General features: G+C 67.3%; 59 protein-coding genes (2 of these 59 running past the window's edge). 37 read left to right on the top strand and 22 right to left on the bottom strand.

Features of this window, described 5'->3' with window-relative positions:
• Positions 1-3425, top strand: the 3' portion of a protein-coding gene (mfd, locus tag ACP7AS_RS09835; RefSeq protein WP_426028686.1) for a transcription-repair coupling factor. The gene continues 46 nt to the left of window position 1, outside the view; 3425 of the gene's 3471 nt are visible here — the last part of the coding sequence; its start codon lies off the left edge, out of view; it ends in the stop codon at positions 3423-3425.
• A gap of 228 nt (positions 3426-3653) precedes the next feature.
• Here the strand turns inward: mfd and ACP7AS_RS09830 are convergent, their stop codons facing one another.
• The 4 genes from ACP7AS_RS09830 to ACP7AS_RS09815 form a co-directional block, all read right to left on the bottom strand.
• Positions 3654-4394: an SRPBCC family protein gene (locus ACP7AS_RS09830; protein WP_426028685.1), complete on the bottom strand. Its 741-nt coding sequence runs from the start codon at positions 4392-4394 to the stop codon at positions 3654-3656.
• A 5-nt stretch (positions 4395-4399) separates the two neighbouring features.
• A complete protein-coding gene (locus ACP7AS_RS09825; RefSeq protein ID WP_426028684.1) occupies positions 4400-4621 on the bottom strand; it encodes a hypothetical protein in 222 nt (73 codons plus the stop codon).
• Between the two features lie 183 nt (positions 4622-4804).
• Positions 4805-4996, bottom strand: a complete 192-nt coding sequence (locus tag ACP7AS_RS09820) for an ArsR/SmtB family transcription factor (protein ID WP_426028683.1) — start codon at positions 4994-4996, stop codon at positions 4805-4807.
• A 42-nt stretch (positions 4997-5038) separates the two neighbouring features.
• A complete protein-coding gene (locus ACP7AS_RS09815; protein WP_426028682.1) occupies positions 5039-6352 on the bottom strand; it encodes a diguanylate cyclase domain-containing protein in 1314 nt (437 codons plus the stop codon).
• A gap of 170 nt (positions 6353-6522) precedes the next feature.
• On the opposite strand from ACP7AS_RS09815, the gene ACP7AS_RS09810 reads away from it, so the two are divergent.
• Complete coding sequence (locus tag ACP7AS_RS09810; protein ID WP_426028681.1) at positions 6523-7491, top strand: YihY/virulence factor BrkB family protein; 969 nt, start codon at positions 6523-6525, stop codon at positions 7489-7491.
• Here ACP7AS_RS09810 and ACP7AS_RS09805 read toward each other — a convergent pair.
• Positions 7454-7684, bottom strand: a complete 231-nt coding sequence (locus ACP7AS_RS09805; RefSeq protein WP_426028680.1) for a sulfurtransferase TusA family protein — start codon at positions 7682-7684, stop codon at positions 7454-7456. The two genes, ACP7AS_RS09810 and ACP7AS_RS09805, sit on opposite strands and share 38 nt — an antisense overlap.
• Positions 7681-8172 (bottom strand): CinA family protein, encoded by a 492-nt coding sequence (locus ACP7AS_RS09800; RefSeq protein WP_426028679.1) that lies wholly within the window; start codon positions 8170-8172, stop codon positions 7681-7683. Before ACP7AS_RS09800 ends, ACP7AS_RS09805 begins: the two co-directional genes overlap by 4 nt.
• Before the next feature lie 83 nt (positions 8173-8255).
• Here ACP7AS_RS09800 and ACP7AS_RS09795 point away from each other — a divergent pair, with 83 nt between their 5' ends.
• Complete coding sequence (locus ACP7AS_RS09795; RefSeq protein ID WP_426028678.1) at positions 8256-10580, top strand: fused MFS/spermidine synthase; 2325 nt, start codon at positions 8256-8258, stop codon at positions 10578-10580.
• Here ACP7AS_RS09795 and ACP7AS_RS09790 read toward each other — a convergent pair.
• Positions 10577-11713 carry a bifunctional 2-C-methyl-D-erythritol 4-phosphate cytidylyltransferase/2-C-methyl-D-erythritol 2,4-cyclodiphosphate synthase gene (locus ACP7AS_RS09790; protein ID WP_426028677.1) on the bottom strand — a complete coding sequence of 379 codons (1137 nt, stop codon included), beginning with the start codon at positions 11711-11713 and terminating at the stop codon, positions 10577-10579. The two genes, ACP7AS_RS09795 and ACP7AS_RS09790, sit on opposite strands and share 4 nt — an antisense overlap.
• A gap of 111 nt (positions 11714-11824) precedes the next feature.
• On the opposite strand from ACP7AS_RS09790, the gene ACP7AS_RS09785 reads away from it, so the two are divergent.
• The 8 genes from ACP7AS_RS09785 to ACP7AS_RS09750 all read left to right on the top strand — a co-directional run bounded on the left by ACP7AS_RS09785 (position 11825) and on the right by ACP7AS_RS09750 (position 20874).
• Positions 11825-12250, top strand: a complete 426-nt coding sequence (locus ACP7AS_RS09785; RefSeq protein ID WP_426028676.1) for an MAPEG family protein — start codon at positions 11825-11827, stop codon at positions 12248-12250.
• 44 nt (positions 12251-12294) lie between these two features.
• Positions 12295-13347: a tRNA dihydrouridine synthase DusB gene (gene dusB, locus ACP7AS_RS09780; RefSeq protein ID WP_426028675.1), complete on the top strand. Its 1053-nt coding sequence runs from the start codon at positions 12295-12297 to the stop codon at positions 13345-13347.
• Positions 13344-15641 carry an ATP-binding protein gene (locus tag ACP7AS_RS09775; protein ID WP_426028674.1) on the top strand — a complete coding sequence of 766 codons (2298 nt, stop codon included), beginning with the start codon at positions 13344-13346 and terminating at the stop codon, positions 15639-15641. The genes dusB and ACP7AS_RS09775 overlap by 4 nt, the downstream gene beginning before the upstream one ends.
• A gap of 9 nt (positions 15642-15650) precedes the next feature.
• A complete protein-coding gene (locus ACP7AS_RS09770) occupies positions 15651-17066 on the top strand; it encodes a sigma-54-dependent transcriptional regulator (RefSeq protein WP_426028673.1) in 1416 nt (471 codons plus the stop codon).
• Positions 17063-17926 carry a D-amino-acid transaminase gene (locus ACP7AS_RS09765; RefSeq protein ID WP_426028672.1) on the top strand — a complete coding sequence of 288 codons (864 nt, stop codon included), beginning with the start codon at positions 17063-17065 and terminating at the stop codon, positions 17924-17926. Before ACP7AS_RS09770 ends, ACP7AS_RS09765 begins: the two co-directional genes overlap by 4 nt.
• A 110-nt stretch (positions 17927-18036) precedes the next feature.
• Positions 18037-18282: an RNA chaperone Hfq gene (hfq, locus tag ACP7AS_RS09760; RefSeq protein ID WP_055830158.1), complete on the top strand. Its 246-nt coding sequence runs from the start codon at positions 18037-18039 to the stop codon at positions 18280-18282.
• Positions 18283-18453: 171 nt separating this feature from the next.
• On the top strand, positions 18454-19776 hold the full coding sequence (gene hflX / locus ACP7AS_RS09755) for a GTPase HflX (protein ID WP_426028792.1): 1323 nt from the start codon (positions 18454-18456) through the stop codon (positions 19774-19776).
• Positions 19777-19872: 96 nt separating this feature from the next.
• The gene (locus ACP7AS_RS09750) at positions 19873-20874 is read left to right on the top strand and encodes a sensor histidine kinase (RefSeq protein ID WP_426028671.1); all 1002 of its coding nucleotides are present in this window, start codon (positions 19873-19875) and stop codon (positions 20872-20874) included.
• Positions 20875-20937: 63 nt separating this feature from the next.
• Here ACP7AS_RS09750 and mazG read toward each other — a convergent pair whose 3' ends face one another.
• Positions 20938-21726, bottom strand: a complete 789-nt coding sequence (gene mazG, locus ACP7AS_RS09745; RefSeq protein ID WP_426028670.1) for a nucleoside triphosphate pyrophosphohydrolase — start codon at positions 21724-21726, stop codon at positions 20938-20940.
• Entirely contained in the window at positions 21723-23102 is a 1380-nt protein-coding gene (locus ACP7AS_RS09740; protein WP_426028669.1) for an MFS transporter, read from the bottom strand. The genes mazG and ACP7AS_RS09740 overlap by 4 nt, the downstream gene beginning before the upstream one ends.
• A gap of 133 nt (positions 23103-23235) precedes the next feature.
• On the opposite strand from ACP7AS_RS09740, the gene ACP7AS_RS09735 reads away from it, so the two are divergent.
• The 4 genes from ACP7AS_RS09735 to ygiD all read left to right on the top strand — a co-directional run bounded on the left by ACP7AS_RS09735 (position 23236) and on the right by ygiD (position 26061).
• Positions 23236-24129 (top strand): D-alanyl-D-alanine carboxypeptidase family protein, encoded by an 894-nt coding sequence (locus ACP7AS_RS09735; RefSeq protein ID WP_426028668.1) that lies wholly within the window; start codon positions 23236-23238, stop codon positions 24127-24129.
• Positions 24126-24581 carry a hypothetical protein gene (locus tag ACP7AS_RS09730; RefSeq protein WP_426028667.1) on the top strand — a complete coding sequence of 152 codons (456 nt, stop codon included), beginning with the start codon at positions 24126-24128 and terminating at the stop codon, positions 24579-24581. Before ACP7AS_RS09735 ends, ACP7AS_RS09730 begins: the two co-directional genes overlap by 4 nt.
• Before the next feature lie 122 nt (positions 24582-24703).
• A complete protein-coding gene (wrbA, locus tag ACP7AS_RS09725; RefSeq protein ID WP_426028666.1) occupies positions 24704-25306 on the top strand; it encodes an NAD(P)H:quinone oxidoreductase in 603 nt (200 codons plus the stop codon).
• Positions 25306-26061, top strand: a complete 756-nt coding sequence (gene ygiD, locus ACP7AS_RS09720; protein WP_426028665.1) for a 4,5-DOPA dioxygenase extradiol — start codon at positions 25306-25308, stop codon at positions 26059-26061. The genes wrbA and ygiD overlap by 1 nt, the downstream gene beginning before the upstream one ends.
• Positions 26062-26073: 12 nt before the next feature.
• Here the strand turns inward: ygiD and ACP7AS_RS09715 are convergent, their stop codons facing one another.
• Positions 26074-27633: an AMP-binding protein gene (locus ACP7AS_RS09715; protein WP_426028664.1), complete on the bottom strand. Its 1560-nt coding sequence runs from the start codon at positions 27631-27633 to the stop codon at positions 26074-26076.
• 163 nt (positions 27634-27796) lie between these two features.
• On the opposite strand from ACP7AS_RS09715, the gene lipA reads away from it, so the two are divergent.
• The 15 genes from lipA (at position 27797) to lpdA (ending at position 40146) form a co-directional block, all read left to right on the top strand.
• A complete protein-coding gene (lipA, locus tag ACP7AS_RS09710; protein WP_426028663.1) occupies positions 27797-28759 on the top strand; it encodes a lipoyl synthase in 963 nt (320 codons plus the stop codon).
• Positions 28760-28766: 7 nt separating this feature from the next.
• Positions 28767-29222 (top strand): type II toxin-antitoxin system RatA family toxin, encoded by a 456-nt coding sequence (locus ACP7AS_RS09705; protein WP_426028662.1) that lies wholly within the window; start codon positions 28767-28769, stop codon positions 29220-29222.
• The gene (locus ACP7AS_RS09700; protein ID WP_426028661.1) at positions 29219-30334 is read left to right on the top strand and encodes an NAD(P)/FAD-dependent oxidoreductase; all 1116 of its coding nucleotides are present in this window, start codon (positions 29219-29221) and stop codon (positions 30332-30334) included. Before ACP7AS_RS09705 ends, ACP7AS_RS09700 begins: the two co-directional genes overlap by 4 nt.
• Positions 30327-30857 carry a GNAT family N-acetyltransferase gene (locus tag ACP7AS_RS09695; protein WP_426028660.1) on the top strand — a complete coding sequence of 177 codons (531 nt, stop codon included), beginning with the start codon at positions 30327-30329 and terminating at the stop codon, positions 30855-30857. Before ACP7AS_RS09700 ends, ACP7AS_RS09695 begins: the two co-directional genes overlap by 8 nt.
• Positions 30854-31384, top strand: a complete 531-nt coding sequence (locus tag ACP7AS_RS09690) for a GNAT family N-acetyltransferase (RefSeq protein ID WP_426028659.1) — start codon at positions 30854-30856, stop codon at positions 31382-31384. Before ACP7AS_RS09695 ends, ACP7AS_RS09690 begins: the two co-directional genes overlap by 4 nt.
• A 107-nt stretch (positions 31385-31491) precedes the next feature.
• Entirely contained in the window at positions 31492-31674 is a 183-nt protein-coding gene (rpmF, locus tag ACP7AS_RS09685) for a 50S ribosomal protein L32 (protein ID WP_055830178.1), read from the top strand.
• Between the two features lie 94 nt (positions 31675-31768).
• Positions 31769-32380, top strand: coding sequence for a hypothetical protein (locus ACP7AS_RS09680; protein WP_426028658.1), 612 nt, complete (start codon positions 31769-31771; stop codon positions 32378-32380).
• Positions 32381-32451: 71 nt separating this feature from the next.
• The gene (gene eno / locus ACP7AS_RS09675; RefSeq protein ID WP_426028657.1) at positions 32452-33732 is read left to right on the top strand and encodes a phosphopyruvate hydratase; all 1281 of its coding nucleotides are present in this window, start codon (positions 32452-32454) and stop codon (positions 33730-33732) included.
• A gap of 110 nt (positions 33733-33842) precedes the next feature.
• A complete protein-coding gene (locus ACP7AS_RS09670) occupies positions 33843-34160 on the top strand; it encodes an FtsB family cell division protein (protein WP_426028791.1) in 318 nt (105 codons plus the stop codon).
• A gap of 125 nt (positions 34161-34285) precedes the next feature.
• Positions 34286-35314, top strand: a complete 1029-nt coding sequence (pdhA, locus tag ACP7AS_RS09665) for a pyruvate dehydrogenase (acetyl-transferring) E1 component subunit alpha (protein ID WP_426028656.1) — start codon at positions 34286-34288, stop codon at positions 35312-35314.
• A gap of 2 nt (positions 35315-35316) precedes the next feature.
• Entirely contained in the window at positions 35317-36657 is a 1341-nt protein-coding gene (locus ACP7AS_RS09660; protein ID WP_426028655.1) for a pyruvate dehydrogenase complex E1 component subunit beta, read from the top strand.
• On the top strand, positions 36654-36971 hold the full coding sequence (locus tag ACP7AS_RS09655; RefSeq protein WP_426028654.1) for a DUF5076 domain-containing protein: 318 nt from the start codon (positions 36654-36656) through the stop codon (positions 36969-36971). The genes ACP7AS_RS09660 and ACP7AS_RS09655 overlap by 4 nt, the downstream gene beginning before the upstream one ends.
• Positions 36968-38233 carry a pyruvate dehydrogenase complex dihydrolipoamide acetyltransferase gene (locus tag ACP7AS_RS09650; protein ID WP_426028653.1) on the top strand — a complete coding sequence of 422 codons (1266 nt, stop codon included), beginning with the start codon at positions 36968-36970 and terminating at the stop codon, positions 38231-38233. The genes ACP7AS_RS09655 and ACP7AS_RS09650 overlap by 4 nt, the downstream gene beginning before the upstream one ends.
• Before the next feature lie 13 nt (positions 38234-38246).
• The gene (locus tag ACP7AS_RS09645; protein ID WP_426028652.1) at positions 38247-38726 is read left to right on the top strand and encodes a glutathione peroxidase; all 480 of its coding nucleotides are present in this window, start codon (positions 38247-38249) and stop codon (positions 38724-38726) included.
• A gap of 1 nt (position 38727) precedes the next feature.
• Complete coding sequence (gene lpdA / locus ACP7AS_RS09640; RefSeq protein ID WP_426028651.1) at positions 38728-40146, top strand: dihydrolipoyl dehydrogenase; 1419 nt, start codon at positions 38728-38730, stop codon at positions 40144-40146.
• 285 nt (positions 40147-40431) lie between these two features.
• Here the strand turns inward: lpdA and ACP7AS_RS09635 are convergent, their stop codons facing one another.
• Complete coding sequence (locus tag ACP7AS_RS09635; protein ID WP_426028650.1) at positions 40432-42216, bottom strand: acyl-CoA dehydrogenase; 1785 nt, start codon at positions 42214-42216, stop codon at positions 40432-40434.
• A gap of 122 nt (positions 42217-42338) precedes the next feature.
• Between ACP7AS_RS09635 and ACP7AS_RS09630 the strand changes: the two genes are divergently transcribed.
• From ACP7AS_RS09630 to ACP7AS_RS09620, 3 genes are read left to right on the top strand one after another with little or no spacing between them, the layout of a single operon-like run.
• Complete coding sequence (locus tag ACP7AS_RS09630) at positions 42339-42893, top strand: cytochrome b (RefSeq protein WP_426028649.1); 555 nt, start codon at positions 42339-42341, stop codon at positions 42891-42893.
• On the top strand, positions 42890-43444 hold the full coding sequence (locus tag ACP7AS_RS09625) for a YceI family protein (protein ID WP_426028648.1): 555 nt from the start codon (positions 42890-42892) through the stop codon (positions 43442-43444). Before ACP7AS_RS09630 ends, ACP7AS_RS09625 begins: the two co-directional genes overlap by 4 nt.
• A gap of 2 nt (positions 43445-43446) precedes the next feature.
• Positions 43447-44385, top strand: coding sequence for an L-threonylcarbamoyladenylate synthase (locus ACP7AS_RS09620; RefSeq protein WP_426028647.1), 939 nt, complete (start codon positions 43447-43449; stop codon positions 44383-44385).
• On the opposite strand, the gene ACP7AS_RS09615 is transcribed toward ACP7AS_RS09620, so the two are convergent.
• The 4 genes from ACP7AS_RS09615 to ACP7AS_RS09600 all read right to left on the bottom strand — a co-directional run bounded on the left by ACP7AS_RS09615 (position 44373) and on the right by ACP7AS_RS09600 (position 47519).
• Complete coding sequence (locus ACP7AS_RS09615) at positions 44373-44906, bottom strand: GNAT family N-acetyltransferase (protein WP_426028646.1); 534 nt, start codon at positions 44904-44906, stop codon at positions 44373-44375. The two genes, ACP7AS_RS09620 and ACP7AS_RS09615, sit on opposite strands and share 13 nt — an antisense overlap.
• 23 nt (positions 44907-44929) lie before the next feature.
• Complete coding sequence (locus ACP7AS_RS09610) at positions 44930-45778, bottom strand: 3-hydroxybutyrate dehydrogenase (protein WP_426028645.1); 849 nt, start codon at positions 45776-45778, stop codon at positions 44930-44932.
• A 67-nt stretch (positions 45779-45845) separates the two neighbouring features.
• Positions 45846-46616 carry a peroxide stress protein YaaA gene (yaaA, locus tag ACP7AS_RS09605; RefSeq protein WP_426028644.1) on the bottom strand — a complete coding sequence of 257 codons (771 nt, stop codon included), beginning with the start codon at positions 46614-46616 and terminating at the stop codon, positions 45846-45848.
• Between the two features lie 75 nt (positions 46617-46691).
• Positions 46692-47519: an NAD(P)H-hydrate dehydratase gene (locus tag ACP7AS_RS09600; protein WP_426028643.1), complete on the bottom strand. Its 828-nt coding sequence runs from the start codon at positions 47517-47519 to the stop codon at positions 46692-46694.
• Between the two features lie 120 nt (positions 47520-47639).
• On the opposite strand from ACP7AS_RS09600, the gene ACP7AS_RS09595 reads away from it, so the two are divergent.
• Together ACP7AS_RS09595 and glnA are read left to right on the top strand one after the other, a co-directional pair.
• Positions 47640-47978, top strand: a complete 339-nt coding sequence (locus ACP7AS_RS09595) for a P-II family nitrogen regulator (RefSeq protein WP_300466914.1) — start codon at positions 47640-47642, stop codon at positions 47976-47978.
• A gap of 65 nt (positions 47979-48043) precedes the next feature.
• Positions 48044-49450 carry a type I glutamate--ammonia ligase gene (gene glnA, locus ACP7AS_RS09590; RefSeq protein ID WP_426028642.1) on the top strand — a complete coding sequence of 469 codons (1407 nt, stop codon included), beginning with the start codon at positions 48044-48046 and terminating at the stop codon, positions 49448-49450.
• Positions 49451-49525: 75 nt separating this feature from the next.
• Here the strand turns inward: glnA and ACP7AS_RS09585 are convergent, their stop codons facing one another.
• From ACP7AS_RS09585 to ACP7AS_RS09570, 4 genes are all read right to left on the bottom strand, one after another.
• A complete protein-coding gene (locus ACP7AS_RS09585) occupies positions 49526-49780 on the bottom strand; it encodes a hypothetical protein (protein ID WP_426028641.1) in 255 nt (84 codons plus the stop codon).
• Positions 49781-50032: 252 nt separating this feature from the next.
• Positions 50033-50911 (bottom strand): twin-arginine translocase subunit TatC, encoded by an 879-nt coding sequence (gene tatC / locus ACP7AS_RS09580; protein ID WP_426028640.1) that lies wholly within the window; start codon positions 50909-50911, stop codon positions 50033-50035.
• The gene (gene tatB / locus ACP7AS_RS09575) at positions 50908-51435 is read right to left on the bottom strand and encodes a Sec-independent protein translocase protein TatB (RefSeq protein ID WP_426028639.1); all 528 of its coding nucleotides are present in this window, start codon (positions 51433-51435) and stop codon (positions 50908-50910) included. Before tatB ends, tatC begins: the two co-directional genes overlap by 4 nt.
• Before the next feature lie 28 nt (positions 51436-51463).
• Positions 51464-51682: a twin-arginine translocase TatA/TatE family subunit gene (locus ACP7AS_RS09570; protein ID WP_426028638.1), complete on the bottom strand. Its 219-nt coding sequence runs from the start codon at positions 51680-51682 to the stop codon at positions 51464-51466.
• 103 nt (positions 51683-51785) lie between these two features.
• Here ACP7AS_RS09570 and rnhA point away from each other — a divergent pair, with 103 nt between their 5' ends.
• Complete coding sequence (rnhA, locus tag ACP7AS_RS09565; RefSeq protein ID WP_426028637.1) at positions 51786-52226, top strand: ribonuclease HI; 441 nt, start codon at positions 51786-51788, stop codon at positions 52224-52226.
• On the opposite strand, the gene ACP7AS_RS09560 is transcribed toward rnhA, so the two are convergent.
• From ACP7AS_RS09560 to ACP7AS_RS09550, 3 genes are all read right to left on the bottom strand, one after another.
• A complete protein-coding gene (locus ACP7AS_RS09560; protein WP_426028636.1) occupies positions 52223-52681 on the bottom strand; it encodes an NfeD family protein in 459 nt (152 codons plus the stop codon). The genes rnhA and ACP7AS_RS09560 overlap by 4 nt on opposite strands.
• A gap of 3 nt (positions 52682-52684) precedes the next feature.
• Positions 52685-53692 carry an SPFH domain-containing protein gene (locus ACP7AS_RS09555; RefSeq protein WP_426028635.1) on the bottom strand — a complete coding sequence of 336 codons (1008 nt, stop codon included), beginning with the start codon at positions 53690-53692 and terminating at the stop codon, positions 52685-52687.
• A gap of 94 nt (positions 53693-53786) precedes the next feature.
• The gene (locus ACP7AS_RS09550) at positions 53787-54197 is read right to left on the bottom strand and encodes an NUDIX hydrolase (protein ID WP_426028634.1); all 411 of its coding nucleotides are present in this window, start codon (positions 54195-54197) and stop codon (positions 53787-53789) included.
• Between the two features lie 55 nt (positions 54198-54252).
• Here ACP7AS_RS09550 and ACP7AS_RS09545 point away from each other — a divergent pair, with 55 nt between their 5' ends.
• A protein-coding gene (locus tag ACP7AS_RS09545; RefSeq protein WP_426028633.1) for an FAD-binding oxidoreductase crosses the window boundary here: on the top strand, positions 54253-54910 show its 5' end (the start). The gene runs 749 nt beyond the window's last position; 658 of the gene's 1407 nt are visible here — the first part of the coding sequence; the start codon lies at positions 54253-54255; its stop codon lies beyond the right edge, outside the window.

Here is a 54910-nt window from a genome sequence, read left to right as displayed (position 1 = left end):
CGCCCGAGGGGCTGGATGCCCTGACGGTCGCCGGGCGGCTGAAAGCCGAGGGCGGCGTCGGGGTCTTCGTTGCGCGCGACTACGCCCGCATGGGCGAGTTCGTTCAGGCATTCGGCTTCTTTGCCAAAGACATTGAGGTCATTGAGTTTCCTGCCTGGGACTGCCTGCCCTACGACCGGCTGAGTCCGTCGTCTTCGGTGTCGGCCGAGCGGATGGCGGCGCTGACGATCTTGGCGCAACGTCCGCCCGCCGACAGGCGGCCGACCCTGGTGGTGACCACGGTCGGTGCGGTCATCCAGCGGACGCCGCCCCGTCAGGTGACCCATGGAGCCGGGTTCGAGACCACGGTGGGGCTGGACCTCGATACGGTGGCCCTGGAGCGGTATTTCGCGGCCAACGGCTATATTCGCGCCTCGACGGTGTCGGAACGGGGCGAGTTCGCGGTGCGGGGCGGCGTCATCGACGTCTATCCACCGGGCTTCGAGGAGCCGGTACGGCTGGACATGTTCGGTTCGGAGCTGGAATCGATCCGTACCTTTGATCCGGCGACCCAGCGCTCGACCGGCCAGCGACGCGAGGTGTCGCTGGCCCCGGTGTCGGAGGTCCTGCTGGACCCCGAGAGTATTTCCCGGTTCCGCACCGGCTATCTGAGCCTGTTCGGGGCGGCGGGCGACGATCCGCTCTATGCGACCATCAGCGAGGGCGCGCGGCGGCAGGGCATGGAGCACTGGTTGCCGCTGTTCTACGACCGGCTGGAGACGCTGTTCGACTATCTGCCGGACGACGCCCGGGTGTTCCTGGACAACCAGGTCGAGGCGGCGCGGGCCGAGCGCTGGACCCTGACGCGCGACGCCTATGAGGCGCGGCGCGACGCGGCGATGACCCAGAAGGCGCGCAACGGCGGCAGCTCGGCGTATCGCGCCCTTCCGCCGGAGCGGCTCTATCTTGTCCAGGCCGAGTGGAACAGCGCCCTGGCAGGCCGGTGGGTGCGGCGGATGTCGCCGTTCCACGGGGCCGGCGAGGATGCCGGCGGCCGGCTGGGGCGCAGTTTCGCGGCCGAGCGGGCGCAGGACAGCGTCAACCTGTTCGAGGCCGTGGCGCGCCATGCAGAGGCGGTGAAGGCGGCCGGCAAGCGGGTGCTGTTTGCGTCCTGGACCGAAGGGTCGTCAGAGCGGCTTGCGGCCATGCTGGCCGACCACGGACTGGATCATGTCGTCGCCGTGCGCGACTGGGCCGACGTCCAGACGGCACCGAAGGACCTGTATCTGCGCGGCGTCCTGCCGGTCGAGCACGGGTTCGAGACGGCCGATATCGCGGTCATTTCAGAAACCGACATGCTGGGCGACCGGCTGGCGCGGCCCAAGAAGAAGCGGCGGGCCTCGAACTTCCTGGCCGAGGCCTCGGCCCTGACGACCGGCGATCTCGTGGTGCACCTGGACCACGGCATCGGTCGTTACGAGGGGCTGAAGACGCTGGAGATCCAGCAGGCCCCGCACGACTGTCTGGAGCTGATCTACGCCGGCGACAGCAAGCTGTATCTGCCGGTCGAGAACATCGACCTGCTGACCCGCTATGGCTCGAACGCCGACGGGGCGCAGCTCGATCGTCTGGGCGGCGCGGGCTGGCAGGCGCGCAAGGCCAAGGCCAAGGCCCGCCTGCGCGACATGGCCGAGGGGCTGATCGCTCTGGCGGCCAAGCGGTCGCTGCGGACATCGGACCCCATCGTTCCGCCGCACGGCCTGTTCGACGAATTCTGTGCCCGTTTCCCGTACGAGGAAACGGACGATCAGCTGAACGCCATCGGCGATGTGCTGGAGGACCTCGGCAAGGGCACGCCGATGGACCGCCTGATCTGCGGCGACGTCGGCTTCGGCAAGACCGAGGTGGCCCTGCGCGCCGCCTTCGTGGTGGCCATGACCGGCCAGCAGGTGGCCATCGTCTGCCCGACCACCCTGCTGGCGCGACAGCATTTCAAGACCTTCAGCGAGCGGTTCGCCGGCTGGCCGGTCAAGGTGCGGCACCTGTCGCGGATGGTGACGGCCAAGGATGCGGCCGAGACGCGGGCGGGGCTCAAGGACGGCTCGTTCGAGATCGTCGTCGGCACCCATGCGGTGCTGAGTGAACAGGTCGGGTTCAAGGACCTGGGCCTTGTTATCGTTGATGAAGAGCAACATTTCGGTGTCAAGCACAAGGAGAAGCTGAAGTCCCTGCGGGCCGACGTCCATCTGCTGACCCTGACGGCCACGCCCATCCCGCGCACGCTGCAGATGGCCCTGTCCGGCATTCGCGAGATGTCGATCATCGCCACGCCGCCGGTCGACCGGCTGGCGGTGCGGACCTATGTGACGCCGTGGGACCCGGTGCTGGTGCGCGAGGCCCTGCTGCGCGAGAAATACCGCGGCGGTCAGGCCTATTATGTCGTGCCGCGCCTGTCCGACCTGCCGGAGATCGAGCGCTTCCTGCGCGAGCAGGTGCCCGAGATCAAATTCGTCGTCGGCCACGGCCAGATGTCCCCGACCCAGCTGGAAGACGTGATGAGCGCCTTCTACGACGGCAGCTATGACCTGCTGCTGTCGACGACCATCGTCGAGAGCGGGCTGGACGTGCCGACGGCCAACACCCTGATCGTGCACAAGGCGGATATGTTCGGCCTGGCGCAGCTGCACCAGATCCGTGGGCGGATCGGTCGGGCCAAGGCGCGGGCCTTCGCCTATCTGACCACCCCGCCCGACAAGCCGATGAGCCTGTCGTCCGAGCGGCGGCTTCAGGTTCTGCAGTCTCTGGACAACCTCGGTGCCGGCTTCCAGCTGGCCAGCCACGACCTGGATCAGCGCGGCGGCGGCAATCTGCTGGGCGACGAACAGTCGGGCCATATCCGCGAGGTCGGGGTCGAACTGTACCAGCAGATGCTGGAGGACGCCGTGTCCGAGCTGCGGCTGTCAGGCGAGGGCGGGGGCGTCGTCGACCGCGGCTGGTCTCCCGCCATCAATGTCGGTGCGGCTGTATTGATTCCAGAGGAATACGTACCTGACCTCAACGTTCGTCTGAGCCTGTATCGCCGTCTGTCGGACGCCGAGAACTCCGAGACGCGCGAGGCCCTGGCCGCGGAACTGATCGACCGGTTCGGGCCCCTGCCGGATGAGGCCAAGCAATTGCTGCGGATCGTCGGCATCAAGGCCAACTGCAAGACCGCCTGTATCGAGCGCATCGACATCGGGCCGAAGGGGGCCGTGCTGACCCTGCGCAACAACGCCTTCCCCAATCCGATGGGCCTGGTCGGGCTGATCCAGAAGAACCACGCCTTCTGGAAGATCCGGCCCGACCAGAAGATCGTGGTCAAGGGCGAGTGGGATACGGCGGCGGACCGGCTGAAGGTCGCCGAGCGGATCACCACCGATCTGGCGCGGGTGGCGGGGGCGGGCTAGGGTCAATCGACACCCAGAAGTCTGTACCCGTTCTCCCTCACACGTCATTCCGGGGCTGGGACCGGCGTAGCCGGGATAAGAACCCGGAATCCAGGCGTCTGGACCCCCCGCCGGCCGCCCGATGCTCAAGAGTCGGGTCCAGTCCCCTGGATTCCGGGTTCCGCTGCGCGGCCCCGGAATGACGGTGTTTGACGGACGATCAGCGGCTCTGCTGAACGTCGATTGACCCTAGCCCTCGTGCGGGTCCGCGTTCTCGAACCGCGCCTCCCACCAGGTCTTCCAGCGGCCTTGCAGATCGGCGAAGGCCGCGTCGGACAGTCCGTAGGTGGTCAGGGTCAGCATCGTCGAACCGCGCGGGCGCTTCTCTGCCTTGGGCGGACTGTCCAGAACCACCAGAAGACCGTCGCCCCAGGCCTCGGCCGTGACGCCGATCTGGTGGCGCGCGGTGAACCAGACCTGGCCGGAGGCGTCGTCCGGACCGAGCGGCATGGCATAGGGTTCGCCCGGTGCCGGGGCGGCATCGAGACCCAGCAGCGACCGGCCCAGCTGATCCGCGCGGGGCGGGCCCGAGAAGAAGATCGTGCGGCGGGTCTGGCCGGGGTGGCGGGCGAAGGCGAACGCGAGCTGCTGCGTGAAGGAAATCCAGCCCTCGATCATGCCGTCGAACACATCGGTCCACTCGCCGACGGGGGCAGAGCGGACGACGCGGACAAGGCTGGTCTCGCCGCGCGCCTCGACCTCATAGCGGTCGTTGACGCCGACGAAGGTGACGGTCCGACGTTCCTCGTCGGCCTCGGCGTGGGTGACGAAGATGAAGTCGATCTCGTCCTTGAGCCCGTCGGTGTCCCAGCCGAACCAGTTCGCGATCTGCTTCGGATCGCGCAGGGCGGCCCAGACCGCGTCGGCGGGGGCGGGGACGGTGACTTCGACGAGGACGTGGTCTTCCATCGGTTTGGCGGCTTCGGTCATGGCATTCAGTTTCTGGCTGGGGCGGATTTTGGCGTCGCCGGATGGGCGGCGGCGGTGAGGCGGTAGCGGCGGCCTGAGGGGGCCGAATATTTGCGGGCCAAGGCCGCGACGGCGGCGCTGACCTCTTCGGTGAAGGCGTCGAAATCGGCGGGCGCGGCGAAGGTCAGGTCGGCCTCGACCGTCAGCGTCAGCAGGCGCGATCCCTCGGCGGCCGCGTCCTGGCGCATCCGGGCGACGTCGCGGACGATGGTCGAGGCGGTGGAGATCAGATGATCAGCGGCGTGGCGATCCTGGGCCTCGACCGCATCCGGGTCGGGCGGAGCCTGCAGAATGGCGGGGTCAAAGACATAGCTCCGGGCGGCGACGAACAGCCGTTCGGTGAAACCGCGTCTGCGCCGCTCTTCGACCAGCTAGATCAGGCCGGCGGCCTCCAGCGCGCGCAGATGATGCCCGATGTTCTGACGCGGCAGGCCGAGCTGCTCGGCCAGACCGGCGGCGGAGGCCGGCTCGGTGAGGGCGGCGAGGATGCGGCGGCGGATCGGGGCCAGCGCCAGGAGGGCGGTGTCCAGGTTGTCGAGCAGGGCTGAGGGACGCGCCGTCATGGCGCAAACCTGCATTAGACAAATCAGATTGTCAAATGGGGCTCAGCCGGGTGACCGCACGTCGTTTGAGGCGCGTTCGAGCACGGCGGCCGGGGATTCCCCGGGTGCGATCTCGGCCACGCCGACCTCGAACTCAACCACGAACGGCGAGCGGTCGGTGCCGGCGTCGAACGCGGTACAGCCGATGACCGCCGCGATCCGGTCGGCGGCGATCCGGGCCGGAGGGCCGTGCGTGGCGGGCAGGGCCAGGGCGAAGACGTCCGCCGAGAGGCGGGCCGCGGTGTCCTCGGTCCGGATCAGGCGCGAGACCATGGCTCCGATCTGGGGCAGGGCCCGGTCAAGCCAGCCGCCCTTGCGCGCCTCGATCACGGCCTCGGTTTCGGAGACCCGCAGGACGGCGACCGACAGGGGGCGGCGTCGCAGGCGCGCACCCTCGGCCACGCGGCCCAGATGGCTGGCGAACAGTTGCGGGGTGAACAGGCCGGTGGCCGGATCGGTCAGGCCCGAGCCGCGCGCGCTTTCCAGCGCCTTGCGGATGGCGACGTGGCGGCGGTGAGCGCGGGCGAGGGCGGTGATCCGTTCGGCTGTTTCGTCTTCAGGGGTGTCCGCGGCGGCGACATCGGCGAAACCCCGATTGTACAGTTCCGCCAGATTGATCTCGCCGGCACCGCGCAGATAGAGCACCGCCGGGATGTGATAGAGCCGGGTATTGCGCTTCATGCCAGACGCGATCGACAGCGCCGGCGTGTGGTCCTCGGCCCCCCAGAGCACAGCCGCATCAAACGGCTTTTCATGCAGATAGTCGAAGGCCGTGTAGGGGGTGGGCGCCGCCACGACCTCGCAGCCGCGCTCGGTCAGGGCATTGGACAGGGCGAGGAAATGGCGGTCCGGCTTGCCTGCGGCGAGGACCCGAAGCGGTGACGCATCGGTTTCGGCCAAGGGCAGGGGTTGGCCCCGCGCGGCGAACGTGGCCTCACGCAGGCTGACCTCCTCTTCGGCGATGGCCGAGCGGATCAGATTCTCCAGACGCAGGGCGGCCTGGGCGGCGTGCGGCGGATTGGACATGACGATGTCAGCCAGGCCGGGTGCCCAGCCGGCGGCCTCGACGCCGATGGCGAGGATGGGAAGGCGCCGGGGCGAGACCGTCTGGCGCAGCGCGTCGACGCCGTCCGCGGCGTCGGGCAGACGGGCGTCCAGCAGTACCGCTTCCAGTGGCCAGTCGATCAGGGTCTGGATGGCACCGGCCAGCGAGCGGGCCGTGACGGTACGCCAGCCGAGGGCGTCCAGGCCCTGACACAGCGGGCCGACCAGGTCATCGTCAGGCGCGACAACCAGAATGCGCGGATCGGAACCCAAATGCGATATCTCCACCCGCGGCCGGCTCGCGGGCGCGCTGTCCATGGCGGCGGACCATAGCGAGCGTCGGCGGCAGGAAGCAACGGCTGCGCGATACGCTATCCCCAGCACCGCTTTCACCCGGGCCGAATTGCGGTAGAAGTGCGGGCTTGAGGGTTGTGGGGACCGGGTTGCAAGCCAGATCAGACATCGAAACCGCCGCGCGCTGGGCCACGCCCATGCTGTGGGGCAGGCTGGCGGTTCGGGCGTTCACGCGCAGCTGGGGCCGCGACGTGATGCTGTACACGGGCGGTGTGTCCTTCTTCGCCCTGCTGGCGGTGTTTCCGGCCATCGCCATCCTGATCGGCTTCTACAAGGCGGTGCTGTCGATCACCCAGGTCAGCGAACAGGCGGCGGCGCTTGCGGATCTCATGCCGACGGCCGCCCGCGCCATCTTCAGGCTCGAGATTGAGCGGCTGGCCAATGCTTCGGCACGGACGGTGTCGGCGCAGAGCTTCTTCGCCCTCGTGATCGGCGGCTATGCCGCGCATCGCGGTTTCAAGGCCCTGCTGGCCGGGCTGAACCTGATCCATGATGAGAAGGAGCCGCACGGCTTCTTCAAATTCAATATGCTGGCCTTCTTCGTCGCCGTCGGGGCCTTCCTGCTGTTCACCGTGGTTTCGGGGGCGGTCGTGACCTCGCGCCTGCTGGAGCACACCGGCCCCGGCGTCGACGGGGCCGCCGCCGGACCGCCGGGCGGCGGGATCGCCCTGGACGGTCTGTGGCCGGCGCTGGGCCTCGCGATCGGTCTGACCATGCTCTACCGCTATGCCATGTCGCACCGGACCCCGGTGGCCTGGGCCCCCTCGATCGCCGGGGGATTGGTGGCGACGGTGATGTCGACCATCTCGTCCTGGCTGTGCGCCATCTATGTCGAGCAGATCGCACCGCTGGGGGCGACCTATGGCTCGGTCGGCGCGGTGGTGGTGTTGCTGATCTGGCTGTCGTGGAACGTCAACGCCATCTTCTATGGCGGGGCCTTCACCACCGAGATGGAGATTGCGGCGCGCTCGGTCGGGGCACCCGAGATCGAACCGGACGCGCCCCTGCCGGAGAGCGTGGTCAATCTGTCGGAGCGGCGGGCGTCTCGACCACGATAGTCAGGACACCGTCCGTGTCGTCGATCGAGACGACGCGACCGCCCAGGCCCGTCATCAGGTGCGGCACATCGATCCGGGCCATGGGATCGGTGGCCAGCAGGGTCAGGCAAGTCAGCGCCGGCGTCTCGCGCATCGCCTTCTGAAGCTTGAGGCTGGGGGTCGGACAGCGATGTCCGCGAGCATCGACGATCATGCGGCGATCCGGTCGAGCAGCAGGCGCAGGGCGACCCGCACGCTTTCCAGACGGATACCCTCGCGGCCGAGGTCGCCGAAACGATGCCGGGCATGAATCAGGCCCGCCGGCCCGACCGCGCCGAAATGGACGAGGCCGACGGGTTTGTCGTCCGAGCCGCCGTCCGGGCCGGCGATGCCTGTGACCGAGACGGAGACCGGCGCACCGGACCGTTCGACAGCCCCCGCGGCCATGGCGCGGGCGACGGGTTCCGAAACGGCGCCGTGGCGGTCGATGAGGTCTGCGGACACGCCCAGCATCCCGGTCTTGGCGGCATTGCTGTAGGTCACGAAGCCCCGCTCCAGCACGGCCGACGAGCCCGGTACGGCGGTGAGAGCCCCCGCGATCAGGCCGCCGGTGCAGCTTTCGGCTGTGGCGATCATCAGGCCGCGGACGAGGGCGGTTTCGATCACCTGTCGGGCCAGTGCGTCAATATCGTCGGGGAACATCGGCGGGGGCCTTCCGAAGGAGCGGCGAGTCGGTCCAGTGTGGGCCTATGCGCCCGGTAACGGCGCCAGCATACGGGGCGGGCATGAGCGACACCACCGGCGACCGGGACCTGGAGACGGGCATCCACACCGGCACGCCTGACACGCCGGCCGACCGGGTGACGCCGCTGCTGTTCGCCCTGGCCATCTTCACCTCGGCGTCGCTGGTGTTCGTGGTGCAGCCGATGGTGACCAAGCTGGTGCTGCCCATGCTGGGCGGATCGCCGGCGGTGTGGAACACGGCGATGGTCTTCTTCCAGACCGCGCTGCTGGCCGGCTATGCCTACGCCCATGCGCTGCAGAAGGTCGGGTCGATCAAGACCCAGGTGGCGATCCATCTGGCCCTGCTGGTCGCGGCGGCCCTGTTCCTGCCGCTGCACATCAACGGCTGGCTGGGCGACCCCAATCCGTCGGCGCCGGTCGGCTGGTTGCTCGCGACCCTGGCGCTGTCGGTCGGAGCCCCGTTCGCGGTGCTGTCCGCGACCGCGCCTCTGCTCCAGGCCTGGTATGCGCGGGTGCGGGCCGGATATGCCGACGGGAAGAACCCCTATGTGCTGTACGCCGCGTCCAACCTCGGCAGTTTCCTGGCCCTGCTGTCCTATCCCATCCTGATCGAGCCGTTGGCGACACTGTCGGGACAGAGGCTGGGCTGGAGTGGCGGCTATGTCGCCTTCATGCTGATGATCGTAGCCCTGGCCTTCGTGGTCTGGGGGCGGCGTCTGGATCGCACTTCAGAGCCCGCGCGGCTTGTCGCCAGCCCGCCGATGACCCTGCGTGACAAGGTCATTCTGGTGCTGCTGGCGGCGGCACCGTCCAGCCTGATGCTGGGCGTGACCTCGCATCTGTCGACCGATGTGGCCTCGGCCCCCTTCCTCTGGGTGGTGCCGCTGGCCCTCTATCTGCTGACCTTCGTCATCGCCTTCCAGAACCGGCCGTGGATTCCGCTGCCGATCACCCTGCCGGTACAGGCGGCGGTCGGGGCGGTGTGCGTGCTGACGGTCGCCTTCCGTTCGTCGAACTGGAGCATGGCGTTCGCCGTCCATCTGACGGCCTTCTTCTTCGCCGCCCTGATGTGCCACCAGCTTCTGGCGGCCCGTCGTCCGGCCCCTGACAGGCTGACGGAATTCTATCTGCTGATGTCGCTGGGCGGCGTGGTCGGTGGAGCCTTCACCGCCCTGCTGGCTCCGGTGATCTTCAACATGGTCTGGGAGTATCCGCTGGTGCTGGTGCTGGTCGGCCTGGCCCGGCCGTGGGGCAGGGGCCGGCTCAACGCGACCCAGACGGGCCTTCTTGTAGCGGCATTGGTGGTCGCGGCTGTGCCGGTGCTGCTGGCGATCTGGCTGAACAGCAATGACGGCGCGCGAGCCGCCTTCTATGCGGCCTCGCCGTTCGAGATGGGCCAGCTGGCGCTGATCATCCTCTTGCCTGCGGCGATCTGCGGCTTCCTCGTGCGGGACCGGGCGCTGGCCTTTACCGCCATCCTGCTGGCCATCACCCTGTCGTCGCAGTGGATCGCGCGCGGCTATGACTGGAGCTATTCAGAGCGCAGCTTCTTCGGGGTGATGCGCGTGGCCAATTCGCCCGATCCCCGTCTGGGCGGCGACGTCAATGTGCTGATGCACGGCACGACCCTGCATGGGGCCCAGGCGCGCGACCCCCGCTTCGACTGCATACCGACCCTCTACTACGCCCCCGCCACGCCGATCGGTCAGGCGGCCGAGATGATCGAAGCTCGCGGCCCGGCCAGGATCGGTGTCGTCGGTCAGGGCTCGGGTGCCATGGCGACCTACAAGCGCGCCCAAGACACCATGACCTTCTTCGAGATCGATCCGATGGTCGACCGGCTGTCGCGCGATCCGGAATGGTTCACCTACATCTCCAACTGCGCTGCGGGCCCGATCGACACGGTGCTGGGCGATGCGCGTCTGACGCTGGCGAAGCAGCCGGCCGGGTCCTACGACCTGCTGATCATCGACGCCTTCTCGTCCGACGCCGTGCCGACACACCTGCTGACGGCCGAGGCCATCGACGGCTATCTGAAGCTGCTGAAGCCGAACGGGGTGGTGCTGCTGCACCTTTCGAACCGCAACCTCGACATCACCCTGCCGGCCGTCGCGGCGGCCCAGGCGCTGGGCAAGGCGAGCCTGCACCAGATTTACTATGAGAAGGACTCCTCGCCGGAGATGGCCGAGGCCTCGACCGAGGCGCTGATCCTGTCGCCGACGCCCGAGGGGCTGGCGGACTTCCGGGGCGATCCGCGTTGGAAGCAGCCGCTGCCGACGACCGTGCGGCCGTGGACGGACGACTACGTCAATCTGTTCGGCTCGCTGTGGCGGAGCATGTTCCCGTCGGCGGAGCGTCCGCTCTAGAGCGGCAGTTCGATCGTCGCGAGGGCCTGGGCAGCGAGACCTTCGCCGCGACCGGTGAAGCCCATGGCCTCGGTCGTCGTGGCCTTGACGCTGACGGCGTCGAGCGGAAGGGACAAAAGCCCGGCGAGGCGTTCGCGCATTGCCAGACGGTGCGGCTTCACCTTGGGACGCTCGCAGATCAGGGTCACGTCGACATTGACCAGACGGCCGCCGCGCGCGGCCAGCCGCTCGACCGCGTGGATCAGGAAGAGGTCCGAAGACGCCCCCTTCCACTGAGGATCAGTGGGCGGGAAATGGTCGCCGATGTCGCCGTCCCCCATGGCCCCCAGAATGGCGTCGGTCAGGGCGTGCAGCCCCGCGTCGGCGTCGGAATGACCGATCAGGGTCTGGTCGTGGGCGATCTCGACGCCACACAGCCAGACCGAGGCACCGGGACCCCAGCGGTGGGCGTCAAAGCCCTGACCCACGCGGGTCTGGCGGGAAATGAGCGCTTCGGCCATGGCGAAATCCTCGGGGTAGGTCAGTTTCATCAGCCGGGCATCGCCGGCCACCATGGCGACCGTCCGCCCGGCGCGGCGCGCGACCTCGACATCGTCGGTCGGCGGTGAGGGGTCGGGCCAGGCGGCATAGGCACCCAGGATGGCCTCAAGCCGGAAACCCTGCGGCGTCTGCGCCCGCCAGAGGCCCTCCCGGTCGACGGACTCGCCCATCACGCCCTCCGAGCCGCGGCGCAGGCTGTCGGCGACCGGCAGGACCGGCACGACGGCCTCATGGTGCTCGAGGGCGGCCAGAACCCGGCGGATCGTCGCCGGATCGAGCAGTGGGCGGGCGGCGTCGTGGATCAGCACCCTCGCGCCGGAGCGCGCCTTAAAGGCGTTGAGGCCGGCCTGGACCGAAGCGGCGCGTGTCTCACCGCCCTTGACGGCGACCCATCTGCCCAGCCCGGTCAGCGCTTCCGCCGCCAGATCTTCGGCGCCGGGCGCGACGACCACCACCAGTTCGGACGCTCCGGCGGACAGCAGGGCCTCGACGGACCAGCGCAGCACCGGCCGTCCGCCCAGTCTGCGCCATTGCTTGGGTTCGCCTGCGCGGGATCCGGTGCCGGCGGCGACGATAATGGCGGAAAAACTCATGGCGACGGTTCTAGCCACCCCATGGGCCGCTGACGAGACCTCCTTGTCATGGGTCCATCCTGTTTGACAACGGACCCGAGTATCGCCAGCCTGTCGAAGGGAGGGTTTTCGATGCCGCATTCGATCCTGCAACCCGTCGTCGTCCTGGTGCTCTGGTCGATGGTGATGTGGGCGTGGCTCTACGCCACGCGCCTGCCCGCCATGGTCCGGGCGAAGACGAAGCTCGACCCGACACAGCCCCGGGAGGTGATGCTGGGCGGTCTGCCGCCTCGCGTGCGGTGGAAGGCGGACAACTACAATCACCTGATGGAGCAGCCGACGCTGTTTTACGCGACGGCCCTGACGCTGGCCTTGGTCGGGCATGGCGACGGGCTGAACCTCGGGCTGGCCTGGGCTTATGTGGCGTTGCGGGTGACGCACAGCCTGATCCAGGCGCTGATCAATGTGATCCCGCTTCGCTTCGCCGTCTTCATGGCGGCGAGCGGCGTCCTGGTCGTTCTCGCCGTCCGCGCCGCAATCGCCGTCTTCCCGGTCTGAGTCCGGGTTGGACCCGAGGCTGTAAAACCCCTATCTGCCCGGCCATGCAAAGCGGCCTCCAGATCGGCGACGTATGGGTGCCCGGCCGGGTGCTGACAGCACCCATGACCGGGATCACCGACCTGCCGTTCCGGCGGCTGGCCAGTCGGCTGGGCGCGGCCTATGTCGCGACCGAGATGGTGGCCGCGGCCGAGCTGGCCCGGGCCCGGCCCGACGTCGTGCGGCGCGCGGCGGTGGGCGAGGGCCTGCCCCTGACGGTGATCCAGCTGGTCGGCCGGGATCCAGCGACCATGGCCGAGGGCGCGCGCATGGCCGAGAAGGCCGGGGCCGACATCATCGACCTGAATTTCGGCTGTCCGGCCAAGGAGGTCACGGGTTCGGCCTGTGGCTCGGCCCTGATGCGGACGCCCGATCTGGCCTGCCGGCTGATGCAGGCGGCGGTCGAGGCGACGTCGCGGCCCGTGACGGTCAAGATGCGGCTGGGTTGGGACGACGCGCACCGCAACGCGCCGCTGCTGGCGAAACGGGCCGAGGAGATCGGCGTGCGGGCCGTGACCGTGCACGGACGGACGCGGGCGCAATTCTACACCGGCCAGGCCGACTGGACGGCGGTCGGTGAGGTCAAGGCGGCGGTGGGCATTCCGGTCATCGTCAATGGTGACATCCTGACCGCAGACGACGCCCGCGAGGCGCTTCGTCAGTCTGGCGCAGACGCCCTGATGCTGGGCCGCGGTGTCTATGGCCGGCCCTGGCTGGCCGCGCACATGGAGCGGGCGCTGGCCGACGGAACCGTGCTGCTGGAGCCGGGACGGGAAAAACGGCTCGGGATCGTCATCGAACACCTTCGGGCGTCGGTCGCCTTCTACGGGCTGCCGCTGGGGCTGAAGATGTTCCGCAAGCATCTCGGGTGGTATGTTGAACAGGCCCCCTGGCCTGAAGATCCGCTGGAGCGGCGGACCGCCAAGGCCCGGCTCTGTCGCCTCGAAAGTCCGGACGAGGTGGAGCGGGAACTGGCGGGCCTGTGGCACCCAGTGACGCATAACGGCAACTCTGCTGTTGATATTCCGCCACAGCTGGTCGAAGCTGGCGTTGCATGACGGATACACCGCCCGCCGACGCAGACTCCGCGCCCGCCGCTGATCGACGCGGCGCTGTGCGATGGTTTGCCGGCTGGTCGGAGGAGCGGCGGCGTAACGCCTTCCTGATCGTCTACACCCTCGCCTTCCTGATTACCGTCGCGGCCATCTGGCTGGTGGCCGTGGCACCCGGCAGCAGCGGTGAAGGGGCGCGGTCGACCGCCAGTCAGGCGGTTCTGGGCATCCTTGGGGCCAATCTCCTGCTCATCGCCGGGCTGGCCCTGGTCGTGGGAAGACGGGCGCTGTCCCTGTTTCGGAGGCGGACCGATGCGGGGGCGCGTCTCCACCTGCGCTTCGTCACCCTGTTCTCCCTTGTGGCCATTGTGCCCGCCGTGCTGATCGCCCTCGTCTTCGGCGTGCTGGTCAACCGTGGCGTGGACCAGTGGTTCAGCGGCAATGTCCAGTCGGCGGTTGAGAACGGGGCCCTGATCGGCGAGGCCTATCTGGATGACGTCTCGGACGAAATGGATGGCGATCTTCGGGTCATTTCGGATCAATTGATCGGCGCGCGACCGCTTTTCGAAAACCGCATCCAATTCTCCGATGCCCTGACGCAGATCGCAGAATTGTTCGGCTATCCTGCCGTCTATATCCTCGCGCCGGACGGTGAGGTTCTGGCCAGTGGCGAAGCGCACGGCGCTCCGCCCTACGTCGCGCCCCCTCGCGCGGTTCTGGAGGCTGCGGCCGAGGGCGGAGAGCCGCCTCAGCAGGTCACCGAGAATCCGGACGCCGTCCGATCGCTCATCGCCCTGCCAGCCTATGGCGATGCCTATCTGTATCTGGTCAGACCCCTGAAGGCCGGCCTCATTGCGCAAATGCGCAATGGCGAGGAATCCATCGTTGCCTATCGCGAAGCCCAGCAAAGCCGCCAGCGCATCCAGGCGGCGTTCGCGCTGAGCTATGTCGAGACGGCGCTGCTGGTGCTGGTCGGTGCCATCTGGCTGGGCATGGGCGCGGCCAGCGCTATCTCGGCGCCGATCGGGCGGCTGGTCGAGGCGGCGGACAAGGTGGCGGCGGGCGACCTGACGGCGCGCGTCGACGGCGAGGACGGGCCGGGCGAGATCAAGACCCTGTCGGCGGCCTTCAACCGCATGACCGGTGACCTGCAGGCGCAGCAGGCCGCGCTGAGGGCCGCCAGTGAAGAGGCGCGAGGCCGGAGTCTGTTCATCGAGACGGTCCTGTCTGGCGTGTCGGCCGGCGTCATCGGCCTCGATCGGATGCGGCGCGTTTCGGCCATCAATGACAGTGCGGTCGAACTGCTCGCGATCCGGGACCCCCACATTATCGGCCGCCCGCTGGGGGATGTTTCGCCCGAGCTCAGTGAACTGGCCGGCCGTGCCGAGGCCCATATCGAGGAAGAGATCGACGTCAGTCTCGAGGGGGAGACGCGGCGCTTGCGCGTACGCATAGAAGGCGGCGTGGGCGGCGAGATGGTGCTGACATTCGACGACATCACCCGTCTGGTCACGGCCCAGCGCAACGCCGCCTGGCGCGATGTGGCGCGGCGGATCGCGCATGAGATCAAGAACCCCCTGACTCCCATCCAGCTGTCTGCGGAACGGCTGCGCCGACGCTATCGCGGCCAGGTCATGGACGATGTCGAGGTGTTCGATCGCTGCACCGAGACCATCATCCGCCAGGTCGGGGACATCGGCCGGATGGTGGACGAATTCTCGTCCTTCGCGCGTATGCCCGCGCCGCGCTTCACCGCAGCCGATCCCGCGGAACTGCTGCGCGAGGCGGTGTTCGCCCAGCGGGTGGCGGCGGCCGACATCGGCGTGGAGCTGATCGAGCCCCTGCCCAAGGTCGTTCTGTACGCCGACCGGCCCATGATCGGTCAGGCGCTGGCCAATATCCTCAAGAACGCCGGCGAGGCCGTGGCCGCGCGACGGGCCATCGCGCCCAGGGACGGTGACGGCCAGCGCCCCGGCATATCGGCGCGGCTGTCGATCGAGGATGAGACGGCCACCTTCGTCATCGAGGACGACGGCATGGGCCTGCCCGCCAAGGACCGAGACCGGCTGACCGAGCCCTATGTGACGACAAGGGAAAAGGGTACCGGCCTGGGCCTCGCTATCGTCAAACGCATCTGTGAGGACCACGGCGGAGAGCTGAAGCTGGCCGACGCCGAACACCTGTCAGGCGCGCGCGTCTGCCTGATCTTCCCCCTGAAAACCCAACCCAAATCGACCGGCGCTGCCGGGGCGAAGGCGGCGAAAGCCGCTCGATCCCCGGCCGTTCCGGCCGCCGAATAGCGAGGCGTCATGCGATCCACGGGAGCCGACATTCTGGTCGTCGACGACGAGGCCGACATCCGCGAACTGGTCTCCGGCCTGCTTGAGGACGAAGGCCACGCCGTGCGCGTCGCCTCCAACTCGGACGAGGCGCTGGCCGCGATCCGGGCACGGCGGCCGTCGCTGGCCCTGCTCGACATCTGGATGCAGGGCGGCGGTCTGGACGGGCTGGAGTTGCTGGACGTGATCAAGGAGCTGGACCCTGACCTGCCGGTGGTGATGATCTCGGGCCACGGCAATATCGAGACGGCGGTCACGGCGTTGCAGCGAGGGGCCTATGACTTCATCGAAAAGCCGTTCAAGTCCGATCGGCTGGTGGTCGTCGTGCAGCGTGCGCTGGAAGCGACCTCGCTCAAGCGCGAGAACCGCCGCCTGCGCGCCCAGGTCGCGGCTCCCAGTGGCTTTATCGGCCGGTCGGCGGCGGCCCAGGCGCTGCGCAGCACGGTCGCCAAGGTCGCGCCGGCCAACAGCCGGGTGCTGATTTCGGGTCCTCCGGGCTCTGGCAAGGAGCTGGTCGCGCGCCAGATCCACGAGGCCAGCGCCCGCTCCAAAGGCGAGTTCGTCGCTATCGCCGCCGCCGGCATGACCCCGGAACGGCTCGACCTGGAACTGTTCGGCGAGGAGGGCGTCGATGGACGCCCGCGCAAGATCGGTGTCTTTGAACGCGCCCACAACGGCACCCTGTATCTCGACGACGTCGGCGACATGCCGCGCGAGAGCCAGAGCCGGGTCCTGCGGGTGCTGGTCGAGCAACGCTTCCGCCGCGTCGGCGGCGAGCAGGACGTTCAGGTCGACATCCGCGTGGTCACCTCGACTTCGCGCGACCTGAAGCAGGAGATCGCCGAGGGCCGGTTCCGTGAGGACCTGTTCCACCGGCTGAACGTCGTGCCGATCCGTGTGCCCGCCCTGTCCGAACGGCGCGAGGATATCCAGGAGCTGATCGACTATTTCATCGACACCCTGTCGGCGTCGCAGGGCCTGACCCGGCGGCGCATGGGCGATGACGCCATCGCCGTGATGCAGGTCCACCCATGGCCCGGTAACGTCCGGCAGTTGCGCAACAATGTCGAGCGGCTGCTGATCCTGGCTACGGGTGATCCCGATGAACCGATCAGCGCCGACATGCTGCCGCAGGAAGCGACGAACGCCAATTCGACCGGCACCCTGGGCGGCGAACGCATCATCGCCCTGCCGTTGCGCGAGGCCCGCGAGGTGTTCGAGCGGGAGTATCTGGCGGCCCAGATCATGCGTTTCGGCGGCAATATCTCGCGCACCGCCGCCTTTATCGGCATGGAGCGGTCAGCCCTGCACCGCAAGCTGAAGTCCCTGGGCGTGTCGCCGTCGCGCGGCGGCGAGGAAGACATCGAAGAGGTCGTTGAGGAATGAGCCGCGTCGCTTACGTCAACGGCCAGTACCAGCCGCATGGTCTGGCCGTAATCCATGTCGAGGATCGCGGCTTCCAGTTCGCCGACGGTGTCTATGAGGTGTGGTCGGTCTTCGATGGCCGTCTGGCCGATTTCGACGGGCATATGACTCGCCTGCACCGCAGCCTGACAGAACTGCAGATCCCCATTCCGATGACATCCGAGGCGCTCGGCCGGGTCCTGAACGAGACCGTGCGGCGCAACCGCGTGCGCGAGGGAATCGTCTATCTGCAGGTGACGCGCGGCACGGCCCGCCGCGACCATCCGTTCCCGCCCGAGGGCACGGCGCCCAGCGTGGTCGTCACCGCCCGCTCGCTGCCGCTGTCGAAGGGCAATGCCAGCGCCAAGAAGGGCGTGGCCGTGGTCACCCACCCTGACATCCGCTGGGGCCGCTGCGACATCAAGACCGTCGGACTGCTGCCCAACGTCCTGGCCAAACAGGCGGCCAAGGAAAAGGGTGCGGCCGAGGCCTGGATGGTCGACGAAATGGGTCTGGTCACGGAAGGCTCGTCGACCAACGCCTGGATCGTCGATGAGACCGGCACGCTGAGAACGCGCGATTCCCAATCCAACATCCTGCGTGGCATCACCCGCGCGGCGGTGCTGAAGCTGATCGAGGAAGAAGGTCTGGCGTTCGAGGAGCGCGCGTTCAGCGTCGATGAGGCCAAGCGCGCCCGGGAGGCCTTCTATACGTCGGCCAGCGGTTTCGTCATGCCGGCGGTGTCTATCGACGGCACGAAGATCGGGAACGGCAAGCCGGGTCCGATCGCGACCCGTCTGCGGGCCCTGTATCTGGATCAGGCGATCCGCGACGCCATCTAGACGTTGCGGCGCCTGGCGGCCGGTGGCTAAGATGAGGGGCCGGACATCCGATCCAGCCCCGCGCCGCTCCCCCTCGGCCGGAGAACAAGCATTAACAGGCTGAACCTGCCATGTCGCAAGACAAGTCCAAGAACCTTCAGGACACCTTCCTCAACAGCGTCCGCAAGACCAAGACACCGCTGACCATCTTTCTGGTCAATGGCGTCAAGCTGCAGGGCATCGTGACCTGGTTCGACAACTTCTGTGTGCTGCTGCGCCGCGATGGCCAGTCGCAACTGGTCTACAAACACGCCATCTCGACCATCATGCCGTCGGCACCCGTTCAGCTTTACGAGCCGGAGGCGGACGAGGACTGAGTCCTCTGCTCCATCCACCGTTACCCTCGGGCCTGACCCGAGGGCCGGACGTCGTGCGGCGATGCGTCAGGGATGGCCCGATGGCCGGTGACTTCCTATCTGTCGGTCAGCACCACAACATCCGGTCCTCGGGGCAAGCCCGAGGATGACGGCGTAACGAAAGCCCGAGACCTGACAACCAAACACATCGACCACGCCGTCCCGCTGATCCGGGCGGTCGTCATCCATCCCGAGCGCTCCGGCTTCGGCGCGAGCGAGAGCTCGCGTCAGTCGGTCGAGCGTCTGCAAGAGGCCGTCGGCCTTGCGCGGGCGCTGGACCTCGACGTGCGCGCCGAGGAGATCGTGCGCATCCGCAAGCCCACGCCCGCCACCCTGTTCGGGACCGGCAAGGTCGAGGAGCTGGCCGCCCTGGTGCGCGCCGCCGAGGCCGAGGCCGTGGTCGTCGATGACGACCTGTCCCCGGTGCAGCAGCGCAATCTGGAAAAGGCCTGGGACTGCAAGGTTATCGACCGCACCGGCCTGATCCTCGAAATCTTCGGCCGCCGCGCCCGGACCAAGGAAGGCCGGCTGCAGGTCGAGCTGGCGCGGCTGGACTATGAGAAGTCGCGGCTGGTGCGGACCTGGACCCACCTCGAGCGGCAACGCGGCGGCACCGGCTCGACCGGCGGCCCCGGCGAGACGCAGATCGAGCTGGACCGGCGCCTGATCGCCGACCGGATCGTCAAGCTGAAGGTGGAACTGGACGAGGTGCGCCGCACGCGCGGCCTGCACCGCAAGCAGCGCCAGAAGGTGCCGTTCCCGACCATCGCCCTGGTCGGCTATACCAACGCCGGCAAGTCGACCCTGTTCAACCGGCTGACGGGGTCCGAGGTGTTCGCCAAGGACCTGCTGTTCGCCACCCTCGACACGACCCAGCGCACCATCCGCCTGCCGCAGGGCCGGCCGGCCATCGTCGCCGACACCGTCGGCTTCATCTCGGACCTGCCGCACGAACTGGTCGAGAGCTTCCGCGCCACGCTGGAGGAGGTAGGCGAGGCCGACCTGATCCTGCACGTCCGCGACATCGCCTCGGCCGACTCAGAGGCCCAGTCCAAGGACGTCGAGGCGGTGCTGAAGATGATCGATACGCCGGAGGGCAAGACCCGCCGTGTGCTGGAGGTCTGGAACAAGACCGACCTGCTGGCCGAGGACGTGCGCGAGGCCGTGCTGGGTCAGGCCGAACGGCTGGCCCGCGACGGCAAGGCGGTCGCGGTCTCGGCCTGGACCGGGGAGGGGGTCGAGGCCCTGCGCGAGGTCATCGCCGGCCTGATCGACGACGATCCGGAGACGGAACTGGTGCTGCTGCCCTCACAGGGCGAGGCGCTGGCCTGGCTGTACGAGAACGGGCGGGTCACCGGGCGGGATACGGACGACGAGGGCCGGACGCATGTGACGGTACGGCTGCACCCGGCGGCGCTGGGACGGTTCGAGCGGCAGTTCTCCGCGACCCGCTAAGGCGCGCGTGCGCCGCGGCCCCGGCCTGTGCTAGAACGGCGCGCTCACCGGGGTTTACGCGGTTTCGCGTGACACGGTTGAGCCTGGACCCCCCGAATGTCGAAGTCGAAAGCCGCGACGTCCAACTGGGACGTCGCCGAACTGCAACGGGGCCTTGAGGCCGCCGGGGTGGCCCTGTGGTCGTGGAACGTGGACGACGACACCTTCGCCATGGACGAGGCGGCGTTCGGGCTCTGGGGCATGACGGTCCGGCCCCACGTCACCTTCGAGGATCTCTCGTCCCACATCCATCCCGCGGACCGGGACCGGGTGCGGGCCGCCTTCGCCGCCACCCGCGCGGTGGTGGGGCCCTATGAGATCGATTTTCGCATCCTGGTCGACGGCGATGTCCGCTGGGTCTCCGCGCGGGGACAGGGCGACGACCTGGGCATGGTCAGCCGCAAGATGTTCGGCATCTTCATCGACGTGACCGGCCGCAAACAGGCCGAGGAAGGCCATGAACTCCTCGCCGGCGAGATGAGCCACCGGGTCAAGAATCTGCTGGCCATCGCCTCGGGCCTGACGGCCATCACCTCCCGCTCGGTGGATACGACGACCGATATGGCGCGGGAGTTGACCCAGCGCCTGACCGCCCTCGGCCGCGCCCATGACCTCGTTCGCCCGCTGCCCGGCGAGGAAGGCAAGGCGGCGCTGCTCGGCGACCTCCTGTCGGTCCTGCTGGCCCCCTATGACGACCTCGGCGCCTTCAGCGGCCGCATCCGGGTGTCGGTGCCGCGCATGGGGGTGGGCGAGCAGGCGGCCAACGCCCTGGCCCTGATCGTCCATGAACTGGCGACCAATTCGCTCAAATACGGTGCCCTGTCCGCCGAGACGGGGACCCTGGACGTCTCCTGCTCGGCCCACGACACCGAGCTGGTGATCGCCTGGACGGAACAGGGCGGCCCGCCGGTGCAGCCGCCCGAGGGGCCGGGCGGTTACGGCAGCCAGATGGTCGCGCGCGCCATGGCCCGCCAGCTGGACGGGGCCATCGAGAAGGACTGGGCGCCGCAGGGGCTGGTGGTTCGCTTGCGGATGAACAAGGACCGGGTCGCCCTGTAGCGGGCAGGGTTATGTCTCCTCCCCGCTCTGCGGGGAGGGGGACCGCGAAGCGGTGGAGGGGCGCTAGCCTGCCCGCTCCGCCGCCTTGGCCGCGTCCCACAGCCCGTCCATCTCGGCCAGGTCGGACTGGTCCGGCGTCCGCCCGTCCTTTGCCAGTGCCGTCTCGATGAAGCCGAACCGGCGGATGAATTTCGCATTGGCCCCGCGCAGGGCGTCTTCCGGCTCGACGCCCAGTTTCCGCGCCAGATTGGCGACCACGAACAACAGGTCGCCGACCTCGTCGCGGGCCTTGTCGAGGTCGCCGGCGGCGATCTCGACGCGGAGTTCGGCCACCTCTTCGTGCAGCTTGTCGAAGACCTCGTCGGTCGAGGGCCAGTCGAAGCCGACGCGGGCGGCGCGTTTGGTCAGTTTGGCGGCGCGGGCGAGGGCGGGCAGGCCGACGGGGACGTCGTCGAGCACGCCGTGCAGGGCCTTGCCCGCGCGCTCGGCGGCCTTGATGTCTTCCCAGCGGGCCTTCTGGGCCACGCCGTCCGGTTTCGCGGCCTCGTCGCCGAAGACGTGGGGGTGGCGGCGCTCCAGCTTGTCAGCGATGGCGTTGGCCACGTCGTCGAAGGCGAACAGCCCCTGTTCCTCGGCCATGCGGGCGTGGAAGACGGTCTGGAACAGCAGGTCGCCGAGCTCGGACTTGAGATCATCCATGTCACCGCGCTCGATGGCGTCGGCGACCTCATAGGCTTCCTCGAGCGTGTAGGGGGCGATGGTGGCGAAGGTCTGCTCGACGTCCCACGGACAGCCGCCGACCGGGTCGCGCAGCCGGACCATGATGGCGTTCAGGCGGTCGATGGGGGTCATGCGGCGGCCGCGCCGTCGCGCGCGTCCAGCGCCTTGCGGATCTCGTCATGCCGGGCCGGTGTCAGGGGATAGCCCTTGAGGACCAGCGCCGCCGCCGCCAGCAACAGGCCGGGAACCAGGATGAACAGGATCTGCAGCGTCATCAGCGAGCCCTCGCTGTTACCCTCGACCCCCGGGATGGCGCGGAAGCCGACCGCCTGCAGCACCAGATAGGGGATCAGGGCCACGACGTGGCCGATCTTGGTCGTGGCCGACAGGATGGAGAACATCAGGCCGGTGCGGTCCACGCCCGTGTCCAGCCGCACTTCGTCGCCCGCGTCGGCCATCATGGCCCGCAGAAGGAAAAGGCCGGCGGCGTAGGGCAGGCCGGCGATGAACATGGCGGCGGCGGTCAGGGCGAAATTGCCGCCGGGGACCAGGGTCGCGCCGATGTAGAAGACCGCGAAGACCAGGCTGGCGGTGGCCAACGCCTTGTCCTTGCCGATCCGGGTGGCCAGCCAGGCCCAGAAGGGGGCACCGACCAGTCCGGCGACGAAATAGAACAGCATGAACAGCGAGGCCTGGGTGTGATCGTAGCCCTTGATCTGGCCGAAGAAGAAGAACAGCAGCGAGCCGGTGATCCCGGGTGCCACGCCCAGCAGCAGGTCGGCGAACAGCAGCTTGCGCACCGTCTTCTTGCCGAACAGGCCGAGGTAGGCCTTGGGTCCCCCATGGGGAGCCGCGCCCGCGTTGACCGGCTCGGGAACCACGAACATGGCCAGGCCGATGGTGACGGGCAGGGCGATCATGATGGCCCAGCCCATGATGCGCACGCCGGCGGCGTAGTCGCCGAGGCCGGTCTGGACCACCACGGTAGGTAGGATGAGGATCAGGATCACGCCGATGATGTTGAACACCTGCCACCAGCCGTAGACCCGGCTGCGCTGGTCGTATTGCGGCGCCAGCACCGAGGCCCAGCCCAGCTGGCCCAGGGTGCCGATCGAGAAGCCGAGGTAGAGGACCAGCAACCAGCCGAACAGATAGGCCGCGCCGGCTCCGGGCTGGACGAGAACGAACATCATCAGGGCCGACAACATCAGGATCGGAATCGAGATCGCCATCCATGGCCGGTAGCGGCCCCACCGGGTCTTCGTCTTGTCCATGCCCCAGCCGATGAAGGGGTCGAAGACGATGTCGATCAGCCGCACCGCCATGAAGACCGCCGCCACCACGCCCAGCTCCAGCCCCACATAGGTCGCGTAGAACTCAGGCAGGGTCACAGGCAGGGCGACGCCGAAGGCGGCCAGCGGCAGGCAGGGCCCTGAGAAGGCCGCGAGGATGGCGTTGGAACGGCGGGCAGGGACAGGAGCGGCTTCGGCGACGGGGGCGTCGGTCATGGGTGCGTCCGGCGATCCGGCCCGAGTCGGCCGTCAGGGCCACCATGCCGATTTTGAGCGTCACGTGCGAGCCCGGGGCCAATGCGTCTCAAGGGCCTTGCGGCGGCCACACAGACAGGGCCACCATCACCGGATGCCGACGCGTCTGATCCTGCTGCTGTTGAGCGCCGCCAGCCTGTTCGTGGCGACGGCGGCCGAGGCCCAGACTCGCGGGCGGGTGCCACAGTCGGGCAAGGCCGAGGTCTGCGACGCCGATCCGATCGAATGGGCCGGCCCGGCCTTCGCCAACGGCACCTCGTGGCAGCGGATGGAATGGAAGCCGTTCGGGCCCACCGAATATGGCTGGGAGACCTATCTGCCGCTGGTTCAGCATGAGCTGGCGACGGACTGCGCCCCCAGCTCGCCGGTGTTCGCGCGGCGGATGGCCGAGTTCCAGATCGAGCATGGCCTGCCGCCGACCGGCTGGTTCGACGCGGCGACCTTCCAGACCTTCCGCGGCCTGTGGCAGGAGCGCCGGCCCTTCATCATGGCGCGGGTGCGCCAGGAGCCGTGCCCCGACCCGCCGCCGCTCTATCAGCTCGGCTATCTGGTGGAGGCGGAAGAGCACGCCGATCGCCTGACCCGGCTGCTGCGGCGCGACGTGCTGGACGCCTACCGCCGCATGGTCGCCGCCGCCCGCGCGGAGGTACCGGAGATGGCGAACGACCCCGAACTGCTGCAGATCTTTTCCGGCTTTCGCGACCCCGAGGCGGACGCGGCCCGATGTGCGGCGTCCGGCAATTGCGACGGCCTGAGACGCGCGGTCTGCTCGCCGCACCGGACCGGAACGGCGGTGGACCTGTTTGTCGGCCGTCTCGAGGACCTGGGCGTCGACGACACCTCGCCGGCCAGTCGGCTGCACATGACCCGAACCCCGACCTACCGCTGGATGGTGAGGAACGCCGGGCGTTTCGGCTTTACCCCCTATGTCTATGAGCCCTGGCATTGGGAGTGGGTCAGCCCGACAGGCGGTTACGCCGGTCAATGATCCGTATACTGACGAACGGTGAGCGGGCGCTGGCCGAGGCGTCGTTCGGCGATGCCCTGGCGCTCGATCCGGTCCGGTTCCTGTCGTCTCCCTGGCCGTTCGACCGTGCCTTTGTGGCAGGGCGCTGGTTCGGCCGTGACTGGATCGTCTGGCCGGGAGGCTCGCTGCCCGTCGATCTGGCGGTCGCGCCGATCCGGTTCCAGGCGACCTTTATCCACGAGCTGACGCATGTCTGGCAGGCCCAGCAGGGGGTGAATTTGTTGAAGGGCAAGCTGCAGGCGGGGGACCGGCCCTCATCCTACCGGTATCCCGTCGGGGTGGATTGCACCTGGGGCGGATTGAACATCGAGCAGCAGGCGATGGTGGTCGAGCACCGCTTTCGGCTGATGCGCGGGCAGGGCGCGCCCGCCGATCGCGCCTTCTATGACCGGGTTTGTCCGATCGGTCCTTAGGGACGGAACAGACGCACCCGCAGCAAGTTTTCATCCCGAGGCGCTTGCGGCCCGGCACCGATGCCCTACATCAAGCACAGGTACTGTTACGGAATGGTGCCGTGCATTTCCTGGAGGGCTTCATGCCTCGGATTCTGGTTCTCTATCACTCTACCTACGGCCACATCGAAACCATGGCCGAGGCCGTGGCCGAGGGGGCCCGCTCGATCGAAGGCGCGGTGGTGGACATCAAACGTGTCCCGGAACTTGTGCCGGACGAACTGGCGAAGGCCAGTGGCTACAAGCTGGACCAAGCGGCGCCGATCGCCACGGTGGCCGACCTGGAGACCTATGACGCCGTGATCGTCGGCGCGGGCACCCGCTACGGTACCGCGTCGTCGCAGATGCGCAATTTCTGGGATCAGAGCGGCGGCGTGTGGATGAAGGGCGCGCTGGTCGGCAAGGTCGGCTCTGCCTTCACGTCGACGGCGAGCCAGCATGGCGGGCAGGAGACGACTCTGGTCGGCCTGATCCAGACCCTGCTGCACCACGGGATGCTGATCGCCGGCCTGCCCTACGCCTGGGCCGGGCAGTCGCGGATCGATGAAGTGACCGGCGGCTCGCCCTACGGTGCGACGACCATCACCGGCGGTGACGGATCCCGTCAGCCCAGCGCCAACGAACTGGAAGGCGCACGCTGGCAGGGCCGCTATGTTGCCGAGACGGCCAAGAAGCTGTTCGGCTGATGCGCCAGCCGGCCGTCTTCTTTGGCCACGGGTCGCCGATGAACGCGCTGGGCGGTCCCTATGCGGACGTCTGGCGCGAGGTCGGCGAGGCGATCGGCAAGCCGAAGGGTGTGGTCATGATCTCGGCCCATTGGGAGACCGATGGGCCGGGTGTGACGGCGCAGGCGTGGCCACAGACCATCCACGACTTCGGCGGCTTCCCCGACAGCCTGCACGCCATGCAATACCCGGCACCGGGCTCGCCCGATCTGGCAGGACGGGTTGCGGAGCTGACCGGCGCGACGCCGACGACGGACTGGGGACTGGACCACGGCACCTGGTCGGTGCTGGCCCACGTCTGGCCCGAGGCGGATGTGCCGGTGGTGCAGCTGTCGCTGGACCGCACGCTGGACGCCCAAGGACATTTTGACCTGGGTCGCAAGCTGTCGGCCTTGCGTGATGAAGGTGTGGTGATCGCCGGCTCTGGCGATTTCGTGCACAATCTGCGGACCTGGAAACGGACGGGCGGTGACGCCTATCCGTGGGCGACCGGCTTCAACGAGGCGGTCAAATCGGCCCTGATCCGTGGCGATGACGGCGCGCTGATCAACTGGGTCGGACTGGCCGGGGACGCGCAGATGAGCGTGCCGACCGACGAACATTTTCTGCCGCTGCTCTACGTCGCCGCCCAGCGCCTGCCGGGCGACGACGTCAGCTTCTTCAATGATGTCATCGACGGCGGTTCGATCTCGATGACGGGCGTGCGGATCGGCTAGTCGAGACGCTGGTCAGGCGGCCTTGTCGATTTCCGCCAGCCGCTGGATCGACACATAGTCGGTCTTGCCGGTGCCCAGCACGGGCACCTCGGCGACGCGCATGATCTTTTTCGGCACGGCCAGTTCCGGGGCCCCGTGGCTGCGGGCCCATTCGGCGAGGCGCGCGACGTCGGCGTCGTTGCGGTCGGTGAAGAGGACCAGCTTCTCGCCCTTGCGGCTGTCGGGGATGGAGACGACGGCGTGACGCGAGTCGGGCCAGACCGCGCTGGCCAGACCCTCGACGGCGGTCAGGGACACCATCTCGCCGCCAATCTTGGCAAACCGCTTTACCCGACCGAGGATGGCGACATAGCCGTCCTTGTCGATGTCGACGATATCGCCCGTGTCGTGCCAGCCGCCCGCCAGCGGCTCGATCGATTGCGGATCGTCGGCCGACAGATAGCCCCGCATGACATTGGGACCGCGCAGGAACAGCCTGCCGCCCTCCGAAATGCCGTCGACCGGGTCGATGCGCCATTCCATGCCGGGCAACATCTGCCCGACGGTGCCGGGGCGATTGCGGTCCGGATGATTGACCGCCACCACGGGCGCGGCCTCGGTGGCACCATAGCCTTCGAGCAGCTTCAGTCCGTGAAATTTGGTGTTGTAGAGGTGATAGGTTTCGTCCTTCACCTTTTCCGCGCCGGCCACGACGAACTGCAGACTGGCGAAGTCGTCCGGCCCGGCCACGCGCGCCCACTGGTTCAGGAAGGTGTCCGTGGCGAACAGAAGCGAGGCCTTCACCTCGTGAATCAGCTCGACGATCTGTTTGGCGTGCAGCGGCGACGGGTACTGGAAGGCCTTCATCCCGTTCAGGATCGGCAGAAGGACCCCGCCGGTCAGGCCGAAGCAGTGGAAGGTCGGCAGGGGATTGAGCACGATCCAGTCGGGATCCAGCGCGATATGCTGGGCCACCTGACGGCAGTTGGCGACCAGGTTCCACTGGCTGAGCACCACGCCCTTGGGCGCGCCGAAACTGCCCGAGGTGAACAGCACCACGCCCGGCGAGGACGGGTCGGTCTTCACCCGGAAGCGTTTGGGCATCAGGCCCGCCATCAGGCCATAGACCTTGTCCTGCAGGCCGATCGTCTTGCGCACATCGTCCAGCCAGACGATCTCGGCCACCGTGGTCAGGTCGTCCAGCAGGTCGTCCAGCTTGGCCTGTGTGACGAAGCGTTTGGCGGTGAGGATCTTCTTCAGGCCGGACGCCTTGATCGCCGCCTTGATATTGGCCTCGCCCGAGGTGAAATTCAGCATCACCGGCACACGGCCGTGGGCGTGCAGGCCATAGTAGGTGACGACGACGCCCATGCTCGAGGGCAGCAGGATACCGACCCGCTCGCCCGGCGCGGTCATGTCGGCAATCTTGCGACCCAGCACGAAGGCGGCCCGGAGCAGGCCCGTATAGGTCAGGGGCTTGCGGTCCTGGTCTTCCAGAATTTCCTTGTCGCCGTACTTTTCGCGGGCCGCGATCAGGGCGTCGAAGATCGTCTCCTCGCCGGCCTTGGGGTCCAGGGGTACGCGCAAAGACATCCTCCGTGCCGGGTTTATCCCGGCCTTGTGTTGAGCGCGCAAACTAGAGCCGCAATGTCGGCTTGAAAAGATGTGTTACCCGCCGTGAAGCCTGAGCCTGCCTTGCCTTCGCCGCGCGGAAGGACGACATAGCGGTTCCGCATAGCCCGGAGCCCGCGACGCCTTGGTCACGCTGATCGATACACTGACAAAGACGCCGGCTGAATTGCGTCATCCGGAAAAGCAGAACCGTCCGGAGACGGCCGTGTTGCGCAAGCCCGACTGGCTGCGCGTCAAGGCCCCCGGCTCGGGCCAGTACAATGAGACCAGGGCCATCGTGAAGGCCAAGGGCCTGGTCACCGTCTGTGAAGAGGCGGCCTGCCCCAATATTGGCGAATGCTGGAGCCAGAAGCACGCCACCCTGATGATCATGGGCGACACCTGCACGCGCGCCTGCGCCTTCTGCAACGTCAAGACGGGCCTGCCCCAGCCACTGGACACCGAAGAGCCGGGCAAGGTCGGCCTGGCCGTGGCGCAGCTGGGTCTGAACCATGTCGTCATCACCTCCGTCGACCGGGATGACGTCGCTGACGGCGGTGCGGCCCATTTCGCCGAAGTGGTGCGCCAGATCCGCCTGCAGGCCCCGAACACGACCATCGAGATCCTGACGCCCGACTTCCTGCGAAAGGACGGCGCGGCCGAGGTGGTCATCGATTCGACGCCCGACGTCTTCAACCACAACCTCGAGACCGTGCCGCGGCTGTATCTGAAGATCCGGCCCGGAGCCCGCTACTTCCACAGTCTGCGCCTGCTGCAGATGGTCAAGGAGCGCGACCCCAACCAGTTCACCAAGTCCGGCATCATGGTCGGCCTGGGCGAGACCCGCGAAGAGGTCATGCAGGTCATGGACGACATGCGTTCGGCCGGCGTCGACTTCATCACCATCGGCCAGTATCTGCAGCCGACCCGCAAGCACGCCGCCATCGACCGGTTCGTCACGCCGGACGAGTTCAAGGCCTATGAGGCCATCGCCCGGGCCAAGGGCTTCCTGATGGTGTCGTCCTCACCCCTGACCCGCAGTTCGCACCATGCGGGAAACGACTTCGCACGGCTGAAGGCGGCGCGCCTTTCGCACACCGGACGCTGACCACCGCTTGGCCGTCCACCGCGTCACCCGCATCCTGCCCTACACCCCTGCCCAGCTCGCGCAGCTGGTCGCGGACGTCGAGAGCTACCCAAATTTCGTCAGGTGGGTGACGTCCATGCGCGTCTGGAACCGCCGCGAGGAAAGTGCCGGTGTCGATCTGCTCGATGCCGAAGCGCAGGTGGGGTTTTCGTTCCTCAAGGAGCGGTTCTCGACCTGGGTCCGGCATGACCGCAATGCGCCGCTGGTCGAGGTCGGATTGTTGCGTGGACCGTTCCGGCACCTGAAGAACCGCTGGGAGTTCCATGAGGACCCCAAAGGCACGCGGCTGGAGTTCACGATCGATTTTGCCTTCAAATCCCCGCTGCTGAACGCGGCGCTCCAGTCCAATTTCGAGCGGGCGGTCTCCATGCTGATCGGCTCGTTCGAGGCGGAGGCCGCGCGGCGGTTCGGTCCAAAGCCGTGAGCGATTTCGACTTCGACGCCGTCGTCGTGGGGGCCGGGGCCGTGGGCCTTGCCTGCGGCCGGGCGCTGGCGAAGCGGGGGCTGTCGGTTCTGGTCCTGGAGAAGGAACCGCATATCGGGCAGGGCGTCTCGTCGCGCAATTCCGAGGTCATCCACGGCGGGCTCTACTACCCGACGGGGTCACTGAAGGCGTATTTTTGCGTCGAGGGGCGGCGCGCGCTGTACGCCTTTCTCGAGAGCCACAAGGTCGACTACCGCAGATGCGGCAAGCTGGTCGTGGCCACGGACGAGGCCGAGGTGGACCGGATCGAGGCGATCTTCCAGCAGGCGACGGCCAACGGCGTCGAGGGGCTGGAGCACTTGACCGGGTCACAGGCCCGCGGGCTGGAGCCCGGGCTGAACGCCCATGCCGCCATCCTGTCACCCGAGAGCGGGGTGTTCGACAGCCACGGCTATATGCTGGCCCTGCAGGGTGAAATCGAGGACGCGGGCGGCTCGGTCGTCGTCTCGACCCCGTTCGAGCGGGCAGAGCCGCTGCCCGGCGGCGGGTTTAAGATCACCGCGGGCGGGGAGGCCGGGGCGACCCTGACCACCCGGCTGCTGGTCACCGCGCCGGGGCTGGCTGCACAGGCCGTGGCGGCCCGGATCGCCGGCTATCCCGCTGACCGCATCCCGGCCGGGCATTTCGGCAAGGGCGTTTATTTCCGCCTGACCGGCAAGGCTCCGTTCGAGCGGCTGATCTATCCGCCGCCGATCCCCGGCGCGCTCGGCACCCACTACCGCAAGGATCTGGGTGGCCAGGCCGTGTTCGGGCCCGATCTGGCCTATGTCGAAACCGAGGACTATTCGGTCGACGCCGCCAAGGCCGCCGAGTTTGAGGGCTATATCCGCCGCTTCTGGCCCGGCCTTACGGCCGGGGCCCTGACCCCTGACTACGCCGGCATCCGGCCCAAGCTGCATGGGCCGGGGGAGGCGCAGCCAGATTTCCAGCTGCGCGGCCGTGAAGACCACGGGATCGACGGTCTGGTCGCCCTGTTCGGCATCGAGAGTCCCGGCCTGACCAGTTCGCTGGCAATTGGCGAGGCGGTGGCGGGAAGGCTGACTGATGGATGACGTGACGTTCCGCCCGGCGACGGCTTCTGACGTGCCGCTGATCCAGCCGCTGGTGCACCATGCCTACCGCGGCGACCGGGCGCGGGTGGGCTGGACTCACGAGGCCGATCTGCTGGACGCGGCCCGCATCGACGAACAGGCTTTGTCTGAAAGCATTGGCGATCCGGGCCAGGTGATCGTGCTGGCCGAACGGGACGGTTTGCTGATCGGCTGCGTCCATGTGACTGACAAGGGCGAAGGGCTCGCCTATCTGGGCATGCTGACCGTCGATGCGACCTTTCAGGGTGGCGGACTGGGTCGCCGGCTGATCGAGCAGGCCGAGGCCATTGCCCGCTCCCGGCTCGCCGCTGATCGTATGGAGATGACGGTTATCGTTCAGCGGACCGAGCTGATCGATTGGTATGAGCGGCGGGGATATGCGCTGACCGGCGAAACGCGGCCATTTCCCACTACGGACCCCCGTTTCGGCGTGCCCCTTCGAAGTGATCTGGCCTTCGTGGTGCTGGAGCGGGCTCTCACGTGACGCGGATCGTCACCGAGCGTCTGCTGCTGCGCACCGCCGAGTCAGGAGACCTGGACGCGATGCACGCTGTCCTGTCAGATCCGCGCGCCACACTCCGGTGGTCGACCCCGCCGCACGAGACGTTGGACGAGAGCCGGACGTGGCTGGACGCCATGATCGCCAATGGTCCCGACCATCTTGACTTCGTCATCGAGCTGGACGGCCGGGTGATCGGCAAGGCCGGGTTCTGGAGATTGCCCGAGGTCGGCTATATCCTGCATCCCGATGTCTGGGGGCAGGGGCTCGCCGCCGAGGCCGTGGGGGCCGCGATCGACCATGTGTTCGAGACACGCGACCTCGACATCCTGACCGCCGACGTCGATCCGGAGAACGCGGCCTCGATTCGCCTGCTGCAGCGGCTGGGCTTCGTCAGAACCGGCTTTGCAGAGCGCACCTGGAACGTGGGCGGCGTCTGGAAGGACAGCTTCTACTACGCGCTGTCGCGGGCGGATCGGGCCTCCAGGGTGGCCGGACAAGCTCCCGCTTGAACTCCGGGCCGGGTTGAGGCATAAGCCCGCCCTCGCTGGCGGCTCTTTCGGGCCGCCGCTGTTGTTTTCGCGCTCCTGCAGCGCCGAGTTAGAAGATTGAGACGGACATGGCCGTTCCGAAGCGCAAAGTATCGCCCTCGCGTCGCAACATGCGCCGCGCCCACGACTCGCTGGGGACCAATCCCTATACCGAGGACAAGGACACGGGCGAGCTGCGCCGTTCGCACCACATCGACCTGAAGACCGGCACCTATCGCGGCCGTCAGGTTCTGACGCCCAAGGAAGACTAGGTCTTTTCAAGGCTTCGGCTGAAGGATTGACGGCGCGCGGTGACCCGCGCGCCGTTTTCATGCGTTGATGCTCCGAACCAAAGGAGCCAGGCCCATGATCCGCCCCCTGTTGCTGACGACCACCGTGCTGCTGCTGGCTGCCTGTGGCGCGCCCGATGCGGAACCCGGACCCGCCGCACCGGCCGCTGTACCCGCCCCGCCGGCGACGCCCCCAACTCCCGCCACTAACAACGCTGTGACGGCCGAAGGCTGGGGCCCGCTGCGAATCGGCATGACCCGCGCCGAGGTCGAGACCGCCCTGGGGGCCGATTCCAGTCCGGGCACCGTCGGCGGTCCCGATCCGGCGTCTTGCGACATCTTCCATCCGGCGAGGGCCCCGCAAGGGCTGCGGGTGATGGTCGAGGACGGCGCGCTGACCAGTCTCTGGCTGGACCGGGGTGCGACCCTGAAGACTGATCGTGGTTTCGGTGTCGGTGATCAGGCCGCCGCCATCAAGACGGCCTATGGCAAGGCGGCGACCACGAGCCCGCACAAATACAGCCCCGCGCCTGCGGAATATGTCACGGCCTGGAGCCGCGGCGGCGCGGCCGGCTACGTCCAGGATCCGGCCGCACGCGGCCTCAGCTATCACATTGGAACCGACGGCCGGGTCGAGCATGTGGCTGTCGGCGGACCCAGCATCCAGTATGTCGAGGGCTGCGCCTGACGGGTTGAGGTTGGCGATTCGGCGGGGGCTGCGGTAAACCCCGCCGAACTCCCTGACAGCAGAGCGCCCTCATGACCGACATTGCCGACATCGTTGCCCGCCAGATCCTCGACAGCCGCGGCAATCCGACGGTCGAGGTCGATGTGATCCTCGACGACGGCAGCTTCGGCCGCGCCTCGGTGCCCTCGGGCGCGTCCACGGGCGCGCATGAGGCGGTCGAACTGCGCGACGGCGACAAGGACCTGTGGGGCGGCAAGGGGGTCGGCAAGGCGGTCGACAACGTCAACGGCGAGATCTTCGACGCCCTGTCCGGTATGGACGCCGAGGACCAGCGCCGCATCGACGAAGCCCTGATCGCGCTGGACGGTACCGAGAACAAGGGTCGGCTGGGCGCCAACGCCATCCTTGGCGTGTCCCTGGCCGTGGCCAAGGCCAGCGCCATCTCCTCGGGCCTGCCGCTGCATCGTTACCTGGGCGGCGTCTCGGCCCGCATCCTGCCGACGCCGATGATGAACATCATCAACGGCGGGGCCCATGCCGACAATCCGATCGACATCCAGGAGTTCATGATCCTGCCGACCGGGGCCGAGAGCTTTTCCGAAGCTCTGCGCATGGGCTCGGAAATCTTCCATGCCCTGAGGACGCAGCTCAAGGACGCCGGCCACAACACCAATGTCGGCGATGAGGGTGGTTTCGCCCCCAACCTGGCCTCGGCCGAGGAAGCACTGAGCTTCATCACCCGCGCGGGCCAGGCGGCCGGCTACCTGGCCGGCGAGGATTTCCACCTCGGCCTCGACGTCGCCGCGACCGAATTCTTCAAGGACGGCAAATACGTGATGGCCGGCGAGGGCAAGACGCTCGAGGCCGAGGCCATGGTCAACTACCTCGCCGACCTGTGCGAACGCTTCCCGATTGTCTCGATTGAGGACGGCTGCGCGGAAGACGATTTCGACGGCTGGCGGCTGCTGACCGAGCGTCTGGGCGATCGCTGCCAGATCGTCGGTGACGACCTGTTCGTCACCAACCCGGCCCGACTGGCTGCCGGCATCGGCGAGGGGCTGGCCAACTCCATTCTGGTAAAGGTCAACCAGATCGGGACCTTGTCCGAGACTCTGGACGCCGTCGATATGGCCCATCGTGCCGGCTACACCGCCGTCATGAGCCACCGTTCGGGCGAGACCGAGGATGCGACCATCGCCGACCTGGCCGTCGCCACCAACTGCGGACAGATCAAGACGGGCTCCCTGGCCCGCTCGGACCGCACGGCCAAATACAACCAGCTGCTCCGCATCGAGGAAATGCTGGGCGACCAGGGGGCCTATTTCGGCGACGGCATGCTGCTGAACCGGTAGCAAGCGGGCGGCAGTTCTTACGGCCAAGCTACGGTTCGTTAGGCATTTTCGGACAGACTCTGTTGATCTTGAGTCCACGCTCAGAAGGAGCGTTCCTAGTGCCCGAACGTATGAAGCCGTATTTTCCGTCCGCCATCCTGCTGTTGCTGATCGCCTATTTTGGCGTACAGGCCCTGACGGGCCAGCGGGGGCTGCTGAGTGGGCATGAGCGCGACGCCATGCTCGTGCGCCGCGAGGCCCAGTTGTCGGGAATCATGGAGCAGCGGCGCGACCTTGAGGTTCGCGTTCGCTACCTGCGCACAGACAGCCTGTCCCGCGATCTGCTGGAAGAGCGCGCACGGGCCGTTCTGGGCTTCAGTGACCCGCGCGACTACGTCATTCGCATTGCCACGCCGGTGACGGCACCGGGGCCGGCCCCCCGCGCGTGAACTTTGGTTACAGCTTGACCGGAGCGCTTTGCGTTTCGGGAACGAAGGCTGCTAAAGCCCCTTTCCGTAACGACAAGAGGCCCTGCATCCTGCCATTTGGCGAGGGCCCAGCCGGGAGATGACGGATGGCGAAAGCCCCCGCCGCCAAAGCTGATTCCAGCAAGGCGACAAAACTGCCCAACACGCCGGCGGCTTCGAAAGAAGACCTGCTGCGATTCTACCGCGAGATGGTCCTCATCCGCCGGTTCGAGGAGCGTGCGGGCCAGCTTTACGGCATGGGTCTGATCGGCGGCTTCTGTCACCTCTATATCGGCCAGGAGGCCGTGGCGGTGGGCGTGCAGGAGAGCGTGCGCCAGGGTCACGACAAGATCATCACCGGCTATCGCGACCACGGCCACATGCTGTGCGCCGGCATGGACCCGAAACAGGTCATGGCCGAGTTGACCGGTCGCATCGGCGGCTCGTCCAAGGGCAAGGGCGGGTCGATGCACATGTTCGACACCGCCACGGGCTTCTACGGCGGCCACGGCATCGTCGGGGCGCAGGTGGCGCTGGGCACGGGCCTGGCCTTCTCGGGCCGCTATCGCGGGGATGATTCGGTCGCCTTCATCTATTTCGGCGACGGCGCGGCCAACCAGGGCCAGGTCTATGAGAGCTTCAACATGGCCCAGCTTTGGAAGCTGCCGGCCATCTACATCATCGAGAACAACCAGTACGCCATGGGCACGAGCATCGAACGCTCGTCGTCCACGACCCAGCTGAGCGAGCGGGGCTCCAGCTTCGGCATCCCCGGCGAACAGGTCGACGGCATGGATGTGCTGGCCGTCCGCGACGCCGTGGCCAAGGCCGTGAAACGCGCGCGTGAGGGCGGCGGCCCCTTCATTCTCGAGATGAAGACCTATCGCTATCGTGGCCATTCCATGAGCGATCCGGCCAAATACCGCGCCAAGGAAGAGGTCGACGAGGTCAAGAAGACCCGCGATCCTATCGACCATGTGAAGATGCTGCTGGAACAGGCGAAAGCCACCGAGGACGAGATCAAGGCCGTCGACAACGAGGTCAAGATCATCGTCGCCGAGGCGGTCCAGTTCGCCCAGGAAAGCCCGGAGCCGGACCCGTCCGAGCTCTACACCGACGTCTACGTGGAGGCCTGACCGTGACCGACATTCTGATGCCGGCGCTGTCCCCCACGATGGAAGAGGGCACGCTGACCAAATGGCACATCAAGGCGGGGGACACGGTCAAGGCCGGTGACGTCATCGCCGAGATCGAGACCGACAAGGCGACCATGGAGGTCGAGGCCGTCGACGAGGGCGAGGTGCTGGAAATTCTCGTGGCCGAAGGGTCCGACAACGTGAAGGTCAACACGCCGATCGCGCGACTGGCGGGTGAGGGCGGGGCGGCTTCACCCGCACCCAAGGCCGAAGCTGCGCCCGCGGCCGAGCCGGAAACGCCTGCCGCGCCCTTGGCCGTCCCGAAGGTCGAGCTTCACGACCCCGAAATCCCGGCCGGTGCCAAACTGGTCAAGACGACCATCCGCGATGCCCTGCGCGACGCCATGGCCGAGGAGATGCGTCGTGACGACAAGGTCTTCCTGATCGGCGAGGAGGTCGCCCAGTACCAGGGCGCCTACAAGGTCAGCCGGGAGCTGCTGCAGGAGTTCGGCGACAAGCGCGTCGTCGACACCCCGATCACCGAGCATGGCTTCGCCGGCCTGGGCGTCGGCGCCGCCATGGCGGGGCTGAAGCCGATCGTCGAGTTCATGACCTTCAACTTCGCCATGCAGGCCATCGACCACATCATCAATTCGGCGGCCAAGACGCTGTACATGTCGGGCGGCCAGATCCGCGCGAGCATCGTCTTCCGCGGGCCCAACGGCGCGGCCAGCCGCGTCGGGGCCCAGCACAGCCAGGACTATTCCGCCTGGTACGCCCAGGTGCCCGGCCTGAAGGTGATCGCGCCTTATGACGCCGCCGACGCCAAGGGGCTGATGAAGGCCGCCATCCGCGACCCCAACCCTGTGGTCTTCCTCGAGCACGAGATGATGTACGGGCTGGAGTTCGACGTGCCGGACGTCGAGGACTGGCTGGTCCCGATCGGCAAGGCCAAGGTCCGCCGCGAGGGGACCGACGTCACGATCACTTCCCACAGCCGTATGGTCGGTTTCGCCCTCCAGGCCGCCGAACAGCTGGCCGGGGAGGGCATCTCCTGCGAGGTCGTCGACCTGCGGACCCTGCGTCCTCTGGACCATGAAACCATCGTCGAGAGCGTGAAAAAGACCAGCCGTCTGGTCTCGGCCGAGGAAGGCTGGGGTCCGATGGGCGTCGGCGCCGAGGTCGTGGCCCGGGTGATCGAGCATGCGTTTGACTATCTGGATGCCCCCCCGTTGCGGGTGCACCAGGAAGACGTGCCGCTGCCCTACGCCGCCAATCTGGAAACCCTGTCGCTGCCGGGCGTGGACAAGATCGTCGCCGCTGTGAAGAAGGTGATGGCATGAGTGAGCCCGAAGAACACCAGCTGAAGACGCCCGAGAGTGTCGCCGCCGACGCCGAGGCGATCGAGATCATGCGCATGTGGTGGTCGAAGGGCGAGCCGGTGATGTCGGTCAAGCCGGCCTTCAACGACCCGCTCCAGTTCGGGCAGATGCTGGCCTATGCCGCCAAGCACATGGCGCACGGCTATGCGGTTCGGCACGGCCACAACGAACGTCAGGCCTACCAGCGGATCCTCCAGGGCCTGTCTGACGTGATCAAGTCGGACAACGTGGAGACCGTGGCCGAGCCCGTCTCCGGGCCGGGTGGCGTGCAATGACCGACATCCTGATGCCCGCCCTGTCGCCCACGATGGAAGAGGGCGTTCTGGCCAAATGGCACGTCAAGGTCGGCGACACGGTCAAGGCCGGTGACGTCATCGCCGAGATCGAGACCGACAAGGCGACCATGGAGGTCGAGGCCGTCGACGAGGGTCAGATCACCGACATTCTGGTGGCCGAGGGCACGGAAGGCGTGAAGGTCAATACGCCGATCGCGCGGTTGAAGGACGAGGGCGGCGCGGCCGCTCCCGCGCCGAAGGCCGCCGCGGCTCAGGCTGAAGCGCCCAAGGCCGAGGCCACGTCCGCGCCCGCCGCCGCTGAGAAATCCGCGCCCGCTCCGGCGAAGGTCGACGGCGAACGCGTCTTCGCCTCACCGCTGGCCCGCCGTATCGCTGCCCGGAACGGCGTCGATCTGAAATCGATCAAGGGCAGCGGCCCGCACGGCCGCATCGTCAAACGCGACGTCGAGGGTGCCAAGGGCGGGGCCCAGGCTCCCGCCGGATCAACCGCCCCGGCACCGGCCGGCGAGGTCCGCAAGGTCCAGTCCCTTGCCCAGATGGGCATTCCGGACGGCAGCTATGACCTGATCCCGCTGGACGGCATGCGCAAGGCGATCGCCCGCCGTCTGACCGACAGCTTCCGCGACGTGCCGCATTTCCCCCTGACCATCGATTGCGAGATCGACGGCCTGCTGGCCTCCCGGGCCAAGGTCAATGCGATGCTCGAGAAGTCGGGCGTGAAGGTCTCGGTGAACGACTTCGTCATCAAGGCCTCGGCCATGGCGCTGAAGGCGGTGCCGGAGGCGAACGCCTCCTACTCGCCCGAAGGCATCGCCATGCACCACCACGCCGATGTGGCGATGGCGGTGGCGATCGACGGCGGGCTGATCACCCCGATCATCCGCGCTGCCGAGACCAAGTCCCTGTCGCAGATCGCCACCGAGTCCAAGGATCTGGCCAAGCGCGCCCGTGACCGCAAGCTGAAGCCCGAGGAGTTCCAGGGCGGCACCTTCTCGGTCTCGAACCTGGGCATGTTCGGCATCAGGTCGTTCGCCTCGATCATCAACGAGCCCCAGGGTGCTATCATGAGCGTCGGGGCCGGCGAGCCTCGCGCCGTGGCCAGGGACGGCCAGCTGGCCGTGGCGACGGTGATGACCGTGACCCTGACCTGTGATCACCGCGTGGTGGACGGCGCGGTCGGTGCCCGCTTCCTGCAGGCGTTCAAGGCGATGATCGAAGACCCCGTCACCATGCTGGCCTGAGCGGAGACGCCCCATGACTTCGGTCTTTGACTTCAAAGCCACGGCCATCGGCGGGACCGAACAGTCGCTCGGTCAGTATCGTGGCAAGGCCCTGCTGATCGTCAATACGGCGTCCAAATGCGGCTTCACCGGCCAGTATGCGGGTCTTGAGGCGCTGCATCGTGATTACGCCGACAAGCCATTCGAAGTGCTGGGGTTTCCCTGCAACCAGTTCGGCGCGCAGGAGCCCGGCAAGGCCGCCGAGATCGCCAGCTTCTGCTCCACCACCTACGGCGTCGACTTCCCGATGTTCGACAAGGTCGAGGTCAACGGCCCGAACCGGCATCCGCTCTATGCCTGGCTGACCAGCGAGAAAAAGGGCTTCCTCGGCAGCCGCGACATCAAGTGGAATTTCACCAAATTCCTGACCGATCGGGAGGGGCGTGTCATCGCCCGCTATGCCCCCCAGGTCGAACCTTCGGCCATCGCCGCCGACATCGAGAAGCTGATCTGACATGGCCACGACGCCCGGTTCTGAGTTCGACCTCATCGTCATCGGTTCGGGTCCCGGCGGCTATGTCGCGGCCATCCGCGCCAGCCAGCTGGGTCTGAAGGTCGCCATCGTCGAGCGTGAGAATCTGGGTGGGGTCTGCCTCAACTGGGGCTGTATCCCGACCAAGGCGCTGCTCAAGTCCGGCGAGAAATACGAAAGCCTGTCGCACCTGAAGGACTTCGGCCTGTCGGCGGACAAGGTCGGTTTCGACTTCGCCGCCATCATCGCCCGCTCGCGTGGCGTGGCGAAGCAGCTGAACTCCGGCGTCGGCTATCTGATGAAGAAGAACAAGATCGAGGTCATCGAGGGTTCGGCGAAGCTGGAAAAGGGTGCTGCCGCGCCGAAAGTGATCATCGCCCTGAAGGCCGGCGGGTCGCGCACGGTTGAGGCCAGGGTAGTCATGCTGGCCGTCGGTGCCCGCGCCAAGGCCATCCCGCAGATCGGCCTCGAGGCCGACGGCGACCGAATCTGGGCCTATCGCGAGGCCATGGCCCCCAAGACCATGCCCGCATCGATCGTCGTCATCGGCTCGGGTGCCATCGGCATCGAGTTCGGCAGCTTCTACCGCGCGCTGGGTGCCGAGGTGACCGTCGTCGAGGCCGTGGACCGCATCATGCCGGTCGAGGACGAAGAGGTGTCAAAGGCGGCGCAGAAGTCCTTCGAAAGGCGCGGCCTGAAATTCCGCACCGGCTGCAAGGTCACGAAGGTGTCGAAGGGCGGCAAGGGCGTGCAGGTGGCCATCGAGGCCGCCGGCAAGGCCGAGATTCTCGAGGCCGAGGTCTGCATCTCGGCGGTCGGCATCACCGCCAATACGGATGGCATCGGTCTGGAGGCGCTGGGCGTCAACATGGAGCGCGGCCACATCACCATCGACGGTCACTGCCAGACCAATGTGAAGGGGCTCTACGCCATCGGCGACTGCGCCGGCGCGCCCTGGCTGGCGCACAAGGCCTCGCACGAGGGCATCCACGCCGCCGAACACATCGCCGGCTTCAAGACCCCCAACGTCCACTCGCCGATCGCCGGCTGCACCTATGCCCAGCCGCAGGTCGCCTCTGTCGGGATCACGGAACAGGGCGCACGCGAGGCGAAGCGCGAGGTCAGGATCGGCCGCTTCCCCTTCAAGGTGAACGGCAAGGCGATCGCCTCGGGCGATACCGACGGCTTTGTGAAGGTGATCTTTGACGCGACGACGGGAGCCCTGATCGGTGCCCATATGATCGGCGCCGAGGTCACCGAGATGATCCAGGGCTATGTCACCGCCATCGCCATGGAAGCGACCGAGGAAGACATCCACGGCATCGTCTATCCCCACCCGACCATGTCCGAGGCCATGCACGAGGCCGCGCTGGATGCCTACGGGCGGGTGATCCACATCTGACCTCCGACCAGGTCCGGACTCCTTGTCATCCCGGACGCCGCGAAGCGGCGATCCGGGACGGCATGCTGCCCCTTGGCTCCTCCCGGACAGCCCGCTTGGGCTGAGCCGGGAGACGGGTGGCTGCAAAACCCGGTCCTGGAGTTTCCTTCGCCGCCTTCAAAATAGCCCCGTGCGGCGTCCGGCTGCCTCCCGGCTCAGCCCAAGCGGGCTGTCCGTGATCAAGAGGCTAGGGCCGTCCTGCCCGTCCCGGCTCTCCGCTTCGCTTCGGCCGGGATGACAAGCGCCTTATCCCGCCAGCACGTCCGCGCTCATCCGTTCCAGCAACGCGCCGCCCTGACGGACCGCAGCCATGTGGCTGCCGGCCCCGGCGAGCACATTGACGGCATAGACCTCGTACAGGGTGATCTTGCCTTCCAGCCATGCCGGGTCACCCTGGCCGCCGTCCAGCTGGTCACGGGCGTACAGTGCGCCCTGGGCCAGCATCCAGCCGCCGACGACATCGCCGACCAGTTTCAGATAGGCGTCAGCCGCGGCCAGAACGTCGGCGGCGCCGTCGGCAGCGGCCTTGCGGTCGAGGATCCAGACCGTGGCACCTTCCACCGCCGCGACGGCGTCTGCGAAGGCCGTGACCGGCTGGCCGGAGAACAGTCGCGGCAGCCGCTCCAGCGTCGCCTTCATGTCGGCGATCAGGTCATGGGCGGCCTGCCCGCCGTCCTGCGACAGCTTGCGGCCGACCAGATCCATGGCCTGGATCCCGTTGGTGCCTTCGTAGATCGGGGCGATGCGGGCGTCGCGGTAATGCTGGGCCGCGCCGGTCTCCTCGATGAAGCCCATGCCGCCGTGAATCTGGATGCCCTGCGAGGCGACCTCGCAGCCGACGTCGGTCGACCAGGCCTTGGCGATCGGGGTGAACAGGTCCTCGCGGCCCTTCCAGCGGCGGCGCTCTTCCTCGGTCGCCGCGTGCTTCGCCAGATCGGCGGCGACTCCGGTGGACAGGCAGATGGCGCGGGCGGCGGCGATCTTCGCCTTCATCACTGACAGGGTGCGGCGGACATCCGGATGATCGATGATCGGGGCGTTGGCCTCGCCGGTCCAGACCGACCGGCCCTGCCGCCGGTCGCGGGCATAGGCCAAGGCGTGCTGATACGCCCGCTCGGCGATGCCGACGCCTTGGACCCCGACGGCGAGGCGGGCGGCGTTCATCATGATGAACATGTGGGCCAGGCCCTGATTGGGCTGGCCGACCAGTTCGGCGGTCGCGCCCTCATAGGCCATGACGCAGGTGGGCGAGGCGTGGATGCCGAGCTTGTGCTCGACGCCCACGGGGCGGAAGCCGTTGCGGTCGCCCAACGTTCCGTCGGGCTTGACGAGGTATTTCGAGGACAGGAACAGGCTGATGCCCTTGGGCCCGGGCGGCGCATCGGGCAGGCGGGCCAGCACGAGGTGGACGATGTTGTCGGTGGCGTCGTGGTCGCCCCAGGTGATGTAGATCTTCTGGCCGTTCAGGGCATACGTCCCGTCGCCGTTCGGCGTCGCCGTGGTGGTCAGGGCCCCGAGGTCCGACCCGGCCTGGGGCTCGGTCAAAACCATGGCCCCGGTCCATTCGCCGGATACCAGCTTCGTCAGATAGATGTCCTTCTGCGAGGGCGTGCCGTGCGCCTCCAGCGCCTCGATCGCCGCCAGCGACAGCATGGGGCACAGGCCGAAGGCCATGTTGGCGGCGTGGACGGTCTCATAGGCGGCGAGTTCCAGCGCCTTGGGCAGTTGCTGACCACCGGCGTGGACGGGGGCGGACAGGCCGGTCCAGCCGCCCTCGGCGAAATGCCGATAGGCGTCGGCGAAGCCCGGCGCGGAGGTCACGGTTCCGTTGGCGAAGATCGAGCCCTTCTGGTCGCCGATCCGGTTCAGCGGGGCGAGCACCCCTTCCGAAAACTGCGCCGCGGCTTCGAGCACGGCACCGAGCACGTCAGGATCATAGTCCGGAAAAGCTCCGCTGGCAGCCACCTGGTCGATGCCGGCGACGGCCTGAAGCGTGAAGGCGATGTCGCGGACGGGGGCACGGTAGGTCATGGCGATGGTCTCGGTTCGAAGGGGGTGGAATGTTCATGCCGCCTTGCCGCCGCGGCATGCAAGTAGGGCTTGGCGAAGCCCTGGCGCGAGCCCACAATACAGGCTGATCCAGGGGGACTGCCGTGGCTGAACCGCGCAATCGTTATTCGACCGTCTCGCTGATTCTGCACTGGCTGATCGCCGTGATGATTCTGGTCCAGGTGCTGCTGATTACAGCGAACGAGGCGACCGAGGGCCAGGCCATCTCACGCGAGTTCGTGCAGGTCCATAAGGCCCTCGGGTTGACCGTCCTCGTCCTGACGCTGGCCCGGATCGGCTGGCGCATCGCCAATCCGGCCATTCCTCTGCCCGATACGATGAAGCGGTGGGAGAAGATCGTGTCGCGCACGACGCACGTCCTGTTCTATGTCCTGCTGCTGGCCATGCCGCTGACCGGATGGGCGGCCGTGTCGGCCACGGGGCGTGAGCTCAGCTGGTTCGGCCTCTTCAACTGGCCGCTGTTGCCGATCAGCGGCGGCCGCGACGCCTTCAAATCCATCATCGGCATCCATGAGCTGGTGATGAAGGGGATGTACGCCCTGATCGCCCTGCATGTCGTCGGGGCGCTGAAGCACCAGTTCGTCGACCGGGACAATGTTCTGCACCGCATGATCCCGTGGATCCCGCGCCGCCCATGAGACCGCTCTTTGCCCTTTTGCTGGCGCTGCTGACGCCCCTTCTTCTGGGAGCCGCGCCGGCCCCCTGGACCTTCGACCGCGACGGGTCCCGAATCGAGATGTCGGTCCGCGCCTTCGGCGGGTCGCACACCGGGCGGTTCGATGACTGGCGCGGGACGGCCGTTCTCGACCCGACCCGCCCCCAGGACGCGCGGGCGTCGATGACGGTCCAGGCCGGTTCGTTGAAGATGTCACCCTCGGTAGCGACAGGACGCGCCATCGGGCCCGCCTTTCTCGACGCGGCCCGCTATCCGACGATCCGCTTCGAACTCAAATCGCTCGAGCCTTTAGGGGGCGACCGCTATACGGCGCACGCGGACCTTACCATGAAGGGACGGACCCGGGCGATCGACTTCCCCCTCGACCTGCGTGTCACCGGGACCCGGGCGCAACTGGCGGGCGCGTTCATGATCGACCGCGCGGACTTCGGCATAGGGACGTCGGGGCCGTGGAACAGGCTGGTGGGACGTCAGGTGACGGTGCGCGTGGCAATTCAGGCGCGGCCGGGCTGAGCGTGCCCCGAGCGAGTGACTCCGACGCCGAGGCCGTCAGGGTGCTGGGCACCGGCGGCCTGGTCATCATCCCGACCGAAACCGTCTATGGCCTTGCGGCCGACGCCGGCAATGCCGAGGCGGTCGCCGCCATCTTCGAGGCCAAGGGTCGTCCGCGCTTCAACCCCCTGATCGCCCATGTCGCGGACGCCATGCAGGCCGAGGCGGTCGCCCTGTTCGACCCCCGCGCCCGGGCGTTGGCCGAAGCGTTCTGGCCCGGGCCGCTGACGCTGGTGGCCCCTGTTCGCGACCGGACAGGCGTCTGCGACCTGGCCCGCGCGGGGCTGGACAGCGTCGCGGTCCGCGTACCGGGCCACGCCCGCGCCCGGGCGCTGATCTCGGCCTTCGGCCGTCCGGTCGTGGCCCCGTCCGCCAATCGCTCGGGCCGGCCCAGTCCGACCACCTTTGCCGATGCCGTCGAGGAGACGGGCTTCGCCGCCCGGGCCGCCATCAACGGCGGACCCTGCGCCGTCGGGGTGGAGAGTACGGTCGTCTCGGTGCTGGACGGTCGCGTCGCCCTGTTGCGCCCCGGCTCGGTCACTCGCGAGGAGATCGAGGCCCTCGTCGGCCCGCTCGCCAGATTCGGAGAGGGGGGCGGGGAGGGGCATCGCTCTCCGGGCCGGCTGACGCTGCACTATGCGCCCGACGCCCCGGTGCGGATCGAGGCGGCTGATGCGCGTGGCGGGGAAATCCTGCTGGGGTTCGGCCCCGGTGCCGGCGATCCGCGCTGGAGCCTGAGCCCGACCGGCGATCTGCGCGAGGCCGCCGCCAATCTGTTCCGTCGACTACGAGAAGCGGACCGCGAGCGGCCGACGGGGATCGCGGTGTCGCCCATCCCGGCGCACGGCCTCGGCGAGGCCATTAACGACCGACTCCGGCGCGCGGCGGGCTATGTCGGTTGAGGTCGATTCAGCGTGAACCGCAGGATTTCGCCGACCTCGGCATCGAAGCTGGATCCGGTGAGGACGAAGCCCTTGCGGGTCAGTACCCGTTGCGATGCGTTGAGCGCGGGCAATGTCTCGGCCGCAATTGACGTGACTTGCGGATTGTCAAACGCCCGCGCGACCAGCATGGCAACCGCCCGGCCGGCATAGCCTCGCCGTTGATCGCCCTCGACAATCGAATATCCGATCTCGACACATCCCGAATCGTTCGGCGGACCCTTGAAGCCACCGATACCCACCGGTCGCCCGTCCGCCAGAATATACCACATGCCCCAGCCTGGCCGGTTCGGATGGTCGCGTATCAGGGACCGCATCCAGTCGCGAGTCGAGGCATCGTTATGTTCCGGCGGCCAACCAACCGGGTCTGTGGCATTCAGGGAGCGCGCCAGGGCGGGGCCACCGTTATCCTCGGCATCCAGAGTTTCGAGCGTGCAGGCGATGATCTGGACAGTGCCGTCCTGCTCCGAAAGCGCAGTCACTGCCCTACGATCAGGGCCGGTGTTCACTGCGCGGTCCAGCCGCCGTCGATCGAGAAGCTGGCCCCGTTGGCCGAGGCCCCTAGGTCGCTGACCAGATACAGCATCATCCCGGTCAATTCGTCGGTGGTGACGAACCGCTTGGTCGGCTGGGCGGCCAGGATGACATCCTTCAGCACGGCTTCTTTCGACATGCCGCGGGTCCGGGCCTGGTCGGCGATCTGCTTCTCGACGATCGGCGTCTCGACGAAGCCGGGGCAGATGGCGTTGCAGGTGATGTTGTCCTGGGCGACCTCGAGGGCGACGGTCTTGGTGAAGCCGATAACGCCGTGTTTGGCCGCGACATAGGCCGACTTGAACGGGCTGGCGACCAGGCCGTGGGCCGAGGCGATATTGATGATCCGCCCGCGCCCCTGGGCCTTCATGATCGGGATCGCCGCCCGGGTCGCATAGAAGGTCGAGGACAGGTTGATGGCGATGATCTGTTCCCACTTGTCGGAGGGGAATTTCTCGACCGCCTCGACGTGCTGGACGCCGGCGTTGTTGATCAGGATGTCGAGACGGCCGAGCTGGTGCTTGCCATAGGCGACCATGTCGGCGACCTCGTCGCCGCGCAGCATGTTGGCGGCGTGATAGCGGACGCGAACGCCGCAGCTGGCCTCCAGTTCGGCCCGGGTGCGTTCGATCTCGGAGGGGTCGCCCAGCCCGTTCAGGACCACGTCGCCGCCGCGTGAGGCGATGGCGCGGGCGAAGGCGAGGCCGATACCCGACGTCGAGCCCGAAATCACTGCGACCTGACCTTTCAGGTCGCCGATGTCGCGGAAGGGTTCGCGCGCCGTCTCGGTGCTGTCACCACGCTTTGGCCATTGGAACATGAGGGTCTCGTCCGTAAGTCAGTCTGCCCAGCCTAGCCGTTCGCGGATGCGAAGGCGACTGCCGGGATTAATTTCCCGATCTGGTGAATATCCAGTCTGTGTCGCTCGAGGCGGTCTTGTCAAAGCGATAGCCGTCCCGGTCGAAGGCCTTGAGGTCCTGGGCCCGCTCGATTCGTTCGTCGATGGCGAAGCGCGCCATGCCGCCCCGGGCCTTCTTGGCGAAGAACGAGATGATCCGGCTCTCGCCGTCCTTCGATTCCCGGAACTGCGGTGTGACGACCGGCAGTTTCAGCGCTTTCGCGTCGACCGCCCCGAAATATTCCTGGCTGGCCAGATTGATCAGGGTGGGGTCGGTCTGGCCCTCGGCGTCGGCGTTCAACTGTTTCGACAGCCGGTCTCCCCAGAAGTCGTAAAGGCTGGACCCGCGCCGGGTCTTCAGCCGCGTGCCCATTTCCAGCCGATAGGGCTGGATGCGGTCCAGCGGCCGCAACAGTCCGTAGAAGCCGGACAGGATGCGCAGACGGTCCTGGGCCCAGGTCAGGGAAGACGGGTCCAGTTCGCGCGCCTTCAGCCCCTCGTAGACGTCGCCGGCGAAGGCGAAGGCGGCCTCCACGCCGGCGTCGACCGATTCCGGTTCAAAGGCCTGGAATCTCTGCCGGTTGAGGTCGGCCAGTGTGTCCGAGATCGACATCAGCCGGCGCAGGTCAGCGCGTGTCAGCCGCCGCGTGGTCTTGGACAGGGTCGCGGTGTCCTCTGCGAATCGCGGCGCGGTCGCGGGCGCAGTCGCAGGGCCTTCGGTGAAATCCAGCCGCTTGGCCGGGGACAGGACGATCAGCAAGGCTTTTGGCTCCGGCGGCGCTGCCGAGCAGATAGGCCGGTTCGATGACGAATTGAACCGGGTCCGTCGTCGCGGTCAGCCGGTCTGTGGGTAGAGTGCCGCCAGCACGGCCGGAAGCCGGTCGGGAAGATCCTCGGCGATCAGGCCGGGACCGAAGCCTCGCGCGGCCTCGGCATGCATCCACACCGCCGCCCGGGCCGCGTCGAAACTGTTCATCCGCTGCGCCATCAGCCCGCCGATCATGCCCGCCAGCACGTCGCCCGAACCTGCCGTCGCCAGCCAGCGGACACCGTTGCCGTTGACGGCTAGGCGACCGTCCGGCGCGGCGATCACGGTCGCGGCGCCCTTCAGCACGACCACGGCGCCGCTGCGCCGTGCCGCCGCGCCGGCCGCGGCCTCGCGGCCGAGGTCGAGCAGGTCGGGGAACAGGCGTTTGAACTCGCCCTCATGCGGGGTCAGGACGTCGTCAGGATCGAGGACGTCGAACAGATCGCCGGGCCGGTCCTCGAACACCGTCAGGCCGTCGGCGTCGACGACCAATGCCGCCCCGGTTCCGGCAAGAGCCTCGACATTGGCACGGGTGGCAGCGGTGATCCCGGCGGCCGGGCCGATGACAACCGCGTCCATACCCTCCGCCAGCGCGATCAGGGCATCCGTCGAGCGGAAGGGGCTCAGCATGATGGCCTCGATCGCCGGGGCGATCACCATCGCCGCGTCCGGGGGGCAGAGGATGCGGACCACGCCAGCGCCGATGCGCAAACCCGCGCGTGCCGCCAGCCGCGCCGCGCCGGTCTGCGTGGCCTCGCCCGATACGACACCCAGTCGCCCGCGTGCATGTTTGTGGGCGTCCTGGCCGGGCCAGGGCAGGGACAGGCGCCAGTCAGGCAGGTCGGCTGCGGTCAAAGCCACGGTCCTCCGTTCACGGATGGCACCGGCGAAGGAAAAACACTTGCCTTATTGTGCAATGCAATGTCCCTTTACCTCCCGTGTGCGCGGCATGATAACGCCCGCCTGGGATCGCCAATGAAAAAGATCGAAGCCGTCATCAAGCCGTTCAAGCTGGATGAAGTGAAGGAAGCGCTGCAAGACGCAGGCGTGCAAGGCATGACCGTGCTGGAGGCCAAGGGATATGGCCGCCAGAAGGGCCATTCCGAGCTGTACCGCGGCGCGGAATACGTCATCGACTTCCTGCCGAAGATCAAGATCGAGGTGGTGGTGTCCGACGACATGGTCAACTCCGTCGTGGACGCGATCCAGGCCGCCGCACGCACCGGCAAGATCGGTGACGGCAAGATCTTCGTCACCGACGTTCTCGACGTCATCCGGATCCGTACCGGCGAGACGGGTGCGCAGGCCGTCTGAATTTCCAGCGGTCGCCTTCCGGGGCGGCCATTTTCACAACCTCCCCGAGCCACAGGACGTCGACCATGAGCGCCAGCAAGATCCTCAAGGAGATCAAGGAGAAGGACGTCAAATACGTCGACCTCCGCTTCACCGACACCAAGGGTCGGATGCAGCATGTGACCTTCGATATTGACCTGGTCGACGAGGAGTTTCTCGAAGAGGGAACGATGTTCGACGGCTCCTCGATCGCCGGCTGGAAGGCGATCAACGAAAGCGACATGCTGCTGAAGCCGGACCTCAGCGGCTCCTGGATCGACCCGTTCTACCAGCAGACGACGCTGTTCCTGTTCTGCGACGTGCTGAACCCCGATACCAACGAGCCCTACAATCGTGACAGCCGCTCGATGGCCAAGAAGGCGCTGGCCTATGTCCAGTCGTCCGGCGTGGGCGACACCGTCTTCTTCGGCCCGGAAGCCGAGTTCTTCATCTTCGACGACGTGCGCTGGAGCACTGCGCCGCACGACACCGGCTACACCTACGACTCGATCGAACTGCCTTCCAATACGGGCGCGGAATATTCCGAAGGCAATATGGGCCACCGGCCTGGACCCAAGGGCGGCTATTTCCCGGTCAACCCGACCGACAGCGCCCAGGACCTGCGCGGCGAGATGCTGGGGGTCATGCGCGATCTGGGCATGCAGCCCGAGAAGCACCACCACGAGGTCGCACCCGCGCAGCACGAGCTGGGCCTGAAGTTCAGCGACCTGCTGACCATGGCTGACCGGCTGCAGCTGTACAAATACGTGATCCACAACGTCGCCGCCGCCTACGGCAAGTCGGCGACCTTCATGGCCAAGCCGACCTTCGGCGACAACGGTTCGGGCATGCACGTCCACCAGTCGATCTGGCGTGACGGCAAGCCTCTGTTCGCGGGCGACAAATACGCCGGCCTGTCGGATCTCTGCCTCTGGTACATCGGCGGGATCATCAAACACGCCAAGGCCATCAACGCCTTCGCCAACTCGACCACCAACTCCTACAAGCGACTGGTGCCCGGATACGAAGCGCCGGTGAAACTGGCCTATTCGTCGCGCAACCGGTCGGCGTCGATCCGCATCCCGTTCGTCAACTCGCCCAAGGCCAAGCGCATCGAGGCGCGCTTCCCCGACCCGATGGGCAACCCCTATCTGACCTTCGTCGCCCTGCTGATGGCGGGCCTCGATGGCATCGAGAACCGGATCGATCCCGGTGCTCCGGCCGACAAGAACCTGTACGACCTGCCGCCCGAAGAGCGGGGCAACATCCCCGAGGTCTGCGGCAGCCTGAAAGAGGCCCTCGAAAATCTCGACAAGGATCGCGCCTTCCTCAAGAAGGGCGGCGTCATGGATGACGATTTCATCGACAGCTACATCGAGCTGAAGATGGAAGAGGTGATGCGTCTGCAACTGCACCCGCACCCGGTCGAATTCGACATGTACTACAGCTGCTGACCGTCGGCTGAGGCTGGACGATCAAAGGGTGCCGGAGGCCACTCCGGCACCCTTTTTCGTGGCTCGTTCAGACGTCTAGTTGCGGCGGGTGGTCTCGACCTCGATGCCGTTCTCACCGGCGCGGACCGTGGTGCTGTCGGCGGGGCGGCCATCCCGCTCGACCACGATGGTCGGCGGCGCGACGGGCACGGGCACGGCGACTTCGCGGGTCTCGACGATGGTGCGGGTTTCAGGTGCGGGTGCCGGGGCGGCCGGAGCGGGCTGCTGTTGCGTACAGGCTGCGGCGGCGATGGTGACGGCGGCGAGGGCGACAAGGCGAAGAGCTGACATGGACCGGTCTCCTGATGGACGGTCCCGTTCAAACACCGACGGTCAACGCCGGTTCCGGTCAAGCTGTCGGGCCAGGGTCAATCGACATGCAGACGTCGGTACCCGCTTCGCTCCCACGTCATTCCACGGCCGGGACCGGCGGTCCGGGTTCCGCTCCGCGAGCCAGGAAAGACGGTGATTTATGGACGACCAGCGGGTCTGCCGATTATCGATTGAACCCGGGGGAGCCTGAGGTTCCCGGCACGGCGACGATCAGGCCGCGGCGTCCGTCGTCTTGCGGCGCAGCTCTATGATCCGGACGCACCAGATCGAGATTTCGTACAGCAGCACGAGCGGTACGGCGAGCATCAGCTGGCTGATCGGATCCGGCGGGGTCACTATGGCCGCCAGCACCACGACGGCAACGATGGCGTAGCGGCGGCCCTCGGCCATGACTTTTGATGAGATGATGCCAGCCATGCCCAGCAGCGTCGTCACCACGGGCAGCTGGAAGCAGAGGCCGAATGCCAGGATCAGCGAGGTAACGAGGTTCAGATAGTCAGAGATCTTGGTCGTCAGCAGGACCGTGATCCCCTCGCTTGAAATCTGCTGGCTCAATGAGAACAGCATGACGAAGGGCAGCATGACGAAATACACCAGCGCGCCGCCGAGACAGAACATGACGGGCGTGGCGAGCAGGAAGGGCAGGAAGGCCCCCTTTTCGTTTCGATACAGTCCCGGCGCGACGAAGGCGTAGAGCTGATAGGCAAGGATCGGGAACGCCAGAACGATCGCGCCAAAGCCGGCGATCTTCATCTTGGTGAACAGCTGCTCAAGCGGGGCTGTGGCGATCAATTCGACGGCGGCGAGCCCGCCGGGCGGAAACGGTTTCAACCCTGCAGTGATGGCCAGGAGGTCCAGCGGATTGCCGTGCTGACCCTTGGCGGCGGCCGCGGCATGCACGGCGGCGGCGGCCTGGAACGGCTTGATCAACTCGACCTGAAGCTGGGCCGCAAAGTAGAAGCACAGGATGAAGGCCAGAAGGAAGGCCACGACGCACCAGACCAGCCGCCCGCGCAGCTCGATCAGGTGATCCATCAGGGGCGCACGCGACTGTTCGATCTCGGCTTCGTCGCGATCGAGGGCACTCATGCCGTTGGTGCCTTCTTGCGCGAGGCCCGGGGTTTGGCGGGGACGATCGGGGTCGTCGCCTTCTTTGCGGCGGGCTTGGCCGGCTTGACGCGCGGGACCGGTGTTTTTCTGGCAGCGGCGGACTTCGCGGGCTTCGTGGCCTTGGGAGCCGGCAGTTCCAGCGGTGCCATGACGGGCGGACTGTCGGGCCATTCGTCCGGCGCGGACAGCATGGGCGGGTTTACCGGCTTGTTCAGGTCGTCGCGGATTTCACGAAAGGCCGTCTCGGCGTCCGCGCCGAGGGCGTGCATGCCCTGACCGGTGCGCAGCGCCTCGACCTCCTTGCGCAACTCGTCCAGTTCGGACTGGCGCGCCATCTCGTCGAAGCTGGAGCGGAACTCATTGGCCATGCCGCGCGCCTTGGCGACCATCTTGCCAAGCTTGCGCAAAAGCAGCGGCAATCGCTCGGGCCCCACCACCAGCAGGGCCACAATCGCGATCACCAGATACTCACCGCCCCCGATGCCGGGGCCCAGGCCACCCATACGTCAGCTCTCCGCCGTCAACAGCGGCCTAGGACTTCAGGTCTTCTTTTTCAGCGTCGGTGCGGGGCAGGGCACCTGCGCGTTCGTCGCGCGGCTTGTCATCGTCCGTATCCTTGAGGCCGTCCTTGAAGGCTTTGACGCCCTTGGCGGCGTCGCCCATCAGTCCCGACAGCTTGCCGCGACCGCCGAACAGCAGAAGCACGATCACCGCGACGATGGCCCAGTGCCAGATGCTGAATGAACCCACGGAATACTCTCCTCAGTCCGGCCATCTCGGCCTGGTCGAAATCTATTGCCGCATATAGGCCGTTCGGTGGCGCGACGCCAAGCGAACCTGTTAGGACGCGCCCATGAGTCACGTCATCATCCACACCGACGGCGCCTGCAAGGGCAATCCTGGTCCGGGGGGCTGGGGCGCGATCCTGCAGACCGGCGGCGGTCACGAAAAGGAACTGTGGGGCGGTGAGCCGCTGACCACCAACAACCGCATGGAGCTGATGGGGGCGATCTCCGCGCTCGAGGCCCTGACCCGGCCGTGCCGCATCGATCTGCACACCGACAGCAAATACGTCATGACCGGGATCACCGAATGGATCCACGGGTGGAAGGCACGGGGCTGGAAGACGGCCGACAAGAAGCCGGTCAAGAACGAGGACCTGTGGAAACGTCTCGACGCGGCCCGCGCCCGTCACGAGGTGAAGTGGCACTGGGTCAAGGGCCATGCGGGCCATGAGCTCAACGAACGCGCCGACGGCCTCGCGAATCGGGGAATTGCCGACCTGCCGCGCTAGACCAGACGCACCTTGAGTTTCGGGCCGTCGATGGCGTCGACCATGACGCTCTCGCCGACCAGAGGCCCGGCCCCCTCGATTTCGGCCACCCATTCGGCACCCGAGACAAAGACCCGGCCGCGGCCATCGACGAAGGCCTGGACTACCTGGGCCCGCTGGCCGACCAGCCGGCTGTCGCGGGCGTTGATGTCGGGGGTGTCCAACGGATTGACCCGCTGGATCAATCGTCGCGACAGCAGGGTCGCGGCCACGGTCAGGGCGGCGAACAACGCCACCTCACCGAGGAAGCCGAGCGGCAGGCCGAGGGCGGTGACCACGGCCACCACGCCGGCCGATACGGCCGGCCAGAGCAGCCATTCGGTCGAAAAGGCCGCTTCCACCGCTAGCAGGATGACGCCGATGGCCAGCCAGATCCAGAACGGCTGGGCCGCGTGCAGATCAGTCAGGGCTTCCATGGGTCAGGTGCTCGGAACAGAGGGACGGGGCGGGCGGGGCGGCGTCGAACGGGGCGGAGGCGGCGGGGCGTCGCGGCGCACGTCGCTGCGGCTTTGCTGCTGTTCCTTCGCCAGACTGACCAGTTCGCCGAGGCCGGCGATGGTGCCGACCAAGCCGGACATTTCTGCCGGCACGATCACGGTCTTCTGGGTCGGGTTGCGGGCCAGCTCGGCGAAGGCCTCGACGTATTTCTGGGCCACGAAATAGTTGATGGCGTTGACGTCACCGGCGGCGATGGCGTTGGACACCATCTCGGTCGCCTTGGCTTCGGCCTCGGCTTCGCGTTCGCGGGCCTCGGCGTCGCGGAAGGCGGCTTCGCGGCGACCTTCGGCTTCCAGAATGGCGGCCTGTTTGGCCCCCTCGGCGCGGGCGATGGCGGCCTGTTTCTCGCCGTCGGCCTCGGTGATGACCGCACGACGTTCGCGCTCGGCCTTCATCTGGCGGGCCATGGCATTGGTGATATCAGCCGGCGGAGTCAGGTCCTTGATCTCGATCCGGTTGACCTTGACCCCCCATGGCTCGGTCGCGGCGTCGATCACGGTCAGCAGGCGCGAGTTGATCGAGTCGCGCTGGAACAGCACCTCGTCCAGCTCCATCGAACCGACCACGGTGCGCAGATTGGTCGAGCACAGCTGGGTGATGGCATAGGGCAGGTTCTCGATGCGGTAGGCGGCGGCCGAGGCCTCCATGACCTGGATAAAGACGATGGCATCCACCTTCACCATGGCGTTGTCCTTGGTGATGACCTCCTGCTGCGGCACGTCGAGGACCTGTTCCATCATGTTCATGCGCCGGCCGATCCGCTCGACGAAGGGCGTCAGGATGCTGATGCCGGGCGCGAGGGTGCGCGTATATTTGCCGAACCGCTCGACGGTCATTTCCCGCCCCTGGGGCACGATCTTGACCACGCTGAACAGCAGCACGAAGGCCAGGATGACGAGGGCGAGGGTGAAGAATAATGACGTGTCCATAAGACCTCCAAAATCCCGTTCAGGTTAGCACCCTGTGGCCGAAGCGCCACGGAAACCGGACAGTGGAAGATGACATCCGCGTAATCTTCGCCGTTCAGCGCGACGCAGCGGCCATCCCGATGATGCGGCGGGTCTCTGACCAGTCGATCAGGGTCGCGACCTGATCCAGAGGGACAAACCGGGCCTCCATCGCGTCATCGCCCGCGGTGGGCTCGCCGGACACCCAGAGGGCGGCGTAGTCGATCAGGACATAGTGGCGGCCGGCCTCCGGAAAGAGCCCGTCCACGACATCGATCAGACCGGTGATTGTGGCCTCGACCCCGGTCTCCTCGCGCAGCTCGCGCAAGGCGGCATCGACGGCCCGCTCGCCTGGCTCGATCCGCCCGCCGGGCAGGCTCCATTCGCCCTGCCGAGGGGGCGTTCCGCGCCGGATCAGCAGGACCTCTTCGCCGCGCAGGCAGACGACTCCGACGGCGGGAACGGGGGCTGGGAGGGCGGTTGTCATGGCGATAGCGTGGCTTGGCCCTTTCGCCGCGTCCACGACTTTGAGACAAGGGCGTATGACGCCTCCCTCCGACGCCGCCCTCCAGACCCTGAAATCCGCGGCTGGTGCCGGCGGCTGGACCGACGATCCCGCCGAGATCGCGCCCTGGCTGACCGAATGGCGCAACCGCTGGCAGGGCCATACGCCCCTGATGCTGACGCCCCGATCGACCGACGAGGTCGCGCGTCTGGTCGCGATCTGTGCCGAACATCGGGTCGCGATCACGCCCCAGGGCGGCGACACCGGACTGGTCGGCGGACAGATTCCCTTCGGCGAGGTCCTGCTGTCGACGCGCAAGCTCCGTGTGATCCGCGATGTGACCCCGCTGGATGACGCCATGACCGTCGAGGCCGGGGTCACCCTGCTGGAGGCGCAGCAGGCCGCCGCCGCCGCAGACCGTCTGTTCCCGCTCAGCCTCGCTGCGGAGGGCACGGCCACCATCGGGGGTGTGGTTTCGACCAATGCCGGGGGCACCGCCGTGATCCGCTACGGCGTCATGCGCGATCTGGTGCTGGGGCTGGAAGCGGTGCTGCCGGACGGCCGCATATTCCATGGTCTGAAACGGCTTCGGAAGGACAATACCGGCTATGATCTCAAGCAACTGCTGATCGGGGCCGAGGGCACGTTGGGGATCGTCACCGCAGCGACCCTGAAGCTGTTTCCGGTGATGCGCA

This window comes from Brevundimonas sp. TWP2-3-4b2, from assembly GCF_049897345.1.
Classification (GTDB): Bacteria; Pseudomonadota; Alphaproteobacteria; order Caulobacterales; family Caulobacteraceae; genus Brevundimonas.
The sequence above is the reverse complement of the archived record's forward strand: the minus strand, read 5'-3'. Positions and strand labels throughout refer to the sequence as shown.

Coding starts and splice junctions, on each gene's coding strand:
- ACP7AS_RS09830 (WP_426028685.1), bottom strand. CDS start 4,394: ATGACCGAAGCCGCCAAACCGATGGAAGACCACGTCCTCGTCGAAGTC.
- ACP7AS_RS09825 (WP_426028684.1), bottom strand. CDS start 4,621: ATGCGCCAGGACGCGGCCGCCGAGGGATCGCGCCTGCTGACGCTGACG.
- ACP7AS_RS09820 (WP_426028683.1), bottom strand. CDS start 4,996: ATGACGGCGCGTCCCTCAGCCCTGCTCGACAACCTGGACACCGCCCTC.
- ACP7AS_RS09805 (WP_426028680.1), bottom strand. CDS start 7,684: ATGATCGTCGATGCTCGCGGACATCGCTGTCCGACCCCCAGCCTCAAG.
- ACP7AS_RS09800 (WP_426028679.1), bottom strand. CDS start 8,172: ATGTTCCCCGACGATATTGACGCACTGGCCCGACAGGTGATCGAAACC.
- ACP7AS_RS09795 (WP_426028678.1), top strand. CDS start 8,256: ATGAGCGACACCACCGGCGACCGGGACCTGGAGACGGGCATCCACACC.
- ACP7AS_RS09790 (WP_426028677.1), bottom strand. CDS start 11,713: ATGAGTTTTTCCGCCATTATCGTCGCCGCCGGCACCGGATCCCGCGCA.
- ACP7AS_RS09785 (WP_426028676.1), top strand. CDS start 11,825: ATGCCGCATTCGATCCTGCAACCCGTCGTCGTCCTGGTGCTCTGGTCG.
- dusB (WP_426028675.1), top strand. CDS start 12,295: ATGCAAAGCGGCCTCCAGATCGGCGACGTATGGGTGCCCGGCCGGGTG.
- ACP7AS_RS09775 (WP_426028674.1), top strand. CDS start 13,344: ATGACGGATACACCGCCCGCCGACGCAGACTCCGCGCCCGCCGCTGAT.
- ACP7AS_RS09770 (WP_426028673.1), top strand. CDS start 15,651: ATGCGATCCACGGGAGCCGACATTCTGGTCGTCGACGACGAGGCCGAC.
- ACP7AS_RS09765 (WP_426028672.1), top strand. CDS start 17,063: ATGAGCCGCGTCGCTTACGTCAACGGCCAGTACCAGCCGCATGGTCTG.
- hfq (WP_055830158.1), top strand. CDS start 18,037: ATGTCGCAAGACAAGTCCAAGAACCTTCAGGACACCTTCCTCAACAGC.
- ACP7AS_RS09750 (WP_426028671.1), top strand. CDS start 19,873: ATGTCGAAGTCGAAAGCCGCGACGTCCAACTGGGACGTCGCCGAACTG.
- mazG (WP_426028670.1), bottom strand. CDS start 21,726: ATGACCCCCATCGACCGCCTGAACGCCATCATGGTCCGGCTGCGCGAC.
- ACP7AS_RS09740 (WP_426028669.1), bottom strand. CDS start 23,102: ATGACCGACGCCCCCGTCGCCGAAGCCGCTCCTGTCCCTGCCCGCCGT.
- ACP7AS_RS09735 (WP_426028668.1), top strand. CDS start 23,236: ATGCCGACGCGTCTGATCCTGCTGCTGTTGAGCGCCGCCAGCCTGTTC.
- ACP7AS_RS09730 (WP_426028667.1), top strand. CDS start 24,126: ATGATCCGTATACTGACGAACGGTGAGCGGGCGCTGGCCGAGGCGTCG.
- wrbA (WP_426028666.1), top strand. CDS start 24,704: ATGCCTCGGATTCTGGTTCTCTATCACTCTACCTACGGCCACATCGAA.
- ygiD (WP_426028665.1), top strand. CDS start 25,306: ATGCGCCAGCCGGCCGTCTTCTTTGGCCACGGGTCGCCGATGAACGCG.
- ACP7AS_RS09715 (WP_426028664.1), bottom strand. CDS start 27,633: ATGTCTTTGCGCGTACCCCTGGACCCCAAGGCCGGCGAGGAGACGATC.
- ACP7AS_RS09695 (WP_426028660.1), top strand. CDS start 30,327: ATGGATGACGTGACGTTCCGCCCGGCGACGGCTTCTGACGTGCCGCTG.
- rpmF (WP_055830178.1), top strand. CDS start 31,492: ATGGCCGTTCCGAAGCGCAAAGTATCGCCCTCGCGTCGCAACATGCGC.
- ACP7AS_RS09680 (WP_426028658.1), top strand. CDS start 31,769: ATGATCCGCCCCCTGTTGCTGACGACCACCGTGCTGCTGCTGGCTGCC.
- eno (WP_426028657.1), top strand. CDS start 32,452: ATGACCGACATTGCCGACATCGTTGCCCGCCAGATCCTCGACAGCCGC.
- ACP7AS_RS09670 (WP_426028791.1), top strand. CDS start 33,843: ATGAAGCCGTATTTTCCGTCCGCCATCCTGCTGTTGCTGATCGCCTAT.
- pdhA (WP_426028656.1), top strand. CDS start 34,286: ATGGCGAAAGCCCCCGCCGCCAAAGCTGATTCCAGCAAGGCGACAAAA.
- ACP7AS_RS09655 (WP_426028654.1), top strand. CDS start 36,654: ATGAGTGAGCCCGAAGAACACCAGCTGAAGACGCCCGAGAGTGTCGCC.
- ACP7AS_RS09650 (WP_426028653.1), top strand. CDS start 36,968: ATGACCGACATCCTGATGCCCGCCCTGTCGCCCACGATGGAAGAGGGC.
- ACP7AS_RS09645 (WP_426028652.1), top strand. CDS start 38,247: ATGACTTCGGTCTTTGACTTCAAAGCCACGGCCATCGGCGGGACCGAA.
- lpdA (WP_426028651.1), top strand. CDS start 38,728: ATGGCCACGACGCCCGGTTCTGAGTTCGACCTCATCGTCATCGGTTCG.
- ACP7AS_RS09635 (WP_426028650.1), bottom strand. CDS start 42,216: ATGACCTACCGTGCCCCCGTCCGCGACATCGCCTTCACGCTTCAGGCC.
- ACP7AS_RS09625 (WP_426028648.1), top strand. CDS start 42,890: ATGAGACCGCTCTTTGCCCTTTTGCTGGCGCTGCTGACGCCCCTTCTT.
- ACP7AS_RS09610 (WP_426028645.1), bottom strand. CDS start 45,778: ATGTTCCAATGGCCAAAGCGTGGTGACAGCACCGAGACGGCGCGCGAA.
- ACP7AS_RS09595 (WP_300466914.1), top strand. CDS start 47,640: ATGAAAAAGATCGAAGCCGTCATCAAGCCGTTCAAGCTGGATGAAGTG.
- glnA (WP_426028642.1), top strand. CDS start 48,044: ATGAGCGCCAGCAAGATCCTCAAGGAGATCAAGGAGAAGGACGTCAAA.
- ACP7AS_RS09585 (WP_426028641.1), bottom strand. CDS start 49,780: ATGTCAGCTCTTCGCCTTGTCGCCCTCGCCGCCGTCACCATCGCCGCC.
- tatC (WP_426028640.1), bottom strand. CDS start 50,911: ATGAGTGCCCTCGATCGCGACGAAGCCGAGATCGAACAGTCGCGTGCG.
- tatB (WP_426028639.1), bottom strand. CDS start 51,435: ATGGGTGGCCTGGGCCCCGGCATCGGGGGCGGTGAGTATCTGGTGATC.
- rnhA (WP_426028637.1), top strand. CDS start 51,786: ATGAGTCACGTCATCATCCACACCGACGGCGCCTGCAAGGGCAATCCT.
- ACP7AS_RS09560 (WP_426028636.1), bottom strand. CDS start 52,681: ATGGAAGCCCTGACTGATCTGCACGCGGCCCAGCCGTTCTGGATCTGG.
- ACP7AS_RS09555 (WP_426028635.1), bottom strand. CDS start 53,692: ATGGACACGTCATTATTCTTCACCCTCGCCCTCGTCATCCTGGCCTTC.
- ACP7AS_RS09550 (WP_426028634.1), bottom strand. CDS start 54,197: ATGACAACCGCCCTCCCAGCCCCCGTTCCCGCCGTCGGAGTCGTCTGC.